Origin of the sequence: Thiohalocapsa sp., assembly GCF_022340605.1 — a bacterium.
GTDB lineage: Bacteria > Pseudomonadota > Gammaproteobacteria > Chromatiales > Chromatiaceae > Thiohalocapsa.
This window is the reverse complement of record NZ_JAJDNQ010000084.1, coordinates 1-53,162: the sequence shown is the minus strand read 5'-3', so window position 1 is coordinate 53,162 and position 53,162 is coordinate 1. Positions and strand designations below refer to the sequence as shown.

Below are 53,162 nucleotides of genomic sequence, written 5' to 3'. Positions count from 1 at the left end.
GCAGGGTCTCGGAATTTCGGTCTTGATCGTAACTCCGACCAAGCGCTCGTCCTGTGGGAGCGGCGTCCCCGCCGCGACCGGGCGCCCGTCGCGCCGAGGACGGCGCTCCCACGGCGGTGGACGGACTTATGATCAAGGCCGGAATTTCCGCAGCGAAGCGCTAGCGGCAGGGCTCCTTGCTCCAGTTCTCGTGCCCCCGCCCCGGCCAGCACTGCACTTGCTTGCCGGCCCATATGAGCTTCCAGTCGCTACCCTGGGGCTTGAATTCCAGGCGATGCCGCAGGCTGCGTACCGAGTCATCCGGCAGGTCCACCTGGGTGAACAGCACGACCTGCTGCATGGCGGTTTCGCTCAACAGCTCCGGCTCTTGGGAATAGTTGCCTTCTTTGGGGTCGCTGTCGCCATACAGGCTCTTCGCCAGCGCCATGGGGTCGGCGCCGACGATGTTGCCGCCGGGCAGCGGGACGGTCTCGAAGGGGGCGCGGCCCGGATCGGTCTCCAGGGTCTCGTCGTCGGCGTTCTCGGGCGTGGCGCCGCAGCCGGCGAGCAGCGCGGCGCTCAGGCACGATGCACACAGCAGTTGGGCGGGCAGTGGCAGGGAAGGTTTGCCATCACGCATGGCGGCGTTCTCCATTTGGGTCCTGGCCGCGGATGATACCGCAGCATCCAAAGCCGGCCGACCGATGTCCACCCTGATGTCCACTTGCCGCGCCAAGGCCAGCGCCCCGCTTGATGGCGAAGGCTCAGCAGGCCGCCGCGCTGTACTCGCTCTTGGAGCCGGTGAGGTCCCACGCGAAGGTGCAGTCCAGGTGCGAGAGCACGGAGATCAGCCCGCTCTCGCCGTCCTCCACCATCACGGCGATAGGCGCGCGCTTGCCGAACTGCCTGTTGCCACGCTTGACCCATAGGTCGCGCATTTCGGGATTGCGCGGGAAGTAGGTGTGCAGCGCGTCCTCGATGCGCAACAGGTACGCGACACGGCGGTCCACGGTGGTGTCCGCCGGGAATGCCTCCTCCTCACGGAAACGGGCGATGTTGCGCGCCTTGACGTTGGCCGGCAGTTGCAGCAGCCGGATCATGTCCTGCGCGCCGAGGTTCCAGCTTTCCAGCATGCCCATGACGCGGCGAGTCATGGCGAGGCGATCTTCTGCATTGAGCTCAGACATACGCGGTAGCACCTTGGGTTGCAAACGTTTGAGCGGCGCGGCGGATGCTGCCGGCAACGCCCGGTGATCATAGAGTGCAGGCTTAAAACCTAGTATGCAACCCGGAAATGAGGGTAGAAAGACTTTCACGGTCTCGCGGCGGCGTCCAGCGGACACGCAACCCCGGACTGGGCACGGGTGCGGGCGCATCGGCCGCCCGGATCAGCCGCTCGGGTCCAGCCGCGTCGCGTCCAGACCGATGCCGATGGGTCCGCGCGGCAGCACCAGTTCGACCCGCTCGCCGTCACGGACCACGGTTACGTTGACCAGTTCGCCGCGTTCCCCGGCGCTAGTGGCGGCACGTAGGTCCTGGAAGTCCAACACGGGCTGGTCGCCGTAACGCTCGATGACGTCGCCGGGCAGCAGACCACTCTCCTCGCCAGCGGAGCCGGGCAGCACCGACTCCACGGCCACCCGATTCGACTGGCCGGTCTGATAGAGGTACCGGTCGTAGGCGTCGACGCCGATTTCGTCCTCGATGGAGACGCGCTGCCCGTTCAGCCGCCGCAGCTCGTCGCGGTAGCGGGCGCTGCCGAGCCAGCCGTTGCGGGCGGCCTCGTCGCGCAGCTCGAGCCGGGCCAGGGAGAGCTGGGACTCGCGCCAGATGATGTCATCGGCCACCTCCGGCGCGACGCCCACGCTGACCAGCGACTCGCGCTGCTGCGCCGGCGTCGACGGCCGATTGCGCTGCGCCGCGCCATCGGCATCGTCCTCGGCTTCGGGCTTACGGCGCTCAATCGTGGCGACGCGCTGGCGCAGCGCCGCCAGCTCCGACTGCATGCGGCCCCAACCAGCCGTCAGCTCATCGACGCGTGCCTTCAGCGCGTCGGTAACCTCGGGCGACACGCTGGGAGGCGCGGCGACGGGCGGCTCGGGCTCGGCGGGCGGCGGCTCGGGCTCTACGGTGGTCACCGTGGCGACGCTGGCGGGGGCCTCCGGCGCGGGCTGTGACCCTGGCGACGGCGCCGCCTGCTCGGCGGTCACGGGCTCGGGCGGCGGGTTGTGCCGCAGCACGTCGGGGAAGACCGTCGCGCCGGTGAGCAGGCCGGCAAAGAAGGTCGCGGTGGCGGTAAGGATCAGTCGTGTGCGTTGATGCATCTCTGGGTCTGCGTCTGCTGCCGCGGAAACGTCCGGCGAGGCGTACCCCTTAGGCTGCCGCTCGACGCGCCCGTTCCGCAACCCCGGCCCTCACCGCGCCGCGCCTGAGCGCGACAGATCGTCAGCGCGCCGCGGCGCCATGGCAAAAGCAGCCGGTTCGAAACCGCCGAAGGCGCGCCGGTAGCCGTCGCGCTTGCGCAGGATAGTGAGCCAGCTCAGGCCCGCCCGGGCGCCCTCCAGGATCAGCAGCTCGAACAACCGGCGCTCGTCATACAGCGGCACGCCCCACTGGTCGTCGTGGTAGGCAACGTAGAGCGGATCCGTGCCGCACCAGGGGCAGCGAACCGGGGGAGCGCATGCGGTCATGACCCTGCCCCGTGGGTTGCTCAGGCCGGTAGCCGGTCGAGCAGCATCTCCAGCGTCCGGCCGATGCCGGCGAAGAGGTCCGGGTCGGCGGCGCGCATCTCCGCGGCGGTCTGCACGTACCGGGCCGGCACGATCTCGTCCGCGCAGTGCCGGCAAATGGCCGTAACGCTCTCCGGGGTGGACTCCAGGTGGAACTGCAGGCCCAACACGCGGCCATCGACCAGGAAGGCCTGGTTCACGCAGCCCTCGCTCTGCGCCAGGTGCACGGCACCGGCGGGCAGGTCGAACGTGTCCCCATGCCAGTGGAACACCGGCAGCGTAGGCGGCAGGCCATCGCAGAGGTCCAGGGCCCGCGCCTCATCGGTGAGCTGCACCGGAAACCAGCCGATCTCCTTGTGGGCGTTGCGATAAACCCGCGCGTTCAGGGCCGCGGCGATGAGTTGCGCGCCCAGACAAACGCCGATGACGGACTTGCCCACGGCCACCGCCTGGGCGATGAAAGCCCGCTCGTCCGCTAGCCAGGGATAGTCATCCGTATCGCCGACGCTCATCGGGCCACCCATGACGATGAGCCGGTCGAAGTCGGTCAGCCCCGGCAGCGAGTCACCGGCATAGAGATGACTGACAGCAAGCGAGTGGCCCCGCCGCCCGGCCCAATCCGCGATTGCAGCCGGGCCTTCGAAAGGAACGTGCTGTAGGACTTGGATATGCATCGGCTAACTCGCTGCCGTAATCAGCCAGCCGCCGCCAGCGCTTGCTCCAGATCCGCGATGATGTCGTCGATGTGCTCGAGGCCGATGGAAAGCCGCACCAGGTCCTCCGACACGCCGGCGCTGGCGAGCTCGTCCGGGCCGAGCTGGCGGTGGGTCGTGGTGGCCGGGTGGCAGGCGAGGGTCTTGGCGTCGCCGATGTTCACCAGCCGCACGGCGAGCTTGAGCGCATCGATGAACTTGGCACCGGCCGCGCGGCCGCCCTTGATGCCGAAGGACAGGATGGAGCTGGCCTTGGCGCCGTCCATGTACTTCTGCACCAGAGGATAATCGGGGCTGTCCGGCAGGCCGGCGTAGCGCACCCATTCCACCATGTCGTGGGCCTTGAGGTACTCGGCAACGGCGACAGCGTTCTCGCAGTGGCGATCCATGCGCACGGGCAGGGTCTCGATGCCCTGCAGGATCAGGAAGCTGTTGAAGGGCGAGATGGCGCTTCCCATGTTGCGCAGCGGCACGACGCGAGCACGCCCGATGTAAGCGGCGGGGCCGAGGGCCTCCGTGTAGACCACGCCGTGGTAGGACACGTCCGGCTCATTCAGCATCGGGAAGCGCTCCGCGTGCTCCGCCCACGGAAACTTGCCGGAGTCCACCAGCGCGCCGGCGATGGTCGTCCCATGGCCGCCCATGTACTTGGTCAGCGCATGCACGACGATGTCGCAACCGTGCTCGAAGGGACGGCACAGGTACGGGGTCGGCACCGTGTTGTCGACGATGACCGGCACGCCGTGGCTGTGCGCCATGTCGGCGATGGCAGCAAGATCCGCTACGTTCCCCGCCGGGTTGCCGATGGACTCGCAGAACACCGCCTTGGTCTTGGCGTCGATGCTGGCCTCCATGGCCGCGATGTCGTTGGGCGCGACCATGCGCACGTGGATGCCGAGCCGCGGCAGGGTGTGCGCGAACAGGTTGTAGGTACCGCCGTAGAGGGTGGTGGTGGCGACGATGTTGTCGCCGGCCTGGGCGATGGTGAAGAGGGCATAGGTGATGGCCGACATGCCCGAGGCGAGTGCCAGGGCGCCGATGCCGCCCTCGAGGGCCGCGACGCGCTGCTCCAGCACGTCGCTGGTGGGATTCATCATTCGGGTATAGATGTTGCCCGCCACCTTGAGGTCGAACAGGTCTGCGCCGTGCTGGGTATCGTCGAAGGCGTAACTGGTGGTCTGGTAGATGGGCGTGGCCACCGACTTGGTGGTGGGGTCCGGCTGAAAGCCGGCGTGGATGGCCTTGGTCTCGATCTTCATGCTCCACTCCTCGTTCTCATGTTGGTTGTTCGTGCCCGCCTGCCCGGCAGCCGCGCCGTCCACCGGCGCGCAGCGGCCGCTTAGCATAGCGCAAGGCGGCCGCCCCCTTGGCGGAACCGCGTGCACGGGGCACTGTGCTAGATTCCGACGGGGGAAGGAGCGCCAAGGAGGGGGCCAGTGGGGATGGCGTCGAAGGGCACGCCGGGAGCGCTTCGGGAAACTCGTCTGGAGTAGCGGCCATGATCGACATCAAGCACAAAGACACGGGCGAGGTACTCGCCAGCATCGACGCGAGCTCGCTCGCCGGTGCCGACCTGCGCGACATGCGCCTCAACGGTGCCGACCTTTCGGGCGCAGACCTGAGCGGCGCCAACCTGGAGTTCAGCGATCTGGTCGGCGCCGACCTGTCCCGCGCCAACCTGCGCGGGGCGACCCTGCTGAGCGCACACCTGGATGACGCCAACCTCGCCGAGGCAGACCTCTCGCGCGTGCGTGCCGGCTCCGACCGGGCCGCCCTTGCGGCGGTAATGACCGGCGCCAACCTGCGCAGCGCCAACCTGGAAGGCGCGGACCTGCGCAACGCCGAGATTCGCGGCGCCAACCTGAAGCGGGCCAACCTGAGCTCCGCGGACATGCGCGGCACGGATTTTTCGCTCAGCAATCTCTGCAACGTATCGGCCGCCAAAGCGCTGTTCATCCACGCTAACCTGCGCGAGGCGAACCTGTGCTGCGCGGACCTGCGTGACTGTCACTTGAACGACGCCAACCTGGTGCGCGCGAGCATGCACGAGGCCAACCTCGGCAGCGCGCAGCCCGGCGGCTTCACGGTGGTGAACCTGGCCAACTTCGAGGGGGCGAACCTGCGCGACGCACGCTTCAGCAACGTCTCCGCCCAGGATGCCAACTTCCGCAACGCCAACCTCACCAACGTGGACTTCACCGATGCGGTGCTCGGCGGGGCCATCCTGCGCGGCGCCAACGTGGCGGGCGCCAACTTCCATGGCGTGGAACTAGCCAGCGTCACCATGGAGTTCGCCAATTTCTCGAAGGCGCTAAATGCCGAGATTCCGAGTTACAAGAAGAACCTGCGCTAGGACAGCCAAGAACCCAGCCGGGCGATTCTCACGCAACATCGACAACGGCCGTCGCCCGGGCCAGGCACCGTCGGTCGGGCTGAGCGATAGCGAAGCCCGACGCAGCCTCGGCCGATGGCGGGCGCCGCGTCGGGCTCCCTGGCGTCAGCCCGACCTACCGATCCCCACGCTTCAACACGCGGGGCCAGCCTTTGCGCGCCGGTTCGACGCACGCTCGTCGCGGTGGGGACGCCGCTCCCACGGTACCCGCGGGGGCATCGGGCTCACGGGCGAGGTCATGCCGGGCGTGGATGCGGCTTGGCGTCAGCGGGCGAGGCGGGTGATGCGCACCACCAGCGAAATCTGCCGCAGCCGGCGGATGATGGTGGCGAGGTGGGCGCGGCTCTGGACGTTGATGGTGAAGTCCAGGGTCGAGGTCATGCCGTCCTTCTCGCGGGAGTTCACGTACTCGATGTTGGAGCCCTGCTCGGCGATGGCCGCGGCGATGGTCGCCAGCGCACCGCGGCGGTTGCCGATCTCGACGCGGATCTCGGTGGCGAACTCGGCCTTCGGGTCGTCGGCCCACTCCACCTCCAGCCACTTGTCGCGCTTGGACTGGAACTCGCCTAAGTTGCGGCACTCGCAGCGGTGCACGACGATGCCCTTGCCGGGGCTGAAGAGCCCGGTGATGGCATCCCCGGGAATGGGCCGGCAACAGCGGGCGAGATTCACCACCATACCCTCGGTGCCGCGGATGGCGAGCCGCCGCGGGCTACCGTCCTCCGGCACTTGCGTCTCGGCATCGGACTTGTCGACCCCGGCGAGGCGGCGGGCCACCAACATCGGCAGCCGGTTGCCGAGGCCGATCTCGACGAACAGCGCCGCGCTCGACTCCAACTGCACCTCGCGGGCGTACACGGCGACAATGGACTCGCCGACGCCATCGACGTCCAGCCCGAAGCGGGCAAGCTCGGCATTCAGCATGCGCCGGCCGAGGGCCTCCGCCTCCTGCGCCTGGAGGTTCTTGAGGTAGCTGCGCACGTTGGCGCGCGCCTTGCCGGTGACCACGAAGTTGAGCCAGGCGGCGTTGGGCTTGGCGCCGGGGGCGTTGATGATCTCCACCGTCTGACCACTGTGCAGCACCGTGCGCAAGGGCGCGAGGCGCCGGTCGATACGCGCGGCGACGCAGGTGTTGCCGACGTCGGAGTGGATAGCGTAAGCGAAGTCCACGACGGTAGCGCCCTTCGGCAGCACCAGGATGCGTCCCTTGGGCGTGAACACGTAGACCTCGTCCGGAAAGAGGTCGATCTTGACGTGCTCCAGAAACTCCTGCGAGTCACCGGAGTCGCGCTGCATCTCCAGCAGGTTCTGCAGCCAGTCGTCGGCCAGCGCCTTGGCGCCCTCGCCCTCGGCGGCGTTCTTGTACAGCCAGTGGGCGGCGATGCCGGCGTCGGCAATGCGGTGCATGTCGCGGGTGCGGATTTGCACCTCGATGGGGGTGCCCTGCGGCCCCACCAGCACCGTGTGCAGTGACTGGTAGCCGTTGGACTTGGGAATGGCGATGTAGTCCTTGAACTTGCCCGGCACGGGCTTGTACATGCTGTGCACCTGCCCCAGCACCCGGTAGCAGTCGTCCACGCGCTCCACCACGACCCGGAACGCGAACACATCCACCATCTCTTTGAAGGAGCGCGATTTCTCGCGCATCTTGCGGTAGATGCTGAAGAGGTGCTTCTCGCGACCAGACACCTCGCCGTGGACGTCCTCCTGTTGCAGCCGGCGGCGCATCGCGGTCTCGACATTGGCCACCAGCTCGCGCTGATTCTGCCGGGCGCGGCACACGGCCACCTCCAGCACGTGGTGGCGCCAGGGCCAGAGGTGGCGAAAGCCCAGGTCCTCCAGCTGCAGCCGCAGGCTGTTGATGCCGAGCCGATTGGCGATGGGCGCGTAGATCTCCAGCGTCTCGCGGGAGATGCGCCGGCGCTTCTCCGGCGCCATCACACCGAGGGTGCGCATGTTGTGCAGCCGGTCGGCGAGCTTGATGAGGATGACCCGGATATCGCGGGTCATGGCCAGCATCATCTTGCGGAAGTTGGCCGCCTGGGCCTCGGCGCGGGACGGGAAGTCGATCTGGGTCAGCTTGCTGACGCCGTCCACCAGCTCGGCCACCTCGTCGTCGAACAGCGCCGCCAGCTCGGACTTGGGCTTGGCCGTGTCCTCCAGCACGTCGTGCAGCAGGGCCGCCACCAGGCACTTGTGATCCATTCGCAGCTCGGCGAGGATCCGCGCCACTGCAATGGGGTGGTAGATGTAGGGCTCGCCGGACTGGCGCTGCTGGCCGGCATGCGCCTCGGCACCGTAGAGGTAGGCGCGGTAGACCTCGGAGACCTGGTCCGGCGGCAGGTAGGCGTCGAGATCCGCGCACAGATCGCTGATCAGGTAGCGGGGCTTGCCGGCGGGCTGCTGTCCGACGCCCTGGACGGCGCGGCCACCGCCCTTGGCGGTGGACTTGCCTGCCCGCTTCTCGGGACCTTTTTCCAGCTCGTTGTCCGGCGCCCGGTCCGGCGCCCGGTCCGGCTCCTTGTCCGGCCTCATGGCCTGCGCCTCCTGCGCGCCGACCGGTGCATTGCCGGCACCGGCCGCCGCCGCGCGCTCCTTCGCTTCGACCGCCCGTGCGGCGTCCTGCAGGTGCGCGGCGGGCGTGTTCATGGCGCGCCCCCCAACCACGCGATGCGCTGCGCCAGGGCGTTGGGCCGGGCCCATGGCACTGCTGCGTTTGCGCGTGTCGCTTGCATGGGGGCGATCACCCGGACGGATGTCCGTCAGGCGGACTCGTCCTCGTCACCGTCGCGCATGCCGAGCTCCTCGGCCAGCGCCTTCTCCAGCGCCTCGGCGGCGTCTGCAGCGGCGCGGTCGGCCTCGGCCAGGGTCTCGGGCTTCACCACGCCGTCGGCGATCTCGCGCAGCGCCATGACCGTGGGCTTGTCGTTCTGCCACGGCAGCATGGGCTCCACGCCGTTGGCGAGCTGGCGGGCGCGCTTCGAGGCGATGAGGACGAGATCGAAGCGGTTGTCGATGTGTTCGAGGCAGTCCTCGACGGTGATGCGGGCCATGCGGGCTCTCCTGGGGGAACGGGGCGCGGCGATGGTGAGGCCAACGCCGTGGCTGTATTCACGTGGCTGACGATCGTCGTGCTCATGCCCCGGCACGTGCCGGAGCGAATGGCGCGCGCATGGGCTCAAGCGGATGCGAGCCGAGGCGGCCATGCAGACGGATGTGCGGAACGACCCTTCACGATACCAGAAATGCGCACGCGTAGCCGCGCGCACAAGTGGTCGGGGCCGCTGCCCCAGGGGCGACCTGGGGCCAATCCGGGATCACGAGGGAGCCACGCTGGGGCCAACCGGGGCTGACAGTCACGGAGCCGGACGCTTGCCGGCACATGCGGCTGGCGGCAGCGGACTCTGCGCCGCAGCGTGCCGCGAAACGGGTGTGTCAGTCCGCGGCCAGCATTGCGTCCAGCACCGCGGCGTGGCGCCGCGCCTGGCGCGACTCGCGCAGGCGCTCGGCGGCGACGATGGCGCGCAGCTCGTCGAGGGCGACGCCGAAGTCGTCATTCACCACCAGGTAGTCGTACTCGCCGTGGTGGCTCAGCTCGTCGCGGGCCTGGGCCATGCGCGCGGCTATGATGTCATCGCTGTCCTTGCCGCGGCCGCGCAGCCGCTCCTCCAGCGCCTGCAGGGACGGCGGGGCGATGAAGACGCTGATGGCCTCCGAAAAGCGCCCGCGCACCTGCCGCGCGCCCTGCCAGTCGATCTCCAGCAGGAGGTCGGCACCGGCATCGAGACCCGCGCGCAGCGTCTTCGCCGCGGTGCCGTAGGCATTGCCGAAGACACGCGCGTATTCGACGAACTCGCCGGCCTGCACCATGCGCTCGAACGTGGCGGCATCGACGAAGTGGTAATGCACCCCGTCCTGCTCGCCCTCCCGCGGCGGGCGGGTGGTGTAGGACACGGAAAGATGCAGCGACGGCTCCACCTCCAGCAGGGCCTTCACCAGGCTGGTCTTGCCGGCGCCGGACGGGGCGGAGACGACGAACAGCAGTCCCTGATCCGCGGGCGCATGGTCCGCGGCTGCGGTGCGTGCTTCGGTTTGCGGCATTCCCATCACTCCAGGTTCTGCACCTGCTCGCGCATCTGCTCCACGAGCACCTTCATGTCCACCGCGGCATGGGTGGTCTCGGCATCGGCGGACTTCGAGCTCAGCGTGTTGGCCTCGCGGTTGAGCTCCTGCATCAGGAAGTCCAGGCGGCGGCCGACGGGCGCGTCGTCGTCCAGCGCCTTGCGCACCTCGTCCAGATGCACGGCGAGCCGGTCCATCTCTTCGTCCACGTCGAGGCGCTGCGCCAGGAGCGCCATCTCCTGCTCCAGGCGGTTCGGGTCCAGCTCGCCCTGCACCTCCGACAGCCGCTCGCGAATGCGTGTGCGCACCGCCGCCAAGACCTGCGGCATGCGTGCGCGAACGGCATCCACCTGCAAGGCGAGCTTGTCGCAGCGCTCCAGGATCAACTCGCGCAGGCGTGCCCCCTCACGCTCGCGCGCCGCCACCAGCGCGTCCAGAGTCCGCTCCAGCAGCGCGAGCGCGGCGGCACCGATGGCGTCCACGTCCTGCCCGGGCTCCTCCAGCAGGCCGGGCCAGCGCATCAGGTCGAACACGTGCGGCGTCGCGGGCTCACCGATGCGCGTCGCGACCTCGTCGGCGGCGGCGAGCAACTGTTCCAGCAGCCGCCGGTTGACCTTGAGCGAGCCCGTGCTGTCCTGCCCGGGCACGAAGCGCAGCGTACAGTCCACCTTGCCGCGCCCGAGCCTTGCCGCCAGGCGCTCGCGCACCGGTGTCTCCAGCCCGCGCAGATCGTCCGGCAGGCGCAGGTGCGGATCGAGAAAGCGGTGATTCACCGAGCGCACCTCCCACGTGAGCTGTCCCACGTCGGCGTGCTCGGTCTCGCGGGCAAAGGCTGTCATGCTGCGGGTCATGGGCGCATCTCCATGGTTGGCTGGCCGGCACGATGCCACGGGGGCGCGGCGCCGACCGCGACTCGCTATCATACCGGGCCGAGGCCCCGGCTTGCCGGCCCGGCTTGCCGTCTCCCGCGCCGTCGACCCAGTCGAAACCACAAGTCCAACACACGAGTCACATGGCACGCGCCCGCGACAGTCTCGAACCCGGCACCATGCTGGACTGCTACCGCATCGTCGACACCATCGGCAAGGGCGGCTTCAGCCTGATCTACCTGGCCGAGGACGAGGAGACGGGCGATGAGGTGGTCATCAAGGAGTTCATGCCCAAGCGCCTTGCCCGCCGCCACGACGACGGGCGCCTGGTGCCGGTGGACAGCAAGCAGCGCGAGTCGCTCTACCGCAGCCGGCGACTGTTCTTCCAGGAGGCCAAGGTGATGGCCTCGCTGCAGCATCCGCACATCGTCGCGGTGCTGAACATGTTCATGCGCAACGACACCGGCTACATCGTCATGCAGCACGAGCGCGGCCGGAACCTGGGGCAGTTCGTGCACGACCGCGGCGGCGAGCTCAGCACCACGCTGCTGATGCGCATTTTCATCCCGCTGCTGGACGCGCTGAACACCATGCACGCCCGCGCGATGCTGCATCTGGACGTGAAACCGGGCAACATTCACCTCCGCAACGGCCACGACCCGCTGTTGCTGGACCTGGGCGCGGCCCAGGTGCTGACCGTGGGCGGCAGCACCGCGAGCCACGTCATCACCGCGGGCTACTCGCCGCCGGAGCAATATCGGCACGGCGGCAAGATCGGCCCATGGACGGATGTCTACGCCGTGGGCGCCTCGCTGCGCTGCTGCATGGAGGGCAGGACACCGCAGCCGGCCCCCGACCGCCTCACCGAAGACAAGGTGGTGCCGGCGGCCGAGCAGTTCGCCGACCTTTATCCGCACTGGCTGTTGGAGATCACCGACCGATCCATGTTGCTGAACCCCAATCAGCGCCCCCGCGACGCGGGCGAGATGCTCGAGATCATGCAGCGCAACGCACACCCGGGCATGCGCGTCGCCTGACGACGCTGCCGACCGATGCCGATGCCCGCGAGAGGCGCTGGCGCACACCGCGCGCCGGCCCGCACCCAACGCACAATCCAGCGATCACCCGAGACCAGAGGAACCAGCCATGCGCCCTTCCCTGCGTGCGCCCGACGAGCTCCGCCCGGTGCGCCTGACCCGCGGCTTCACCCGGCACGCGGCGGGCTCCGTGCTGGCGGAATTCGGCGACACCCGCGTGCTGTGCACCGCAAGCATCGATGAGCGCGTGCCACCCTTCCTGCGCGGCATGGGGCAAGGCTGGGTGACCGCGGAATACGGCATGCTGCCGGGCGCCACGCACGAGCGCACCTCGCGCGAGGCGGCGCGCGGCAAGCAGAGCGGCCGCACGCTGGAGATCCAGCGCCTGGTGGGCCGCTCGCTGCGCGCCGCGATGGATCTGCCGGCCCTCGGCGAGCGCACCGTCACGCTGGACTGCGACGTGCTCCAGGCCGACGGCGGCACGCGCACCGCCGCCATCACCGGCGCCTGGGTCGCCCTGCACGATGCCCTGGTGCACCTGCGCGACGACGGCCGCCTCGAAGGCTGGCCGCTGCAGACCCAGGTGGCCGCCGTGTCCGTCGGCGTCTACCAGGGCACCCCGGTGCTGGACCTGGACTACGCGGAGGACAGCGCCGCCGAGACCGATATGAACGTGGTGATGAACGCCGCCGGCGGCCTCATCGAGGTGCAGGGCACCGCCGAGGGCGCCGCCTTCTCGCGCGCGGAGCTCGACGCCATGCTGGACCTCGCCGCCGCCGGCATCGAGCAGCTCGTGGCCGCGCAGACCCGAGCCCTCAACCCCTGACCACGTCGTTTCACCACCTCGCCGCAGCGGCCCAGCAACGGAATCGCCCCATGACTCACGCCAAGCCCACCCGCATCGTGCTCGCCAGCAACAACCCCGGCAAGCTGCGGGAGATCGACCAGCTCCTCGCCGGCGCCGGCATGCACGTGGAGCCGCAGCGCAGCTTCGACATCGGCGAGGCCGAGGAGACGGGCCTGAGCTTCGTCGAGAATGCCATCCTGAAGGCACGCCACGCCGCCGCCGGCAGCGGGCTTCCGGCCATCGCCGACGATTCCGGCATCGAGGTGGACGCCCTCGACGGCGCCCCCGGCATCTACTCCGCCCGCTACGCCGGCCCGGGCGCCGACGACGCCGCCAACATCGACAGGCTGCTCATGGACCTCCGGGACGTGCCGGAGGCCGAGCGCACGGCGCGCTACCAGTGCGTCATGGTCTATCTGCGCCACCCGGTAGATCCGACCCCGTTGGTCTGCGTCGGCACCTGGGAAGGCCGCATCCTGCGCGAGCCCCGCGGCAGCAACGGCTTCGGCTACGACCCCTTGTTCTACGTGCCCACCCACGGTTGCAGCGCCGCGGAGCTCGACCCGGACACCAAGAACGCCCTGAGCCACCGCGGCCAGGCGCTGCGCGAGCTGGTGGCCCGGCTGACGGCCCCGCGCGCCTGAGGCGGGCACGCGCACATGAGCACCGACCTCGAGCAAGCCATCGCCGACAACCTCGCCCGGGTGCGCGAGCGCATCGCCGCCGCCGAGGCCCGCTATGGCCGCCCGCCCGGCAGCGTCGCGCTCCTTGCGGTGAGCAAGGTGCAGGGCGCCGAGCGCGTCGCCGCGGCCTATGCCGCGGGTCAGACCGCCTTCGGCGAGAGCTACGTGCAAGAAGCCCTCGACAAGCAGGCCGCGCTGGCGGCGCTGCCGCTCGAATGGCACTTCGTCGGCCGAATTCAAACCAACAAGACCCGCGACATCGCCGCCCACTTCGACTGGGTGCACGGGCTCTGCGAGCTCAAGCACGCCCGCCGGCTCGGCGCCCAGCGCCCGGCCACGGCCGTCCCCTTGCCCGTCTGCATCCAGGTCAACTTGAGCGGCGAGGCGAGCAAGGCCGGCGTCGAGCCCGCCGCCCTCGGCGAGCTCATCGACGCCTGCCGCGCTGTCGCCGGCATCACCGTGCAGGGCCTGATGACCCTGCCGGCACCGGCCGACGACCTTGCGGAACAGCGCCGTCCGTTCGCGGACCTGCGGGCGCTGCGCGACCGGCTCGCGACGCCCGTGCAGCCGCTGGCGACGCTGTCCATGGGGATGACCGCGGATCTGGAAGCGGCGGTGGCCGAGGGCGCTACAATGGTGCGGATCGGCACCGCCGTCTTCGGCCCGCGTCCAAACATGCAGCGGCGCTGACGGCGAACAACAGGCAAGATCGCCGGCCTCGGGATCATTGCCCCGCAACAGCCACTGGAGCCACGCACACCATGCCTTTGAGTCAGACCCGCATCGCCTTCATCGGTGGCGGCAACATGGCCCGCAGCCTCATCGCCGGACTCGTCGCCGACGGCCATGCACCGGCGGCGCTGACGGTCAGCGACCCGGTCGCCGAGGTGCGCGCCCGCCTCGCCAAGACCTACGACGTGCACACCACGGACAGCAATGCCGAGGCGGTCGCCGCCGCCGAGGTCTTGGTCCTCGCAGTCAAGCCGCAGGTGGCGCCGGCCGTCTGCCGGTCACTGGCCGCGCACCTGCCGCGGCCGGCACCGCTCATCGTCTCGGTCATGGCCGGCGTGACCGAGGCGTCCATCTGCGCCTGGCTCGGCGCCGAGACGCCGCTCGTGCGCACCATGCCGAACACGCCGATGCTGGTGCAGTCCGGTGCCATCGGCCTGCACGCCAATGCCGCCACGACGCCTGAGCAGCGCAACCTGGCGGAGGAAATCCTCCGCGCCGGCGGCCTCACGCGCTGGGTGAGCACGGAGCCACAGCTGGATGCGGTCACGGCCGTCTCCGGCAGCGGCCCCGCCTATTTCTTCCTGCTGATGGAAGCGCTGGAGGATGCCGCCGTCGCCGAAGGGCTCGATGCCGAGGCGGCGCGCCTGCTGAGTATCCAGACCGCCCTCGGCGCCGCCCGCATGGCCATGGAGAGCGACGAGTCGCCACAGCAGCTGCGCGAGCGCGTCACCTCCCCCGGCGGCACCACCGAGCGCGCGCTGGCCGTGCTCACCGAGGGCGGGGTCGAGAACCTCGTCGCGCGCGCCGTGGCCGCAGCCCGTGCCCGCGCCGAGGAGCTGTCGCAACTGCTTGGAGCCGATGCATGACCGAGGCCTACTTCACCAACCCACTCATCTTCCTGATCAAGACCCTGTTCGGGCTGTACATCACCCTGGTCGTGATCCGCTTCCTGCTGCAATGGGCGCGGGCGGACTTCTACAACCCCATCTCGCAGTTCGTTGTGAAGCTCACTTCCCCGGTGCTGCGCCCGCTGCGCAAGGTGATCCCGGGCTTCCGCGGGCTGGACATCGCCTCGCTGGTGCTCGCCTGGCTGCTCCAGGCGCTGGAGCTGATGCTGCTGGCCATGCTGTTCGGGCTCGGCCTCAGACCCCTGGCGGCCCTGGCCTGGGCAATTCCGGCCCTGTTCGGACTGGTCATCAGCATCTTCCTGTTCGCCATCCTGATCCGCGTGATCCTGAGCTGGGTGAGCCCCGATCCCTACAACCCCGCCATCGACCTGCTGAACCGCCTCACCGATCCCATCCTGGTCCCGGCGCAGCGGCTGCTGCCCCCCATCAGCGGCATCGACCTGTCGCCGATGGTGGCCATGGTCGGCCTGGTGCTGCTGCAGATGCTGCTGCTGCCGCCGCTGCGGGCGCTCACCGGCAGCCCGTTCTGACGGCCGGGCGCCCGGACCGCGTCGCGATCATGACCGCGTCGCGATCATGAGCTGGTACACCTGGCAGGGAGAGACACTTCGGCTCGCGCTGCGCGTACAGCCGCGCGCGCGCGAGGACGCCTTCGGGGAGCCGCTCGGCGACGAGCTGCGGGTGCGGATCAAGGCACCGCCCGTGGACGGCAAGGCCAACGCGCGCCTCATCCAATTCCTCGCCCGTGCCTTCGCGGTGCCGAAACAGCGCGTGCGGCTGGAGCGCGGCACCCAGGGCCGCTCCAAGGTGATCCTGATCGATGCGCCCGTCGTGTTGCCGGCCCCTTTGGCCGAATCCAGCAACCGCTCACGGGACAGCGTCTAGACGCCCGTTACAATGTACTTGGTGGAGTGTCCGCGGGACGCCCCGTAATGCCACCCGAGAATGCCACCTCGGCGGCAGCACCGGTGCATGCGCCTCGCGCGCCCCCCGCCAGCAACACGCGGCGTCGACGGAGACCGGCCCGATGCACTCGGGACCCTACAGCACAGAACATGCCACGCTCAAAGAGCACTTGGCCGTGCATGGCAAGTGGCGCTCGCGGGCCGTGCGCGCCGTGCACGACCTGCGCGGCTGGCTGCGTGGCGCGGGTGCCGGCACCGCGGAGACGGATGCGCGGCTGGCCCGCGCGCTGGCCGCCATCGAGACCGACCAGCTCACCGTCGTGGTGGCGGGCGCCGCGCAGCGCGGCAAGACCGAGCTCATCAACGCCCTGTTCTTCGCCGAGTTCGGCCGGCGGCTGCTGCCCGTCAAGGCCGCGGCCGACGGTTGCCCGCTGGAGATTCAGTGGCAGCCGGGCGACGGCGACGCCTGTCTGCGACTGTTGCCCATCGAGTACCTGGCCAGTGCAGAGCCGCTGGAGGCGCTGAAGGCCACGCCGGCGCGCTGGGTGCGGCTGCCGCTGCACCCGCAGGAACCGGAGCAGATCAATGCCACCCTCGCCGAAATGTACCGCACCAAGCGGATCTCTCTCGCACGCGCCCGGCGCCTCGGGCTGCGCGTCGACGCGGCGACAGTGCAGGCCGGCACCTGCGAGGTGCCCTGCTGGCGCCACGCCCTGCTCAGCTTCCCGCACCCGCTGCTGAAGAAGGGGCTCGTGCTGCTGGACCTGCCCGGACTCACCGCCACCGAGCGTGATGGTGCCCTGCATCGCGAGTTACTGAGGCGCGCCGACGCGCTGCTCGTGACCATCGCGGCGGACCGCGGGGCCGAAGCGGCCGATCTGACCCTATGGCGCGAGCACCTGCGGCCCGCGGCCCAACCTCAGGCGGTGATCCTGGTGGCCCTGACCCGCGCAGACCTGCTCGGCGCCGACGACAACCTGCGCGGGGCCAAACTCGAGCGTCTGGCCCAGCGCACCGCCACCGCCCTGGCGGTGGATCGCGGCCAGGTGCACGCGGTCTCCGCACACGATGGGCTCGCTGCCAAGATCGCCGACAAGCCCGCGCGCCTGCGTGCCAGCGGCATCGACGCGCTGGAAGCCACGCTCGCCGAGGGGCTCATCACCGCGCGCCGCCGCGCCTGCCGCGCCGTGGTGGACGAGCGCATCGGCGGGCTTCTCGAGAACGCGGTGGAGAGCCTTGCCGCACGCTCGCGCGATACCGAGGTGCGCATTCACGAGTTGCTGACGCTGGATGTGCGCAGCGCGGAATTGGTGGCGCGCACGCTGGAGCGCACGCGCGACGACGAGCAGGCGTACCTGCACGGCGTGCAGATGGTGCAACGCGCCCAGCGGGCGCTGCACGCCCGCGTCGAGCACTGCTGCCGACTGCTCGAAGCCGACGCTTTCGAGCACCTGGCCAGACGAGGCCGGGCGCGGCTGCGCGCGAGTTGGAGCACCGGCGGCTTGCGCCGGACCATGCGCGCTATGTTCGACGAGCTGCGCTGCATCGTGGCGCGCGCCGGCACCGACGCCGCCGCCATCGCCAGCCAGACAGACGCCACCTATGCGCACCTCGGGCGCGAGCTGGGATTGACCCTGAACCCGCCGCCGCCTCTCTCACTCGCCAAGTACCGGCTCGAAATGGACCTGCTGCACGCCGAGGCGGTGCGTTTCGCCCAAGGCGGCGAGCTGCTGTTGACCCTGCAGACCGTCGCCATCCGCCGCTTCGAGCGCCGCCTGGTGCAGCGCGCGCGGGTCTTGTTCGAGCACCTGCGGGAAGACATTGACCGCTGGCTGGATGGCGCGCTCGCTCCGCTCGTCGCTGAGGTGGAGCACCGCAAGGCCAACGCCGAGCGGCGGCTGGCACGCTTTCAGCTCGTCAAGGCCACACGCGAGGAGGCCAGGGCGGAGCGTGCGGTCCTGCTGCGCGAGCGCGTCCACCTCGCCAAGCAGCTCACCCTGCTGCGCAACATCCGCAACGCGCTGGACTACGAGCCGAGCGTCCAGTCCGTGCGCGAGCGCACCCCCTATCTGGTCACCAGCGATGGAGAGCCGGTGCGCCGCTCCGGTTGATGCGCGTCCTCAGCCGGCAGCGAACAGCTGCCACAGCGCAAACCCGCCGAAGCCCATCACCAACATCCCAGCGCCACGGCGCAGCCATACCGCTTCCGTGTAACGGGCAGCAGCGCCGGCCAGTAGGGCGATGCCGAGCAGGTTCGGCAAGGTGCCGAGACCAAAGGCCAGCATCACCAGCGCCCCTTGCAGCGGGGAGCCCGTGCCCAGCGCGAGAATGAGGGCGCTGTACACCAGCCCGCAGGGCAACCACGCCCAGACCAGCCCGACGGCGACGGCCTGGACCCAGTTGCGGATGGGCAGCAGACGCCGGCCAACCGGCTCCAACCGGTGCCACAGGAGCCCACCCGCCCGCTCCACGAGGACGAGACCGCGCCACCAGCCACCGAGGTACAGGCCGAGCGCCACCATCACGACCGCGGCGACGGCGTAAAGCACCCGTTGCACCCAGTGCAGGGCCGGCGCCTGCACCAGCGCGGCCCCGAGGCCCCCGAACAGCGCACCGGCCAGGGTGTAGCCGGCCACCCGGCCCAGGTTGTAGCCGAGCTGAAGCGGCAGTAGTTCGACCATGTGGCGGCGACGCTCCGGCGCGATGCCCATGGTCAGCATGGAGACGATGCCGCCGCACATACCCACGCAGTGGACGCCGCCCAGCAGCCCGACGACAAAGGCGGTCAATAATGATGTGAGCATATCCGAGCAGCCTGCACGGGGTTAGCATAGGGTCGGCCGGGGTGGAAGCGGCACGCTCGGTGCCGCGACGGCGATAGTCGCCGGCCCGTCGTTCACGAAACGTGCATTTCGTGACAACATCGGTCAACCAGCGCGAGAGAGGCGTGCATGCAAGACTATCAGCGGGACTTCCTGCGCTTCGCCGTGGACACCGGGGTGCTGCGCTTTGGGCAGTTCACCCTCAAATCCGGCCGCCAGAGCCCCTATTTCTTCAATGCCGGGGCCTTCAGCACCGGACTCGGGCTGGCCCGGCTAGGACGCTTCTACGCCGCGGCGCTGATGCGCTCGGGGCTCGACGTGGACATGCTATTCGGGCCGGCCTACAAGGGTATACCCTTGGCCGCGTGCACCGCCATTGCGCTCGCGGAGCACCACGACCGTGACATGCCCTTTGCATTCAACCGCAAAGAGTCGAAAGACCATGGCGAGGGCGGCAGCCTGGTGGGCAGTGAGCTAAAAGGGCGGGTCCTGATCGTAGACGATGTCATCACCGCCGGCACCTCGGTGCGGGAGTCCGTCACGCTGATCCGCGGTGCCGGCGCCACCCCCGTGGGGGTGCTCATCGCTCTCGATCGCTGCGAGCGCGGCAGCGGCGCCGGGTCGGCCACGGCGGAAATCGCGGCGGAGCATGGCCTCGCCACCATCAGCATCGCCACCCTGCACGACCTCGTGGACTTCCTCAAAGGCCATGGCGTGTACGCGGACTTTCACCCTGCCCTTGCCGACTACCGCAGTCGCTATGGCGCCACGTGAGCCGCCAGCCCCGTGCGCGTGCCGCCCTGCGCTGCCGCCGGCAGGCACCGCGGCAGCACGAGCGTGAGCCCGGCGCAGCGACCCGACAGGGCGGAATGATGGCTCCAGCACCGGCACCGACACCGACACCGGCACGCTCACCGCCGAGCGCACGCGCGACATCGACCGAAACATGCGCCATATCGCAGCGGACGACCGCCCCTTCGCCTACATTTCTTTACAGTCGTCGCAACGGCCAAGCAGGCTGCCCCCCACGCATCGAAACGCCCAATGCACAAGATTCAGGTCTGCAAATATCCGCTCCGGCCCAGGGTCGCTTCCGGCAATTTCCCGCCGCGTATGCCGGCGCTCGTGTCGGCAGTGGCGTTACTGCTCGTGGCGGAGCTGCCGGCGCAAGCGGAGCAGTTCTACCGCTGGGTGGATGACCAGGGCAACATTCACTACTCCGATGTCATTCCGCCCACCGAGGTGGAAAAGGGCCACACCGAGCTCTCATCACAGGGGTTGCGGGTGCGCACCATACCGCCCGCGAAGACCCCGGAGCAGATCCAGCGCGAGCGCGAGCTCGAGCGCCTGCGCGCCCAGCAACAACGGATGCTCGAACAGCAGCGCGCCGACGACCGCGTGCTGCTCAACACCTTCCAGAGTGTCGATGACCTGATCATGACTCGCGACGGCAACCTGTCCGACATCGACACCATGATCAACTTCAAGAAGGGCAACATCCGCCGCCAGCAGGACTGGCTCACGAAGCTGCGCGCGGAGGCCGCAGACCTGGAGCGCAAGGGCAAGTTGGTCCCGGACCAGCTCAAGGCGCGCATCGCCAGCACGGAGCGCGCGATCGAGGAGGCGCTCGCGTCTATCGTGGAGCGCGAGCAGCAGAAGCAGGAGATCCGCAGAAAGTTCGATCGGGACCTCAGGCGCCTGCGCCAACTCAAGAACCTGCCCGCGACGGCGGTGCCCGCGGAGGCCGTTGCGGCGCGCACGCCGACGCTGGAAAACCTCGTGGAGTGTGTCGGACGCGCCGAGTGCGACCGACTCTGGCAACGCGCCCTCTCCTACGTGAAGCGCTCCGCCACGATGCCGATCGAATCCCTCGGCACGGACGTCGCCATGACAGAGCCGCCGAAGGGGCGGGAGGACATCTCGCTCACGGTCTCGCGCATCTGGCACAAGAACGGCGAGGCGGCCTCGATCTTTCTCGACGTGCAATGCCGCAGCTATGCGCCCGGACAGGAGGACACCTGCCGCACCGACGCCAGGTCGCAGGTGCTGCGGGGCTTCCGCAGTGCGCTGGAGCAGGACGACATGAGCACCGAGGGCACCGCATCCATGGGCATGCGCACCGCCGCCGATCGTCCTCCCGTCAACGGCGGCTGATCTTGGTGCCGACGCCCTCGTCGGTGAACAGATCCAGCAGAACGGCGTGCTCGACGCGCCCGTCCAGGATGTGCGCGGCACGCACGCCGGCCTTGACCGCATCGACGGCGCAACGCACCTTGGGCAACATGCCACCGCGGATGACACCGTCGCGAACCATGGTATCCACGCGCGCCAGGTCCAGCTCGCGCACCAGGCCGCCGTCGGCGTCGAGCAGGCCCGCAGTATTGGTGAGCAGGATCAGCTTTTCCGCGTGCAGCACCTCCGCCACCTTGCCCGCCACCAGGTCGGCATTGATGTTGTAGGAGAAGCCATCGGCACCGACGCCGATGGGGGCGATGACCGGAATGAAGTTGCCTCGCACGAGCATGTTGACGACGCCGACGTCGATGCTCTCCACCTCCCCCACGTGACCGAGATCGATGATCTCGGATGCAGACAGCTCGGGCGCGTCCCGCCGCAACACAAGCTTGCGCGCCCGAATGAGGTCCCCGTCCTTGCCGGTGAGCCCGACGGCCGAGCCGCCGTGGCGATTGATCAGGTTCACGATCTCCTTGTTGACCAGACCGCCGAGTACCATCTCCACCACGTCCATGGTCTCGCTGTCGGTGACGCGCATACCGTCGACGAACTCGCTCGCCTTGCCCAGACGCTCCAGCAGCGCACCGATCTGCGGCCCTCCGCCGTGCACCAGTACCGGGTTCAGCCCCACCAGTTTCATGAGGACGATGTCGCGAGCGAAGCCATCCTTCAGCCGCTGCTCCACCATGGCGTTACCACCGTACTTGATGACCATCGTCTTGCCGGCGAAGCGCCGGATATAGGGCAGGGCCTCGGTCAGGACACGGGCGATGTTGCGGGCACGATCGTCGTGCAGGGACATGCGTCGATCTCCGGTGGGGCTGCCAGGGCAGCCGGGACGGGGCTGATTAGAAGGGCAGGTTCAGGTTCGGCGCCACCAGGTCCATCATGCGCCGGTACAAGTCCTGGATCTTGTCCAGCGCCGTCTGGTCATCCGCCTCGAAGCGGAACACCAGGCCCGGGCGGGTGTTGGAGGAGCGGATCAAGCCCCACCCCTGGTCGAACTCGGCGCGCAGGCCGTCGATGGTATTGACCTCGACGCCGTCGAGTCGATCCGCCATCGCCAGCACGGACTGCATGATGCCCGCGTCTTCACCGGGCGCCAGCGGCACGAACAGCTCGGGCGTGCAGATGCCGACGGGGAAATCGTCGAACACTTCCGTGGTCGAGCGTGGGTCCAGTGCCAGAACCTCCAGCAGCCGGGCGCCGGCGTAGAAGGCGTCGTCGAATCCATTCCAGCGCTCGCCAAAGACGATGTGGCCGGTCAGCTCGCCGCCGAGCGGCGCCCCCAGCTCGCGTACCTTCTGTTTCAGGAAGCTGTGTCCGGACTTCCACATCACCGGACGGCCACCGCTTTGCAGCACCGAGGCGCCGACGCGGTGGCTGGACTTGACGTCATAGACGATGTCGCTGCCGGGGGCACGTGCCAGGACATCCGCAGCCAGCAGCATCAGCACCCGATCGGCGGCGATGAACTTGCCGGCGGAGTCGACGACCCCGAGGCGGTCGCCGTCCGCATCGAAGGCGAGCCCGAGATCGGCGCCGGCGCCGATCACGGCATCGCCTAGGGCATAGAGGTTCTTCGGCTGCGACGGATCCAACGTGCGTTGATCGGCCTGGTCCGGGTCGAGGTCGCAGTCGAGCTCGGTGATCTCGCAATCGAGCGCCCGGTAGAGCATCGGCGCGAGCTTGCACGCCGTCGCAAAGCCGCAGTCCAGTACTAGCTTCATAGGCCGGGCAAGGGTGATATCGTCGCGGATCGCGGCCACGTAGTCGTCGGTGTAATCGAGCGCGGTGCACCGCCCCTCACCGCGCTCGAAGTCGCCGCGCAGGATACGTTCACGCAGCCCTTGGATCTGCTCTTCGTTGGCCGCGCGACCGCCGAGGACCACCTTGAGGCCGTTGTACTCGGGCGGATTGTGGCTCGCGGTCACAATGGCCGCGCTGGCCGCCCCACGGACACAGGCCGCGTGGTAGGCAAGCGGCGTCGGCGCAATGCCGAGGTCCAGGACATCGCAACCGCTCTCGCATAGCCCGGCCACCAGGGCCGCGGCGAAACCACCACCCGAGGGGCGCTGATCCCGGGCAACGACGCAGGTGCGCTGGCCCTGCGCGGCCGCCTCGCTGCCCACGGCCCGACCGAGCAGGCGCATTACCTCGTCGGTCAGTTGCGAGCCCAATAGGCCGCGGATGTCGTAGGCGCGGAAGATGTCGGCGGGGACCTTTGCCTGCCGCTCCTGGCTCGTCGCCAGGCCTGCCGAAGTCGCTGCCGCCGCGCGATCGCCACTGGCTGTCCCTCCATCGGGCTGCGAGGACGCCGGCAGCTCCAGATCGAGCCCGACGTCGAGGTCCGGCTCGGCCTCGTCGTCCTGCGCATCACCCGCGAGTGCGGCGAGCTCCGCGGCGGACTTCGGCGTCACCGACCGCACCGGGCTCAGCTCCCGCAAGCGCCGGCGCAGCGCGTCGGTCGCCACGACCAGCTCCCGCACCCGGCCGCGCGTGCTGCGCAGCGCGCGCTGCGCAACCGCGTCCTCGGCCAAGGCGACCATGCTCGCCAAGTCTGCCCGCACACCGCGGCGCAGCTGGCGATACGGCATGCCGAGCGCGACGCCGAGCAGTGCCAGTGTCAGTACATACAACCCTGCCAGCAACGGCAGCAGACCACCCGAGAAGAGTCCGGGCGGACTTGCCCAGGCCAACAGATCCAGCCGCGTGTCGGCAATGGGCAGGCGCACCGACGGTGCGCCAACCGGGACGGGCTTGGCATCGGCCGGCTGCACCGGGACGATGTCGTCGCCGACCCGCTGACGGAACACGAAGTTGCTTTGCGTACCGGCGCCCGACCTGGTGCCGGGCAGCAGGCTCAGCGGCAGCTCGATGTGGACGACGCCGAGCACCTCACCGTCCTTGCCGTCGGTGATGGGGCCGGCGATGGCCAGGTGCTCGTCCGGCTGGCGCACACGATGGGCCTCCATCGGCGCGATCCGATCGCCATCCCTGACCCGCTGCACCATGTCGAGCCCGGCAAAGCTCAGCCGCTGCGACGCGCTGCCACCAGCCGCGATCTCCTCGTTGGTGAAGACCATCACGGCGAGTGCGCCCGGCACCAGCAGTTCGAGCTCCGCCTCCTTGTCGCGCAGGACGTCGGCACGCCCGTTCAGCAAGGCCGCGCGTAGTCCAGGGTCATTGCGCCAACGCTGCAGTTGACCGCGTACCGCGGCGACGCGATTGCTCGTCTCCTGCACGAGCGTGCCGGAGTACCCGCGCAGGTAGTGCTCGATCATGCGCGAATCGTTGGCACCGAAAATGACGGCAGCACCGATCAGCGCCAGCAGCAGCACCAGGGCGGCGGCCAGGTAGGCAATCCACCAATAGGTGCCGACACCGAAGCCGTCGACGCTGTCGGGGACGGCGAGCCCCTCCTCCGCGTAGGCACCCTTGGACCCATTCCAAAGCATGTCAGCCGCGCCCTCCATGCGAAGACAGCGCCACCGGGGACGCCGTGCGGCGGCGGCTGCCGAAGGCTCGCGATCCGGGCACGCCAGGCATGGCTCAGAGCCGCCCGCTGTGACCGAAGCCGCGGCTGCCGCGGGTGGTGGCGGCAAACGCGTCCACGAGCTCCAGCTCAGCGCGTACCACGGGCACCAGCACCAACTGCGCGATGCGCTCGCCCACCTCGATGCGGAAGGGCTCGCGCCCGCGGTTCCAGCAGGAGACCAGGAGCTCGCCCTGGTAGTCCGCGTCGATGAGCCCCACCAGGTTACCCAGCACAATGCCGTGACGATGCCCGAGGCCCGACCGCGGCAGGATCATCGCCGCCAGTCCGGGCTCGGCGATGTGCACCGCCATGCCGGTGGGCAGCAGCTCGGCCGCACCGGGCGCAAGCTCCAGCGGCGCCGGCGGCAGCGCCCGCAGGTCCATGCCGGCGGCGCCGTCGGTGGCGTAGGTCGGGAGCGGGAAGTCCCGTCCAAGGCGGGGATCGAGTACCTTAACCTGAAGTCGATGCCGCATAGCGATCTGCGATCAGTGCTGTCAGCGCCTCGGCCAGGGCCGGCTTCGGCATCATGGGAAGGGCATGCCGCCCACCGTGCCAGAACACCAGCAGGGCGTTGTCATCGGCCTCGAAGCCGACGCCGCTGCCGACGCGGTTGGCGGCGATCATATCGAGCCCCTTGTTGTGCAGCTTGGCCAGCGCATGCGCCTCTACGTCGTCGGTCTCGGCCGCGAAGCCGACGGTGAAGGGCCGGTCCGCGGTCAGCGCGGCGACGTCGGCAAGAATATCGGGATTGCGCACGAGCTCGAGTGTCAGGGTGTCGGCGTGTTTCTTGAGCTTGCCGGGGTGCGGTGCGGCCGGGCGGTAGTCGGCGACGGCTGCGGCAGCGACGAAGATTGCCGCATCCCGGGCGCGGGCCATCACCGCCGCGTGCATCTCGGCTGCGGTCTCCACGTCGATGCGGGTGACGCCCGCCGGCGCCGGCAGTGCCGTCGGTCCCGAGACCAGCGTGACCTCGGCACCCGCCCGGCGCAGCGCTGCGGCCAACGCATACCCCATTTTGCCTGAACTGCGGTTGCCGACATAGCGCACCGGGTCGATGGCCTCCCGCGTCGGCCCCGCGGTCAGCAGCACGTGCCGGCCGGCGAGCGCCGCCGACGTGCCGGCCGCGGCGTCGGCGAGCAGCGCGTCGGCGATGTCCGCGGGCTCCAACATGCGCCCGGGGCCGGTCTCGCCGCACGCCTGCGCGCCGGCGGCCGGCCCCAGCAATCGGTAGCCGCGCCGGCGCAGGGTCTCCACGTTGGCCACCGTCGCCGGATGCTGCCACATCTGTTGGTTCATGGCGGGCGCGACCGTCACCGGCGCGGTGCTGGCGAGCACCAGGGTCGTCAGCAGGTCGTCGGCCAGGCCGCACGCGAGGCGCGCGATCAGGTGTGCGGTAGCCGGGGCGATCAGGATCTGGTCCGCCCATCGGGCCAGCGCAATGTGGTCCATGCCGGCTTCCGCCCGTGGGTCCAGCAGCGCGCTGCGCACCGGCCGCCCGGAGACCGCCTGCAGCGACAAGGGCGTCACGAAAGACGCCGCCGCCTCGGTCATGACCACCTGCACCGTGGCACCACGCTCCACCAACCGCCGCACCAATTCCGGGCACTTGTACGCGGCGATGCCCCCGCTCACCCCCAACAAGATCTTTTGCGACTTCTCGACGGACACTGTACTCGCGACGTTCACCCTAGGGCACTCCATTGATACGCCGAAGATTGTAGCGCACTCCACGGCGGCCCCTCCGTGCGCCGGTCGCAGCCCGTGCGGGCGACACCACGCGGCCAGTGGCGGGTGGGCACTTGGTATGCCGTGTACGCTCGCGTAAGCTCAGGATCGACAGCACAACACCCGGGGACAGAGACGATGCCCATCACCGATTGGCCGGAGGACGACCGCCCGCGCGAGCGCCTGCTGCTGCGCGGCCCCGACGCGCTGAGCGACGCGGAGTTGCTGGCGATCTTCCTGCGCACGGGCGTCAGGGGCCGCAGTGCCGTCGATCTCGCCCGCGATCTCCTGGCCGACTTCGGCAGCCTGGTGGGGCTGTTGTCGGCCAGCCAGGCGGAATTCTGCCGCGCCAAGGGGCTCGGCACCGCGAAGTACGTCCAGCTCCAGGCGGTGCTGGAGCTGAGCCAGCGCTACCTGCACGCCGAAATCGCCGGACGCGACGTGCTCACCAGCCCCGAGGCGACGCGCAACTATCTCAAGAACCGGCTGCGCAGATACCCGCACGAGGTCTTCGCCTGCCTGTTCCTGGACAACCGTCACCGGGTCATCAAGTACAAGGAGCTGTTCCGCGGCACCATCGACGGCGCCAGCGTCCATCCGCGCGAGGTGGTGCGCGAGGCGATGCACTGGAACGCCGCCGCCGTGATATTCGCCCACAATCACCCGTCCGGTGTCGCCGAGCCGAGTCAGGCGGACCTGAACATCACCGAGCGCCTGCGCGACGCGCTCGCGCTGGTGGACGTGCGTGTGCTCGACCACATCGTCATCGGCGAGGGCGGCGGGACCTCGTTCGCCGAGCGCGGGCTGCTCTGAGAGCAAGCGGCGGCCCGCTTGCGCCCAATGCCTGCCGCGGGAGTCGCGTGCGAGGCATGCAAACCCTTGACCGCACGACGCGATGCGGCTATTCTGGCGTGCTTTATTTTGCACCGCTCAGGTCGGAAGACCGTCGCGCGCGCCCACGAGCTCAAACGACTGTCGCACGAGCTTCGAACAGGCGCGAAGACAGCGCTCCGACGCGGGCCAGACACAGGAGCCTCGGGCCATGTCCAAAGTCTGCCAGGTGACCGGCAAGCGCCCGGTGACCGGAAACAACGTCTCCCACGCACACAACAAGACGCGTCGGCGCTTTCTGCCGAACCTGCACTATCATCGGTTTTGGGTGGAGAGCGAGCAGCGCTGGGTGCGCCTGCGCCTGTCCACCAAGGGCCTGCGCATCATCGACAAGCTGGGCATCGATGCAGTGCTCGGCGATCTGCGCGCCCGCGGCGAGAAGGTCTGAGCCGCCGCGCTTCGCCAGCAACCACGTCCCTTAACCAGTCAGCGCTCAAGAGGTTGAAGCCACATGGCAAAGGCAGCACGCGAGAAGATCCGCCTCAACTCGAGCGCGGGTACCGGCCACTTCTACACCACCACCAAGAACAAGCGTAACCAGCCGGGCAAGATGGAAATCAAGAAGTTCGACCCGGTGGCCCGCAAGCACGTGATGTACAAGGAGGGCAAGATCAAGTAACCGATCGCGCCCGCCGCGACCGCGCCCCAAAAAAGCCCGCTTTCGCGGGCTTTTTGCTGTGCGGACCTTCGCTGCCTAACCCGGCAGAGCCGGAACCGGGCGCGCCATGATCGCAGAATCGGCCTGGATCACAATTCGGCCCCGAGCCCTCCTTTGGTGGGAGCGGCGTCTTCGCCGCGATCGGGCGTCCCTCGCGCCGACGACGGCGCTCCCACGTGGGCGAGACCGTGAAAGTATTTGATGTAGGTTGGGTTAGCGCAGCTTAACCCAACGATGGGAGTCAGTAAGGGCGCGGTTAAGTCGTTGATTGTCCGGTTACGCTATCGCTAACCCGATCTACCACGCGCTCGATTTCGGCGTTGCAAGCAGTATTTTCACGGCCTCGGGCGAGCGGGATTACGATCGACGCCGAAGAATCCGTTCGTTGTCGTTGTCGCGCCGATATTCGATCACGATAACGAGACTACCTCGGCACGTTGTTGAAGACTTGCGCAGTGAGGGACCAGCCCGCCGGCCGCGGGTGCAGCCGGCGCGGAACAGGACGTGGCGCTCAGCGCGCGACCGCCGGCGAACCCGTCAGCGCCATGCCTCGCAGTTGTCGCGAGAAGCCCTCCAGCGCCTGGATGCCGGTGGCCTCGGCCTGGCGACACCAGTCCTGAAGCTGCCGCAGCAGGACCTCCTGCGACGGCGCATTGCGCTCCCAGATCTGGCGCAGCTGCTCGCGGAACTGATAGACCACTTGCAGCTCGCGGCTCTGCGCCAGCAGGTTCTCCAGGTTGCGACGCCCCGTCTCGTCGAGCTGATTCCAGGTGCGCGCCAGCATCCGCGCCGCGCGCCGTGCCGACATGCGGCAGCGGTGCCCGTTGGTGCACAGCGCCTCGCGAGTCACCGGCTTCAGCACGTCCAGGCTGAAGCGCCGGATCACGTGCATGCGGCCCACCAGCAGCGCGGTTAGGGTGTCGATGTCCACGGTGCGCTTGCCCTCGATGAACCGCGGTGCCGGCGCGATGCGCTTGACCTTGGCAAGACCCAGCCAGCCCAAGAGCCGGATGTAGGCCCAGCCGAGATCGAATTCCCAGCGCCGCATGGACAGCCTGGCCGACGACGGGAAGGCGTGGTGGTTGTTATGCAGCTCTTCGCCGCCGATCAGGACGCCCCAGGGCACGATGTTGGTGGAGGCGTCCGGCGTCTCGAAGTTCCGATACCCCCAGTAGTGGCCAATGCCATTGATGACGCCCGCGGCCCAAAGCGGAATCCACAACATCTGCACCGCCCACACCGTGAGCCCGTAGACGCCAAACAGCAGCAGATCCAGCACCAGCATCACGCCGAGGCCGTGCCAGCTGAAGCGGCTGTAGAGGTTGCGCTCCAGCCAGTCGTCGGGCGCGCCATGACCATAACGGTACACATCGTCGGCGTTCTTGGCCGCGGCCGCGTACAGCTCGGCACCGCGCCAGAGCACCGCACCGATGCCGAGCACCTGGGGGCTGTGCGGATCGCGCGCGGTCTCGCAGTGGGCATGATGCTTGCGGTGCACGGCAACCCACTGGCGCGTGACCATGCCGGTCGTGAGCCACAGCCAGAGCCGAAACAGGTGCGCCACGGCCGGATGCAGGCGCAGCGCCCGATGCGCCTGCGCGCGATGGAGATAAAGGGTGACGGAAACGATGGTCAGGTGCGTCATCGCCAGTGTGGCCAAGACGACCTGCCACGGTCCCAGGCCCAGCAAGCCCTGGTAAGTCATTGAGCAAAACCTCGGAGGCGGTGGTTGGGGATTCCGCTTCTGGTTGTTATGGGAGGTGCGGAACGAGCGAGCACTATAGCCAAGCACCGCTGGCGGCACCAGCGCCGCCCCGCCGCGCGCATCAGCCGCCGGCTACAGCCCGGCGCAGCAACAGGTTGCCCCAGCGCTCCCGCCGCGCCCGCCAACCGGGCGCGAGCCAGGTGGTCGACACGTCGTCGAGAATCACCGCGGGCCCCGCCAGCTCCGCGCCCACCGAAAGGGCCCCGCGCCGGAGCACCGGCACCCGCTCGGCACAACCGGGGATGTGCACCCGTTCCGGCGCGGACACGGTGGCGGCGTCCGCGGCAGCATCCTCCAGGACCGGCAGCACCGGCGCCCGTGCCGGCAGCGTCAGCCGCACCCGCAGGTTCACCAGTTCCACCGGCAGGTCCAGCCCGTGCCCGTAGCGGGCGATGTGCAGGGCGCGGAAGGCGTCGGCCGTGGCGGCAGCGCCGTTCCAGGGCACGTTGAGCGTGTAGCTCTGGCCACGGTAGCGCAGATCCAGGCTATCGGCGCGGGCCAGGTCCGCAACGTCGATGCCCTCCGCCGCCAACGCGGTGCCACCTTCCGCCGCCAGCGCGGTCAGCGCCGCGTCCACCTCGGCATCGCCGCGCGCGGCGAGCGGGCCGAGCCAGGCGCGGGTCAGGAGCCGCCCCGGCGCCGCCACCAGCATCCCGAGCGCGGAGAGCACGCCGGCCCGCTCCGGCACCAAGGCCCGGGACATGCCCAGCGCCTCCGCGAGCGCACAGACGTGCAGGCCACCGGCACCGCCGAAGCAACACAGCCAGGCGCCGGTTGGATCGATGCCGCGCTGCACCGAGATCACCCGCAGCGCCTGCGCCATATGCTCGTTGACGATGTCGATGACGCCGCGGGCGGCCCGCTCGGCCAGGTCCGTGTCCGACTCGCCGGCGGCATCGCCGGCCGCTAGCCCCAGCCTACTCCCCAGCCGTGCCAGCGCGGCGCTTGCCGCGGGCAGGTCCAGCCGCATCCGCCCGCCGAGGAAAGCGTGCGCCCGCAGCCGCCCGAGCACCAGGTTCGCGTCCGTCACCGTGGGCTCGTGCCCGCCGCGGCCGTAGCAGACCGGCCCCGGCGCCGCGCCGGCCGACTCGGGCCCCACCTGCAGCACGCCGCCGGCGTCCACCCGGGCGATGGAGCCACCGCCGGCGCCGATGGTGTGCATGTCCACCATGGGCACGGCCACTGGCAGGCCGGCGATGCGCCCTTCCAGGGTCAGCCGCGGCGCGCCCTCCACCAGCGCCACGTCGGTGGACGTGCCACCCATGTCGAAGGTGAGCAGCCGCTCGATGCCGGCCGCCCGCGCCACATACCCGGCACCGGCGAGGCCGCCGGCCGGGCCGGACAGCAGCAGCCGCACCGCGGCGTCGCCGGCCAGCTCGGCCGCCACCGTCTCGCCGCTGGACTGCATCACCGCCACCCGCGCACCCGGCAGCCCGGCACGGAGCCGGCCCAGGTAGCCGCCCACCACCGGCCCGACACGGGCGTTGAGCCAGGTGGCGATGCCGCGCTCGTACTCGCCCATCAACGGCAGCACGGCCGAGGACAGGGAGACGAAGACGCCGGGCGGCAGCGCCCGGGCAACGGCGCGCTCGGCGGCGTCGTCGAGGTAGGAGAACAGCAGGCTGACTGCCGCTGCCTCGGCGCCGAGTCGCTCGACGTCGGCACGGAGCTGCGCCAGGTCGGCGTCCGTCAGGGGCTCCAGCAGGCTCCCCTCCGCGCCGAGCCGGCCGCCCGTCTCCAGGCAAAGCTCGGGCGGTATTGGCAACGTTGCCGGCAGCGGCTGCAGGTCGTACAGGGCACGCCGCGCCTGCCGGCCGATGCTGAGCAGATCCCCGAAGCCGCGGTTGGTGACGAAGGCGGTGCGCGCCCCCTTGCCCTCCAGCACCGCGTTGGTAGCCACCGTCGAGCCGTGCACGATGCGTAGCCCAACCGGCTCCAGCCCCAGCTCGCGCACGCCTTGCAGGATCGCCTGCTCCGGCGCCGCAGGCGTGGACGGCACCTTGTGCACACGGATCACGCCATCCTGCCAGAGCACAAAGTCCGTGAACGTACCGCCGGTGTCGATGCCGAGGAATGCCATGACGAGATGCCGAGCTTTGCCGTGAGCTGCCGGAGAGACCTGGTTATACCGCACGCGCGGCGTCCCGCCACGCGCCTTGACGGGTATCCTGGCGGCATCTAGTCTCCGGCCGGAGGGCAGCCGCGGGCGGCAACCCTCGGGCTTGAAATCGGGAGGCGAGCACTATGGGTCAACCCGCTGCCAGAATCGGGGATATGGTCCTTCAGACCGCACCGCATTGCCACGCCCCGATCCATCCGCCGGCACCGTCACCAACGCCCGTGCCCCACCCCGCGATGCCGCTCGCCATCATCACCGGCCAGCCGACGGTGTTGATCGGCTCCATGCCGGCCGCACGGGTGACGGATACGACCGTGCCCTGCGTGCTGGCGTCCTGCGTGCCCGCGGGGCCTGGCATCATCGCCAAAGGTTCCGCAACCGTGCTGGTTGGCAGCCTCCCCGCTGCCCGGCTCGGCGACATGACCTCCCACCCCAGTTGCGTCGCACCGATTCCCAGTCCCACGGGCAACATCCTTCCTCCCTGCTGCCCGACGGTGCTGATTGGCGGGTAAGACTTGAAGCTGGCCCATTTTGAATCGATCGAGCCCGTTTGCCCGAGCTGCCGGCTCCACGCGGCCGGGGAACACCCGCTGACGCTCGCGACGATTGCCGTGCGCTCGCACGACAGCGTGATCGAGGGCACCCTGCACTGCTCCAATGCAGCGTGCCAGCTCGAATACCCCATCATCGACGGGATTCCACTACTGTTTCCGGATCCCCGCGGCTACATCGCGGACAACATCGTGCACCTCACGGCGCGCTCGGATCTGTCCGCCGAGACGGAATCCATCCTCGGCGATTGCCTCGGACCCAACAGCGCCTTCGACATCACCCGCCAGCATCTGAGCGCCTATGCCTGGGACAACTACGGCGACCTCGATCCGGCTGAAGCCACCGACGCGCGAGCCCGGCCCAATGGTGTCGGCCGCTGTCTGCACGCGGGCCTGGCACGGGTGGAACGGCGCATCGATCGGCCCATCCTGGATATAGGCTGCGCCGTCGGCCGAAGCACCTTCGAACTGGCGCAAGCCTCGTCGCAACTGGTGCTCGGGGTCGACACCAACTTCGCCATGCTGCGGTTGGCGCAACGGGTTCTGAGCGAGCGGAAGCTGCGCTATCCGCGCCGCAGAATCGGCATCGTCCATGACCGCAGAGAATTCCAGGTGGACTTCCCCGCCATGGAACAGGTGGATTTCTGGGCTTGCAGCGGCATGTCGCCGCCCTTTCGGTCCGACACCTTTGGACTGAGCGTCGGGCTGCAGTTGCTCGACTCGGTGAGCTCGCCGCACGGACTCCTGAGCGCGATCGCCGACGTGCTGCACCCGGGCGGCAGCGCCGTGCTGGCCACGCCTTACGATTGGTCCCCCGCCGCAACCCCCATCGAGGGCTGGATCGGCGGTCACTCGCAACGGAGTATCTACCAGGGAGCGGCGGAACCGCTGTTGAGAGCCCTGCTGACACCCGGCGCACATCCGCACTCGGTTGCCGGATTGATCCTGCGCCACGAGATTCCGCACTTCCCATGGCATACGCGTATCCATGATCGCAGCATCACGGTCTACGACACGCATATCGTTGTGGCCGAAGCAGTGGAGACCGGCGAGTCAAGATAAGGGCACCTCGAATAATTCGAGGTGCCCGCGCGGGGCAGGATGCCCTGCCATTTCTCAAGCGCTTAAGCGCTTGAGAAATGAAGCGAAGCGGGAACCGCGTTTTCGCTTCGCGTCTCGAAAAATGCCATGGAAGGCATTTTTCGAGGTCCCCATGAGTCGGTCGCGAATGCGCCGACCTCAGATGAACTGGATCTGGTTGGGCGCAAAACTGCGCAGCACCTGATCGAAGACCGGGTCGGACAGCTTGGCGTTCGCCAGCAGGTCCGTCGTGGTGAGCACATAGACCCTGGTCTTTCTGCCGCCCGCCAGGATATAGAATTGCTTCTGCGCCATGCGGGCGGCGCCGCTGCCCCACTCCATTGTGGCGATCACGCCTTCCCATTCGCCTCGCTTGCCCGCCAGCTTATTGACCAGCTCGAATGCTTCGAACTGCCCGCTCAAAGACGCCAGTGCCTTGTCCGCGTACTGCGTGATGTCCGTGCCCGCCGTGACGTCCTCGAATCGGATCACCAGATTGGGCGCGAAGCCGTTGCATTCAGGCAAGACAAAGGCATATGCCGAGGCATCGTAGCATTGCTCGGGGAGCGTCAGGATGAAGCCCGAACCTTGGAATTGTGGCATCGATCGCAAGCCTCTTGCCGCCGCACCGGCAAACCTATCAGCCAAAATGGCGGATGCGCTTCGAGACCGTGAACGTATTGCTCGCAAATCCAAAAACGAGGAGAGCGTAGGTCGGGTTACGCTATCGCTAACCCGACCTACACCGAATACGTTCACAGTCTCTTCGCTTATCCGCCCTACCGTGCTCACGCTGTTTCAGCGCCAGTACTTAGTACCAACTGAACTCTGGCAGGTCAAGGCGATCGCTACAGGCGCACAGACCGCCGCCCGATGGACATCAGGCGTCGATCACGAGCTCGCCTACCACCGTGGGAGCGCCGTCCTCGGCGCGACGGGCGTCCAATCGCGGCGGGGACGCCGCTCCCACGGCACCATGGCTCTGGACGGAGTCGTGAAAACGGCCGGAAATCACGGCGATGCCCAAGCTCACGCACGGCAGTTGGCAGCGGTGCGAGCCCGCGCTATCGTCGTGCCCCATGGAAGCATTGCTCGAGGTTCGCGGCCTGACGCGGCACTACGGCCGCCAGCAGGCACTGTGTGGGCTCGACTTCACACTGTCCGCCGGCGAGGTGCTGGGGCTGCTCGGCCCGAACGGCGCCGGCAAGAGCACGTGTCTGCGCATCCTGGCGGGCCTGCTGGCGCCGAGCGCGGGCCGCGTCGTCATCGGCGGTGCGGACATGGCGCTGGCGCCGCTCCGCGCCAAGCGCCGCTTGGGCTACCTGCCCGAGCAACCGCCGCTGTATCCCGAGATGCGTGTCGAGGAGTTCCTGCGACACTGCGCGCGGCTGCGCCGCATCCCGCCCGGCGCCATCTCGCGCGCGGTGGCGCGCAGCATGCGGCTCTGCGACCTCACCGCGGTGCGCCAGCGCCTGCTCGGCAAGCTGTCCAAGGGTTACCGGCAGCGCGCCGGTATCGCGGCGGCGCTGATCCACGAGCCGGAGCTGGTGATCCTGGACGAGCCCACCGACGGCCTGGACCCCGTGCAGATCCGCGAGATGCGCGCCCTGATCGCCGAGCTCGGCGAGCGCTGCACCGTCATCGTCTCCAGCCACGCCCTGGCGGAGGTGCAGGCGAGCTGCCGGCGCGTCATCGTGCTGCACGAGGGCCGCATGCTGCACGACGGGCCACTGGACGCGGCGCGTGCGCTGCGGCTGCGCCTGGCCCGACCACCTCAGCCGGCGGCGTTGCGCCGGCTCGCACTGGTGGCGGCGATCACGCCGGCAACCGATGCCGCCGAGGCCGGACTCTACAGCGTCAGACTCAACGACGGCGCGGGCGCCGAGCAGTTGGCGGCGGCCGTCGTCGCCGCCGGCTGGGGGCTCCTGGAGCTGGCACCAGAGCAAACCGATGTCGAGCGGCTCTTCTTCCGCGCAATCGGCACCCAGGCGGCGGCATGATCGGCACCATCGCCCTGCGCGACTGGCTGGGCGCCTTCCGCACGCCGGTGGGCTGGGTGCTGCTGGCCGCGACTCAGGGCATCCTCGGCTATGTGCTGCTCAAGGTGCTGGATGAATTCACCGGCCCGGAGCCCGCGCTGCGCACTGCCGGGCTCAATCTGGAACTGTCCCACAACCTGTTCGGCGCCGCGGCGGTGCTGCTGCTGCTGACCGTGCCGCTGCTGGCCGCCCGCGCCCTGGGTGGGGAGCTCCGCGATGGAACCTGGGCGCTCCTGGCGAGCGCGCCGGTGTCACCGGCGGAGATCCTGCTGGGCAAGTTCCTGGGGCTGGCGCTGCTGCTGCTGCCGGTATGCCTGCTGCCGGCGGGGCTCGGGCTCATGCTGCTGGGGGCGGCACCGGTAGACCCGGGGCTGCTCGCGGCCGCCACCCTGGGGCTCTGGCTCACCGGGCTGCTCTTCGCCGCCGTCGGCCTGTTCGCCGCGAGCCTCGTCAGCCAGCCCATCGCCGCCGCGGTGGCAGGCTACGGGCTGCTGGTGCTGCTGTCGGTGGTGAACCGCACCGAGTTGCTCGGCGCACCGCAGCTCGGCGTGCTCGACTGGCTCGCATGGAACCAGCACCTGTTCTGGTTCCTGACCGGCGTCGTGCGCATCAGCGACCTCGCCTATTTCGGGTTGATGACTGCGGCATTTCTGGCGCTGGCCCTGCGCCGGCTCGACAACCTGCGGCTCGGATGAGCACGCCCCACCTCACGGCGGAGGGGCTGGACTCGATCGCCACGGGCGAGCCGGCGGATACGCCGGACCCGGCGCCCACGGCGCAAGCGCCGACGCCCGAGCCACCCCCGGGCTCCGGGTCAGGCGCGCGCCCACATCCCCGCGCCCTGCCCTGGCGGCGCCTGCACCGCACCGCCGCTGACGGCGTGTTCGCGCTGCTGCTGTTGGCCATCGTGCTGACGGCCGGCTGGCTCGCGGCGCGGCACGACGACTACTTCGACTGGACCAGTACCGCCCGCAACAGCCTGACGCCCGAAAGCATCGCCGTGCTGGAGCGCCTGCCCGCCGATGGCCCGCCGCTATCCATCACCGTCTTCGCGCCGCGCGAGCACCCCGTCGGGCGCGCCGTCGAGCAGTTGCTCGCCCGATACCACAGACAGCGTCCGGACCTGGAGATCCACTGGGTGGACCCGCAGCGCGCGCCGGAGCGCGCCCGGGATGCGGACGTGCACCTGCTCGGGCAGGTGCTCTTGGAATTCCACGGCCGCCGCGAGAGCCTGACGGCGCTGAGCGAGGGCACCCTCTCCAGCGCCATCGCCCGCCTCGCCCTGCCCCGGGCGCCCTGGGTCGCGGTGCTGGAGGGCCATGGCGAGCGCGCGAGCGCCGGCGCCGCGGCGCCGGACATCGGCCGCTTCGCCCAGCTGCTGCGCCAGCGCGGCTTCCGGCTGCAGCCGCTGGACCTAGCCAGCGCCGGCAGCGTGCCGGCCAATACCGACCTGCTGGTGATCTCGACGCCATCCATCGCCCTGTTCCCCGGCGAGGCGGAGGCGCTGGTGCACTACCTGGAGGCCGGCGGCAACCTGCTTTGGCTGATGGACCCGGGCTCTGGCTCCGCTGCCGAGCGCAGCGACGCCACGGGCGACCTGATGGGCCTGAAACCGCTGGCCACCTACCTCGGCGTCCGCCCGCTGCCGGGCGTGGTGGTGGATGCGAAGGCGGCCGAGCTCGGCTTCGACGACCCTACCTTCGCCGTCATCGACGACTGGCCCGCGCACGCCCTCGGCCGCGACCTGAAGCGACCGGCGGTGCTGCCCGGCAGCCTCGCCTTCCAGGTCACCGCCGCCCCCGGCTGGCTGCTGGACACGACCCTCACCAGCGGCCCGCAGAGCTGGAACGAGACCGGCCCCATCCGCGGCGAGATCACGCGCAACCCGCCCGCGGGCGAGGAGTCCGGTCCGCTACCGCTGGCCATGGTCCTGACCCGGCCGCAGCCACGGGCAGGCGCCGACGCGCCCGCCGCGGCCAGCACATCCGATGATGATGATGAGCCCGACAACGCCGCCCCGCGGCCGGCACCCGAGCAGCGCGTCATCGTGGTGGGCGACGGCGACTTCGCCAGCAACGCCTATCTCGCCACCGCCGCGAACCGCAGCCTGGCGCTGCGCATGGCGCGCTGGCTCACCGGACTGGAGGACCTGATCACGCCGCCGCCCGCGGCCGACGACCGGGACAACTTCACCCTGTCCACCGCCCGTACCTGGGCCATCTCCGCGGGCGCCGTGGTGGCGCTGCCGCTGCTGTTGCTTGGCGCAGGGCTGCTCGTGCGCTGGCGGCGGGGGCTTGCCTGATGCTCGCGCACCGCTGGCTCGTCAATCTGGCGCTGCTCGCCGTACTGGCCCTGCTGATCCTCGCCGCACAGCTCGACAAGCGCGAAGAGCTGCGCCGGACCCGGCTCACGGCGCTGGCGCCGGACGAGGTCATGGACATCGAGCTATACCGCGCCGGCGAGCCCGCGGTGCGACTGCGGCGCGAGGACGACCGCTGGCAGATGCTCGCGCCCTTCGCGGTGGCGGCCAGCGACGACGCGGTCGCGAAGCTGCTGCCGGTGGCGCAGGCGCAGGTCTGGCGCACCCTGCCGGCGGCGGGGCTCGACCTCGCCGAGCTGGGCCTGGAGCCGGCCCCGGTACGCATCCTGCTGAACGGGCTGGAGCTGCGCTTCGGCGGCACCGAGCCGGTGGCCGCCCAGCGCTACGTGCAGGTGGGCGACATGGTGCACCTGATCGACGACCGCTTCCTGCCGCGACTCATGACGCCCACCATCGAGCTGGTGAGCCGCCGCCTGCTGCCGGCGGGCTTCAGCCCCGGGCTCGGTGACCTGGACGGCACGCCGCTGACGGCCGGCGCGCTGGCGCCGCTGGCCGATGTCGAGGCAGTTCGGGTGGAGACACCCAAGACGGCGCTCGATGACGCCCTCGCCGGGCGGCTGCTGCACGTCGGCTCCGAGGACGGCGGCGACGGCCTCGACTTTCTGGTCAGCGACGGCGGCACCCGCTGGACCCGGCTCGACGCGGAGCTGAGCTGGCTGTTCGCCGCACCGCCGCTGGATGCCGTGCGAGACTGGCCAGCGCCGGGCAGGCGCGGAACCACAAAGCCCGCGCAGACCCCGCCCGATCAGCGCGTGGGAACGGCGTCCCCGCCGCGGCAGATCAGCATACCCGCACGGAACACGCCTGCTCAGCGCCCGGCACCCGCGCCGGCCGTGGATGCAGTCCGCGCCATGCCGAGCCCGCCCGGGTCACCGAGCGCGCCGCCGAATCCGGCAACTCACCCGCTCCCAATTGAGCGCGTCGCCCCACCCGCGCCCGGCACCGAGCCCGTCGAGCAACGCCCCACGGCCGCAATCCCCAACCTCCGCGACCTCGCCCCGGCACGGCCACCGGATCGGTCCGCGCTGCCACGGGACGGTAGCGACCCCTTCGCACCGGCACAGGACATGCCGCCGACGCTGCCCGCCAACGGCGAGCCGGAAATCCCACTGCGCACCGAGAAGCTCCACCCGTGAGCCCGCGCCAACCACACGCCGCGCCTCGCCGCCGGGTGGCACGCTGACATGCCCGAGCTGCCCGAGGTCGAGACCGCCCTGCGCGGCATCGCGCCGCACCTCGCCAACAGGCGCATCCTGCGGCTCGTCGCCCGCGAGCGGCGGCTGCGCTGGCCGGTACCGGAGAGCGTCGACGCCGTGGTGGCGGGCCAGCGCATCACGGCACTCGCCCGGCGCGCCAAGTACCTGCTCCTGGAACTGGAGCACGGCTCGCTGATCCTGCACCTCGGCATGTCCGGCAGCCTGCGGGTGCTGCCCGCGGACACGCCGCCGGGACCGCACGACCACATCGACCTCGTGCTGGACAACGGCCGCTGCCTCCGGCTCCGGGACCCGCGGCGCTTCGGCAGCCTGCACTGGGCCGAGCCGCCGGTCGAGGCCCATCCACTGCTCGCCTCCCTCGGACCCGAGCCCCTGTCACCAGCCTTCGACGGCGCCTACCTGCACCGCCTGAGCCGCGGCCGTCGCGCCCCGGTGAAGACCTTCATCATGGACAGCCACGTCGTCGTCGGCGTCGGCAACATCTACGCCAGCGAGGCCCTGCACCGCGCCGGCATACACCCGCACCGCCCCGCCGGGCGCATCGCACTGCCGCGCTACCAGCGCCTCGCCGCCGCCATCAAGACCGTCCTCACCGCCGCCATCGCCGAGGGCGGCACCAGCCTGCGGGACTTCGTGCAGGAAGACGGCAACCCCGGCTACTTCGCCCGCGCGCTCCGGGTCTACGGCCGCACCGGCCTACCCTGCCCCACCTGCGGCACGCCAATCCGCCAGCAGCGCATCGGCCAGCGCTCCAGCTTCTATTGCCCGCGGTGTCAGCGCTAATGCCAATCGGTGCTCGCGGAACACCGAAGACAGCACGTCACTTGTCCGCCACAGGCGCCAGTGTGGCTCATTTCCGGATGCTTGAGCGCAAGAGCCGACCCCATGTACCCAGCCTCGGGCGCGGTGCTTCCCCTTCGGACGCGGCGAGCGTCCCCCCTGTTCCCGAGCCAATACCTTGCGGACCTTGCGCGTACGGCGACGCCTACCGCGCGAAATACACCCTGAGCTTCGAGCAGGGCCGCGCGCCGCACGCCATTGAGACCTGCCGCACGACCGCCCTCGGCGGGCATGTCGGGTCGATCGAGCGCGAGCCACGCCCGCATCGAAACCAAGCGAGCAGCCGGCCAGCGACAAGTCACAGCCTGGGGCGGTCGGCCGGCGCAAGGCCGAAGAGATCCGGGTGCCACCGCGTGGTATCCGCATTTTCGTCGGCGACCAAGGGCGGCGGCGTCAACGTCCGCGACCAGGCGCTCTCCAGGCAAACCGCGGCGCTGTTTTCGCACCGCGGTGCCGAGATGAACCTGTACAACCGCTCGCGCATGCCGTCGCCCGCCAGCGCGCCTGGCCCGTCTCTTGCTTACTCTCAAGCACAAGCACAAGCCGGGTCCTGCCGACAGCAACCGCCCAACGGCGCCGCGCCATGCACATCGCCGACGACGGTGAGCAATCGTCTTCGAGCCCCAGTCCGAGCAGCGCGCCGCGCTGGTGCTGCCCGGGGCCGAGGCCGCGGCGAGGAGCGGCGCGCCGGCGCGCGCAGGCCGGCCCCGGAGGTACGGCGCCTGACCGTGTGAAAGGGAGAAGCGCCCAACCGAGCCCCGGGCGCAGCACCTGGGCAGGGTCGGTGTCGGCACGGGTGAATTTCCACAGCTACCCGCAGCAAATGCACCGGTGAGCGGGTGCTATGCGCCGGTCTCCCCGTGCGTAACGACCGCACGTCAGCAACCGCGCACGGTTACGCACTTGGGCAGGGCTGGTACGGCCTTTGCCTTACAAGGGTAGCGGAAGTACCGGTCCAATCAGTCACAAGTGCCCGAACGACAGACAATATGACCTACCACCAAGCGCTGCGCCAATTCACCGACGACGACCTCATCGAGGATGACGAGGCCTGCGCCGATGCGGCAGGCCAAGCAGACATCGCGAGTATCGCGCTCGCCGCCTTCTACGCTGACGCCGACGCCGCCCACCGGCATCTGATTGTGCTCATGCGCGGCGACGTTCCCATGCACCGCGTGTCCGTGCTCGGCCGCGCGGACGCCGGTGGCAACCGCCCGCTCGGTGTCTACTATTCCGGCGTTGGCGAGCGCATGCGCGGCTGGGGCGGATCTGGCGCTTTCTGGGGTGGGATCTTCGGCCTCCTGGGTGGCGCCGCCGGCCTGTTCGTACTGCCCGGCATCGGCCCTGTGATGGCGGCCGGGCCACTGGTGGCGACGCTGACCAACGCCGCCGTGGGCACCGAAGCAGGCACCGGCGCGGGCGGCGCGCTAACGGCCGGCGCCGCACAATGGTTGGCAGCGGCTATCCATCGGCTGGGCATTCCCGCGTTCTGGGTCGACGGCATGCGCCGGCGTCTGGCCGACGGCGAGACCGTAGTGCTGCTGCTGATGGCGCCGCAGGAGGCGGCACGCTGGCGCCCACTGCTCTGGTGCCCGCTGCTGAATCGCGCGCCAGCCGGTGGCACCGAGAGCCACGTCCAGCCCACGGCCGTGTGGGAACTGCCCTTCACCGGCGTCGCGGATGTAGTCCGCGGGCGGCCATGAACATGAACATGAGCGGGAACATGAACGAGAACGGGCGCCAGACCAGACCGCCCCGGCTCACCGCCGGGACACTCGGCGGAGCGGCTGCCGGCGCCAAGACCAGGCTCGGCGACGGCCATCAGCCGCCGCCACAGCAGCCACACTGCGCGATCGCCATCCCTGTGGGCCTCCATTTTCCCGACGGTGCCTGCGCCTGCGGCACGGCCACGAGCATCGGCCCCCACGGCATGTTCGTCGAGACCCACCAGCGGCCAAAACGCGAGGGCTGCGTGGACGTGCGGCTCATGGCCCGTTGCACCGAGGGCGAGCGCGGCATCCGGCTACCATCGCTGATCCTGTACCGCACGGCCGAGGGTGTCGGACTGCTGTTCCGCCGGCTCGACGCCCAGGCGCAGGACGCGCTGCGGCGCCTGCTGCGTGCGAGCTCGCCGATCCGCCCGCCGATCCGCCCGAATGCCGTCGCCGATGCCACGCTCAGACAGGTGTCCAGATCGCACCACAGCGCGGACCATGTCCCGAACCCAGCGCAGACCGAGGCCGATGCCGTGCAGCCGCGCCACTACTGACGCCGTCCGGCGATGAGGCGAAGCGGCGGCATGGCCGTGCATATTCCTCAGTCGCCGGCAACACATCCGAGTTGCCTGCCATCGGGGCCGCTATCGATTTCGGGAGCGAATTCGTTAGTGGCCCCGATCCTGTTTTCGACGCCGAGGTTTGGAAACTGGGCAAGTATTCGGTGTAGCTGGGCGCTGAGGAACGAAGCCCGACACAGCGCGTGCCCCACCGCCTGCTCGTCGGGCCTCCTGCGTCGGCCCGACGGTCCGCTCGATTTCGACGTTGCGACCCATACTTGCCCAATCTCCTTGGCGTGGTGCGCGTGCGCCCGCGGGAAACAAGCGCGTCAGGACGATGGCCGCCACACGCCGCCGGCGCGCTGGTGCTCCTCGATGCGAACATCGGCCTCGCGCGCCAGCGCCCGGACGCGGTCCGAGATTTCCACCGGGTAGCTCGGCGCCGCATCCAGCGCGCGCAGCGCAGGCGGCAGGCGGTCGAGCTGAGCCGCGCAGTGCGCGCGCGACTCCGCCAGGGTCGGCAGCGGCGCGACGATCTCGCCGTGGTCCATGACGCGCCGCAGCAGCAGCTCGCCGTCGCCCGCCGGCTCATCCTCCCGCTGCACGCGGTCGCCGGTCATGCGGCCGCGCGCGTCGTAGTGGCGCAGCACCTGTTTGCGGCCTGGCCAGGTGGCCTTGTGCTCGGAGTGCTTGCGGCGCGGTGTGCCGGCGTACTCACAGAGCTTGTAGGCGCAGTCGAGGTACGGACTGTCGGCGGCGGTGTCGAGCTTGCTGCCAATGCCGAAGCCGTCGATGGGCGCACCGTCCGCCAGCAGCGCCACCACGCCGTGCTCGTCGAGGCCGCCGCTGGCAAAAATCTGCACCGAGGACAGCCCGCCGTCGTCCAGGATGCGCCGCACGCGCCGCGCGTGCTCGGCGAGGTCGCCGCTGTCCAGCCGCACGGAATGAATGCTAATGCCGTCGCGGGCGAGCCGCCCGGCGAGCTCCGGCAGCCGGCGCGCGGCGCCCTCGGTGTCGTAGGTGTCGATGAGCAGCACCAGGCCGTCCGGACGCGCCCGGGCGAAGCGCTCGAAGGCCGCCATCTCGTCGTCGTGGGCCTCGATGAACGAGTGCGCCATGGTGCCGTAGAGCGGCACGCCGAAGCGCGGCCCGGCCAGCACCGCGGAGGTGCCGGCGAAGCCGCCGAGCCAGCTCGCCCGCGCCGCCAGCAGCCCCGCCTCCGCGCCGTGCGCCCGCCGCAGGCCGAAGTCGACCAAGAGCTTGTCCGGCGCGGCGCTGACGCAGCGGCTGGCCTTGGTGGCCACCAGCGTCTGGTACTGGAGCAGGTTGATGATGCGGGTCTCGACCAGTTGCGCCTGGGGCATGGGCGCCGTGACCCTGAGTACCGGCTCGTCCGGGAAGAACACCGTGCCCTCCGCCATGGCGTCGACGCTGCCGGCAAAGCGGAAGCCGCTGAGATAGTCCACGAAGTCGTCGCCGAAGCGGCCGCTGTCACGGAGCCACGCCAATTCCTCGTCGCTGAAGCGGGCGTCGCGCAGCATCTCCAGCACCTGCGCCAGACCCGCGGCCACCAGATAGCCATAGCCCGGCGGCAGCGCGCGGACGTGGAAGTCGAACACGGCCTCCTCCTCCATGCCTTGGGCGTAGTACGCCTCCAGCATGGCCAACTCGTAGAAGTCCGTCAGCAGCAGGGCGTTGGCGGGGATCATCTGGGCTCCGGGTCGTGTGGTTCTTTGGCGAGACGCGACGATAAGGCAACGGCTGGGGCCGAGCGGACGGGCGCCCCCGGGCGCTCCTCCGACCTCTCCAGCGCGCTGCAAAGCGGATGCCGGCGCCGGGACGTCCGCCACGGCGGACCAATCCAACAACCACGGGCATTTCGATGCGCTTTGGAAGCGGTCAGTCGCTCTTTCTAGGTTTATAGCCACCGGCAGCCGGCGCAAAAACACCGCGGCGCACGCCCGGCCGCAAGCCTCGCACGACCGCTGCGCGCCTGAACCGACCGCCGGTCCCGGACGCAATACCTTGGCGCTCGGTTTGCAGCGCATCGGGTATCAGCGCCAGTCCACGCCCGGAAACCCGAACGCCGACGCCGCCATGTCCGCCATCGACCCCGCCCGCACCGCTCTCATCGTCGTCGACATGCAGCCGGACTTCATGCCCGGCGGGCCGCTGCCCGTGGCGGGTGCCGAGGACCACGGCGAGCGCCTGGTGGCCCCCGTGCGCGGGCTGATGGAGTCCGACCTGCTGCCGTTGCAGGTGGCCACGCAGGATTGGCACCCGCCGGGCCATGTCTCCTTCGCGAGCAGCCACCCCGGCCGGGCCCCCTTCGACGGCATCGAGGTACACGGCTACCCGCAGACCCTGTGGCCGGATCACTGCGTGCAGGGGAGTCCGGGGGCCGAGCTGCATCCGCGGCTGCCGCTTGCACGGCTCGCGGCCATCCTGCGCAAGGGCATGGACGCGCAGGCGGACTCCTACAGCGGCTTTCACAACAACCATGGTCCGAACGGCGCGCGGGCGCCCACGGGGCTCGCCGGCTACCTGCGTGAGCGCGGCGTGGTGGCGGTCGTCTGCTGCGGCCTGGCGCGGGACTTCTGCGTCAAGTGGACCGCCGAGGACGCGGCGGCGGCCGGCTTCACCAGCTATGTCCTCTGGGACCTGTGCTGGCCGGTGCACCCGCACAGCGACGCGCGGGTCCGCGACGAGATCCAGGCGCGTGGCGTACACCTGCTGGACCGCGCCGCGCTCGCCGATGCCGTCGCCATGAGCGGCGGCGCCTGATGCAACGCCTGATGCCGCGCCAGGTATGGGGTCTTGCGCCGATCCGGCGCAGCTCTCGCCGAGCGCCGTCGCGCCCATTGGCAGGGCTGTGCAGAGGCATTGAAGCTGCATTTCCATCGGCGGCCGCGTGCGCCTAATGCCGCGCCGCGTCGGCTCCACGGCGCGGCATCGGGTCGGCTCGCCCGGCTCGCCCCCCCGCAGCCCAAACCGTAGCGACACCTGACCAGGAGACTGCCATGCACACGACACAGCCCATCGTCACACCGCGTATCCCCCAACTGTGCAGCGCCGCGGCCATCGCACTCGCCGCCGTCCTCGTTGCACCAACCGCCGGCGCGGACACCGACAAGGCGACGGCCGACATCAAGGACCTGAAAGGCGAGGTCGTCGGCACCGCGGAGCTGCAACAGACGCCGGCGGGCGTGCTACTGGACGTGAAGCTGAACGACCTGCCGGCCGGAGTCCATGCCCTGCACATCCACGAAACCGGCAAGTGCGAGCCGCCCTTCAAGTCCGCGGGCGGTCACTACCACCGGCCGGGGGAGACACACGGGTACCTGACCGAGTCAGGCCCCCATGCCGGCGACATGCCGAACATCCACGTGCCGGAGTCGGGGCAGCTGGAGCTGGAAGTGCTGACGGGCGTCCATCAGTTGGGCGAGGAGGTGCTGGACGTCGACGGTTCCTCCCTCGTGATTCACGAGGGCGCCGATGACTATAAGAGCCAGCCGGCCGGCGCTGCCGGCGAGCGCATCGCCTGTGGGGTCATCACGGCGCAATGATGCTGCCGATGGCTCTGGGTCAATGGCTCTGGGGCGTCGCCAATGCCGGCGGGGCCTTGATCATCGTTTCGGCCAGAACACGGGACGCAGAGCGTCTACCCCTGCTCCCACGCTGGAACGTGGGAGCCAGAACCGCACGCTTGGCCGGGATGATGATCAACGCCGCCGGCGGCACGCCGCCGGCACTGCCGATACCACGTCAGCGTTCCGCTCAGCTGGTGGTCGTGCCACCGTGCGGAGGGGCATCGGCACCCCGCTCCGACTTGGCGGCGCTGGCAGGGCGCTCCCGCAGGAACGGCACCATGTGCCGCAGCGTGTTGTCCCGCAGCACCCATTCGTGGCGCAGCGCCGCGCCGGCGTGCAGCACGATGAGGACCGCCACCACCCATGCGCCGGTGGCGTGGAGAATGAAGATGGGGCTATTCAGCGACGGCGTCTTCGGGATCACCGGCGGCAGTTCCCACCCGAAGAACGGGATCGGCTTGCCACCGGCGCTCACCAGCACATAGCCGCCGATGGGCACCAGGATGAGCAGGAGGTAGAAGAGCCAGTGGGTGGCCCGGGCAGCAACCTGCTGCCAGCGTGGCAGGGTGTCCGGCAGTGACGGCACCGGATTGGCGCCACGCCAGCCGAGCCGCAGGAGCATCAGGATCAGGATGCTGAGTCCGAGCGTGGTGTGGACCGGGAAGAGCTCGATCCAGGTGGGGGAGGTCGACGGATAGTCGGCGAAGATGAAGCCGACCACGAGCTGGGCAATGACCAGAATGACCACCAGCCAGTGCGCGGTCTGCTGAACGGCGCCCCAGCGCTCACGGGTGTTACGGATTTGCATGGTTACCTCGGTTGAGACTCACGCGCTCCGGACGGAGCGGGTACGCAACCGAAGTCACGAAACATGCCAAGGCCAACGCCAGGGCAAATGCAGCGGCGCCGGCATCGGCGCCGCCCAGTGGCGCGGCCGCTGGCCCTTATGCACCACGCGCGGTTGCAATTCACCGCCAGGAGGCCCCGCCGCGGGGCGCCCTGGTTGCTAGGTTTTCGTCAGAGGCGCCCACCACCGTGGCGCCCGCGAGGTTGCCATGCCAGACCAGCCGACCGTCACCCTGGACCGCGCAAACCTTGACGCGGTGCTGTTCGACCTCGACGGCGTCGTCACCCGCACCGCCCGCGTCCACGCCGCCGCCTGGAAGCGGCTATTCGATGCCTACCTGCACGAGCGGCCCGCGGCGCCCGGCGAGGACCACGCCCCATTCGACATCGAACGCGACTACCGGCGCCTCGTGGACGGCAAGCCGCGCATCGATGGCGTGCGCGACTTCCTCGCCGCCCGCGGCATCGAACTGCCGGCGGGCGCGCCGGACGACCCGCCCGGGCGCGAGACCCTGCACGGACTCGGCAACCGCAAGAACCGCCTGTTCCGCGACGCCCTGCGCGAGGGCGGACTCACCGTCTACGACTGCGCGGTGGCGCTGCTGCGGCGGCTGCGCGAGGCCGACTTCCGCACCGCCGTGGTCACCGCCAGCAAGAATTGCGGGATGATCCTGGACACCGCCGGCATCGCCGACCTGTTCGACGCCCGCGTTGACGGCAACGACGCCGAGCGCCTGGGCCTGGCGGGCAAGCCGGCGCCGGACACCTTTCTCGCCGCCGCCGCGCGGCTCGCTTGCGAGCCCGGACGCGCCGCTGTGCTGGAGGATGCCGTTGCGGGGGTCCGCGCGGGCCACGCGGGCGGCTTCGGCCTGGTCATCGGCGTGGACCGCGGCGGCGAGCGCGCCGCGCTCAGCGCGGCCGGCGCCAACGTGGTACTGGCGGATCTGTGCGACCTTACCGTCACCGCCGACACCGACGCCGACACCGACGCCGACACCGACACTGGCCCGCCACTGCTCGAGGACCCCGCGGCCATCGCGGAGCGGCTGGCAAACCGACTCGCCGACAGGTGTCCCGCCCTGTTCCTGGACTACGACGGCACCCTGACCCCCATCGTCGCCCGCCCCGAGGACGCCAGGCTGGATGCGTCCATGCGCGCGGCCCTGCGCGCGGCGGCGGCGGTGATGCCGGTGGCCATCATCAGCGGCCGCGACCTCGACGACGTGCGCGCGCTGGTGGGACTGGACAACCTCGTCTACGCCGGCAGCCACGGCTTCGACATCCGCGGCCCCGAGCTGCGCCTGGAACTGCCCGAGGGCGTCGACGCGCTGGAAGACCTGGACCGCGCCGCGGACCTGCTGGAGCAGCGGCTCGACGCGATCCCGGGCAGCCAGGTGGAGCGCAAGCGCTTCGCCGTTGCCGTGCACTACCGGCGCCTGGCGGTTGCCGACCTGCCGCGTGTGGAACAGGCCGTCGCCGAGGTCGCCCGCCGGCTGCCGGCGCTGCGCCGCACCGGCGGCAAAAAGGTCTTCGAGCTGCGCCCGGACATCGACTGGGACAAGGGCCGCGCCCTGCACTGGCTGCTGGAGCGCCTCGAACTGGACGGCCCGGACGTGCTGCCGCTCTACATCGGCGACGACGAGACCGACGAGGACGCCTTCCGCGCGCTCGCCGACGGCGGCGGGGTCGGCATCCTGGTGGCCGCGGAGCCACGGCCGAGCAGCGCGGCGTTCCGCATCCCGAACACCGACGCGGTGCGGGCAGTGCTGGAAGATCTTGCCCGGCGCGAGGGGACCGACGACGAGCGGGGTCGGAGCTAGCAAGGCGCCGATGATTCAGGTTACAGCTCCCCGAGGACAGGCCGATGAGCGAATGGCACTGGCACTACGACCACTATGACCCGGCACAGGAGCGCCTGCGCGAGGCCCTGTGCACCCTGGGCAACGGCTACTTCGCCACCCGCGGCGCGGCGCCCGAGGCCGCTGCCAATACGCACCACTACCCGGGCACCTACCTCGCCGGCGGCTACGACCGGCTGGAGAGCCAGGTGCAGGGCCGCGTGGTGGAGAGCGAGGACCTGGTCAATCTGCCCAACTGGCTGCCGCTGCGGATCGGCCTCGATCATGACCACTGGCTCACCCTGGACGCCGTGGAGATCCTCGATTACCACCAGCACCTGGACATGCGCGACGGCGTGCTGCATCGAGATGTGAGCTTCCGCGACGCCGAGGGCCGCACCACGAGGCTGTGTCAGCGCCGGCTCGTGCACATGGCCCAACGCCACCTGGCGGCGCTGGAAACCGAGCTGACGGCGCTGGACTGGTCCGGCGCCGTCACGGTGGAGAGCGCGCTCGACGGCGGCGTCAGCAATGCCGGCGTCGAGCGCTATCAGGGTCTCGACGGCCACCACCTGGAGCCGCTCGGCAACGCCGCGGTGGGCGAGGACGGCATGTGGCTTCGCACCCGCACCCGCCAGTCTCGGCTGGAGATCGCGCTGGCTGCTCGCACACGCATCTACCGCGACGGCCGCCGGCTGGACGCGGAGCCGACCTTGACGCAAACCGACGACAGCATCGCCCAGCGCTTTTGCCTGCACCTGGAGCCGGACCGGCCCGTGCTGGTGGAGAAGATCGCGGCGCTCTACACGTCCCGCGACCGGGCCATCAGCGAGTGCGGAATGGCCGCGCGCGCGGCCATCGGCACCGCGCCGCGCTTCGACGACCTGCTCGCGGGCCATGCCCGCCTCTGGCACCACCTGTGGGAGCGCTTCGACCTGGAGCTGACCCTCGCCGAGGACGACGGCGCGCGCACCGCCGCCATCCTGCACCTGCACCTGTTCCATCTGCTTGCGACCGCCTCGCCGCAGGTGATGGACCTGGACGTGGGCGTGCCAGCCCGCGGCCTGCACGGCGAGGCCTACCGGGGCCACATCTTCTGGGACGAGCTGTTCATCTTCCCGACGCTGAACCTGCGCCTGCCGGAGATCACCCGCTCGCTGCTGCGCTACCGCTACCGGCGCCTTCCCGCGGCCCGGGCGGCGGCGCGCGCGGCGGGCCTGCGCGGGGCCATGTATCCCTGGCAGAGCGGCAGCGACGGCCGCGAGGAGAGCCAGCAACTGCACCTGAACCCGCGCTCGGGGCACTGGACGCCGGACGAGACGCACTTGCAGCGCCACGTCAACTCGGCCATCGCCTACAACGTCTGGCACTACTTTCAGGCCACCGGCGACACCGAGTTTCTGTCCTTCTACGGCGCCGAGATGCTGCTGGAGATCGCCCGCTTCTGGGCCAGCAAGGCGACGCACAGCCAGACGCTGGAGCGCTACGAGATCAAGGGCGTGGTCGGCCCCGACGAGTTCCACACCCGCTACCCGGACCGCGGCGAGCCGGGTCTCGACAACCACGCCTACACCACGCTGCTGGCCGCCTGGGTGCTGCGCCGGGCACTGGACCTGCGCCATCACCTGCCGCGGGAGCGCTGGGACGAGCTGGTGGAGCAGCTCGGCATCAGCGACGACGAGCTGGCGCACTGGGACACCGTGAGCCGCAGGCTGCGGGTGTGCTTCCACGGCGACGGGATCATCAGCCAGTTCGAGGGCTTCGAGCGGCTCGAGGAGCTCGACTGGCAGGCGTACCGGGACAAGTACGGCGACATCCAGCGCCTGGACCGCATCCTGGAGGCCGAGGGCGAGTCGGTGAACCGCTACCAGGTCACCAAGCAGGCGGACGTGCTGATGCTCTTCTACCTGTTCTCCGCCGAGGAGCTGGCCGAGCTGTTCGAGCACTTAGGCTACGACTTCGAGCCGGACCTGATCCCGCGCAACGTCGCCCACTACGGGGCGCGCACCAGTCATGGCTCGACGCTGAGCCGCGTCGTCGACGCCTGGGTGCTGGCGCGCTCAGACCGGCGGGGCTCCTGGTCGCTGTTCACCGAGGCCATCGAGAGCGACGTGGCGGACATCCAGGGCGGCACTACGTCCGAAGGCATTCACTTGGGCGCCATGGCCGGCACCGTGGACCTGATCCAGCGCTGCTACACCGGCATCGAGGTGCGCGGCGGGCGCCTGTGGCTGAACCCCTGCCTGCCGGACGAGCTCACCGGGCTGCGCATCCGGCTGCGCTTCCGCGGCCGCAGCCTGGCGCTCTCCGTCGACCAGCGGCGGATCGAGCTGCACGTCATCTCCGCGCCGGCCGACGGGATTCGGCTCAAGGTCGCCGGCGAGCCGGTGCGGCTCGGTGCCGGCGAGCGCTACGACCTGCCGCTGGAGCATACGCCCTGCTGCATCGATGCAGGCTGAGTGGATGTAACTGGGTCCATGTGACTGGCTCGACGGGAGCAGACGAACCGGCCGGACATCCCGCTCGGGGCCGAGCCCGCCGCGCAAAGCCGAAACAGGCGCAGCGGAAACCGAGCGGATTGGCTCGGGAAAAATCTTAAACCGACCGAGCGGCAGCACCCAGCCGGCGACCGTACAACATGCCACCAGCCCCGTCGCCACACTTGAAGGATCAGGTCCGCAAGGTATCCGACCATGGAGACCACATCTCTGCATCGCGCCGAGGAGGTCCACATCCCCACCGAGGCCGGCGACCTGCCCGGCTTCCTGGATCTGCCGCACCAGCCTCGTGGACTGGTGCTCTTCGCCCACGGCAGCGGCAGCAGCCGCTTCAGCCGCCGCAACCGCGAGGTGGCGCAAACGCTGAACCACGGCGGCATCGCCACGCTGCTGTTCGACCTGCTCACCGCACCGGAGCACGACCTCGACCAGCGCACCGCGGAGCTGCGCTTCAACATCCCGCTGCTCACCCGCCGACTCATCCAGGCGGTGGACTGGGCCCAAGGCGACCCGCGCACCGCCGCGCTCAGCATCGGCCTGTTCGGCGCGAGTACCGGCGCCGCCGCCGCCCTGGGTGCAGCAGCAGCGCGGCCGGAGGCGGTACGTGCCGTGGTCTCGCGCGGTGGCAGGCCCGACCTGGCCGCCGACGCCCTGGGCGACGTGCACCAACCGACGCTCTTCATCGTCGGCGGCCTGGATGGCACGGTGCAAGCGCTGAACCGGGAGGCCGCAGCGCGCATGCCGGTCCCACCCGAGATCCGGATCATCGGCGGCGCCAGCCACCTGTTCGAGGAGCCCGGCAAGCTCGAACGGGTGGCGGCAATGGCGCGCGACTGGTTCATCGAGCACCTGTAATTACCAGCACCTCCACGCGGAGATTCAGCCCGTGACCGCCATGCAACTCCCCTTCGCCGACCGCACCAGCGCCGGCCGCCAATTGGCCGACGCCATGCGCGGCTACCGCGGCCGCCAGAACCTGCTGGTGCTGGCCCTGCCCCGGGGCGGCGTGCCGGTGGCCGCCGAGGTGGCGCGCGCACTGGATGCACCGCTGGACCTGATGCTGGTGCGCAAGCTGGGCGTACCGGGGCAACCGGAGCTGGCCATGGGCGCCATTGCCACCGGCGGGGTGCAGGTGCTGAATCCGGACATCGTGCGCGCGCTCGGCATCAGCGAGGGCACCATCGACCGCGTCGCCGCGCAGGAGGGCCGCGAGCTCGACCGCCGCGCCCACGCCTACCGCGGCGACCGGCCGCCGCCGGCACTGCGCGACGCCTGCGTGATCCTCATCGACGACGGCTTGGCCACGGGTGCCACCATGCGTGCCGCGGTGGCCGCGGCACGTGCGCATCACCCGGCGACCCTGGTGGTGGCGGTGCCGGTGGCGAGCGCGGACGCACTCGACCTCATTGAGCCCACCGTGGACGACCTCGTTTGCCTCGCGGCACCCGAGCCCTTTCTCGGCGTCGGCCGCTGGTACGCCGCGTTCCCGCAGACCAGCGACGCCGAGGTGCGCGCGCTGCTCGCGGAGGCTATCGGGCGCGGCAACGGAGATCTCCCATGATGCCGGCCGCCGAGCATGTGCCGCGGGCGCGATGGGCCGAGACGCTCGCGGACTTCTCCCACCGCCACCGCGGCTGGCTGCTACAGGCCTGGGCGCTGCCGACGGCCTTGGCCGATGCAAGCCTCAACGCAAGCGCCGGGGAAGCGGCCGGCAACGCCCGCGAGTTGGCCGTCGGCGTGCCGCTGCACGGCGTCGAGCTGGTTACCGCCGATGCGGTGCCCGCCATTGCGGTCCACGTCAGCGACGAGCGCGGCGACGAGCGCGGCCAACCGCTGCTGCGCATCGAGTATCCCCACGCGCTGGCTCTGGAGCACACTGCCAGCGGCGACGTGGCGGGGCTGCGCATCGACGATGCTTACGGGCACACCACCCGCTTGCACTTCCGCATCACCGCGCCGCCGGAGGAGCTCGACGGGCTGGCGGACACGGAGCGCTGAGGCAGCCCGATGGCGGCCCCCTTGACCATCGCGGTCTTCGCGCCGGCGGCCTTCGCGGCCGGCGCCGCACTTGGCTGGTTCTTCTACGCGGGGCTCTACCGCACCGTTCGGGAGCTGACCCGCAGCCGCCGCCCGGCACTGCTCCTGAGCGGCAGCCTGCTCACGCGCATCGCGGTTCTGCTCGCGGGCCTATGGCTGGTGATGGCGGCGGGCGAAGCCTGGCTCGGCGACAGCTGGCACGGGCTCATACCGGCACTGCTCGGGCTACTCGCTGTCCGTGCGCTGCTGCTGCGCCTGTACGGACGGCCGGGCACAGGCACCAGACCCAACGCCTCTTCGCT

51 protein-coding genes are annotated in these 53,162 nt (G+C 69.9%); 31 read left to right on the top strand and 20 right to left on the bottom strand.

The features are described from left to right. Nucleotides 1-160 precede the first annotated feature (160 nt). The 6 genes from LJE69_RS11715 to LJE69_RS11690 all read right to left on the bottom strand — a co-directional run bounded on the left by LJE69_RS11715 (nt 161) and on the right by LJE69_RS11690 (nt 4,680). A complete protein-coding gene (locus LJE69_RS11715; RefSeq protein ID WP_296925159.1) occupies nt 161-619 on the bottom strand; it encodes a hypothetical protein in 459 nt (152 codons plus the stop codon). A 124-nt stretch (nt 620-743) separates the two neighbouring features. After that, nucleotides 744-1,166 (bottom strand): DUF2384 domain-containing protein, encoded by a 423-nt coding sequence (locus LJE69_RS11710; RefSeq protein ID WP_296925157.1) that lies wholly within the window; start codon nt 1,164-1,166, stop codon nt 744-746. Nucleotides 1,167-1,367: 201 nt separating this feature from the next. Next, nucleotides 1,368-2,303 carry a PDZ domain-containing protein gene (locus LJE69_RS11705; RefSeq protein ID WP_296925155.1) on the bottom strand — a complete coding sequence of 312 codons (936 nt, stop codon included), beginning with the start codon at nt 2,301-2,303 and terminating at the stop codon, nt 1,368-1,370. A 90-nt stretch (nt 2,304-2,393) separates the two neighbouring features. Beyond that, the gene (locus LJE69_RS11700; protein WP_367114669.1) at nt 2,394-2,669 is read right to left on the bottom strand and encodes a DNA-3-methyladenine glycosylase I; all 276 of its coding nucleotides are present in this window, start codon (nt 2,667-2,669) and stop codon (nt 2,394-2,396) included. 20 nt (nt 2,670-2,689) lie between these two features. After that, nucleotides 2,690-3,382: a type 1 glutamine amidotransferase gene (locus LJE69_RS11695; protein WP_296925153.1), complete on the bottom strand. Its 693-nt coding sequence runs from the start codon at nt 3,380-3,382 to the stop codon at nt 2,690-2,692. Between the two features lie 20 nt (nt 3,383-3,402). Beyond that, nucleotides 3,403-4,680, bottom strand: coding sequence for an aminotransferase class I/II-fold pyridoxal phosphate-dependent enzyme (locus LJE69_RS11690; RefSeq protein WP_296925152.1), 1,278 nt, complete (start codon nt 4,678-4,680; stop codon nt 3,403-3,405). Between the two features lie 239 nt (nt 4,681-4,919). On the opposite strand from LJE69_RS11690, the gene LJE69_RS11685 reads away from it, so the two are divergent. Continuing rightward, nucleotides 4,920-5,774 carry a pentapeptide repeat-containing protein gene (locus LJE69_RS11685; protein WP_296925150.1) on the top strand — a complete coding sequence of 285 codons (855 nt, stop codon included), beginning with the start codon at nt 4,920-4,922 and terminating at the stop codon, nt 5,772-5,774. Nucleotides 5,775-6,077: 303 nt separating this feature from the next. Here the strand turns inward: LJE69_RS11685 and LJE69_RS11680 are convergent, their stop codons facing one another. The 4 genes from LJE69_RS11680 to LJE69_RS11665 all read right to left on the bottom strand — a co-directional run bounded on the left by LJE69_RS11680 (nt 6,078) and on the right by LJE69_RS11665 (nt 10,786). Beyond that, the gene (locus LJE69_RS11680; RefSeq protein ID WP_296925148.1) at nt 6,078-8,462 is read right to left on the bottom strand and encodes a bifunctional (p)ppGpp synthetase/guanosine-3',5'-bis(diphosphate) 3'-pyrophosphohydrolase; all 2,385 of its coding nucleotides are present in this window, start codon (nt 8,460-8,462) and stop codon (nt 6,078-6,080) included. Nucleotides 8,463-8,575: 113 nt separating this feature from the next. Then, nucleotides 8,576-8,866, bottom strand: coding sequence for a DNA-directed RNA polymerase subunit omega (rpoZ, locus tag LJE69_RS11675; RefSeq protein WP_296925146.1), 291 nt, complete (start codon nt 8,864-8,866; stop codon nt 8,576-8,578). A gap of 382 nt (nt 8,867-9,248) precedes the next feature. Further along, nucleotides 9,249-9,914, bottom strand: a complete 666-nt coding sequence (gene gmk, locus LJE69_RS11670; RefSeq protein ID WP_296925144.1) for a guanylate kinase — start codon at nt 9,912-9,914, stop codon at nt 9,249-9,251. A gap of 5 nt (nt 9,915-9,919) precedes the next feature. After that, the gene (locus LJE69_RS11665; RefSeq protein WP_296925143.1) at nt 9,920-10,786 is read right to left on the bottom strand and encodes a YicC/YloC family endoribonuclease; all 867 of its coding nucleotides are present in this window, start codon (nt 10,784-10,786) and stop codon (nt 9,920-9,922) included. 161 nt (nt 10,787-10,947) lie between these two features. On the opposite strand from LJE69_RS11665, the gene LJE69_RS11660 reads away from it, so the two are divergent. The 8 genes from LJE69_RS11660 (at nt 10,948) to LJE69_RS11625 (ending at nt 18,027) form a co-directional block, all read left to right on the top strand. Further along, nucleotides 10,948-11,841, top strand: a complete 894-nt coding sequence (locus tag LJE69_RS11660; protein ID WP_296925140.1) for a serine/threonine-protein kinase — start codon at nt 10,948-10,950, stop codon at nt 11,839-11,841. A gap of 109 nt (nt 11,842-11,950) precedes the next feature. Then, entirely contained in the window at nt 11,951-12,667 is a 717-nt protein-coding gene (rph, locus tag LJE69_RS11655) for a ribonuclease PH (RefSeq protein ID WP_296925139.1), read from the top strand. 50 nt (nt 12,668-12,717) lie between these two features. After that, a complete protein-coding gene (rdgB, locus tag LJE69_RS11650; RefSeq protein WP_296925137.1) occupies nt 12,718-13,332 on the top strand; it encodes an RdgB/HAM1 family non-canonical purine NTP pyrophosphatase in 615 nt (204 codons plus the stop codon). Nucleotides 13,333-13,347: 15 nt separating this feature from the next. Continuing rightward, nucleotides 13,348-14,061 carry a YggS family pyridoxal phosphate-dependent enzyme gene (locus LJE69_RS11645; RefSeq protein WP_296925136.1) on the top strand — a complete coding sequence of 238 codons (714 nt, stop codon included), beginning with the start codon at nt 13,348-13,350 and terminating at the stop codon, nt 14,059-14,061. 77 nt (nt 14,062-14,138) lie between these two features. Continuing rightward, nucleotides 14,139-14,969, top strand: coding sequence for a pyrroline-5-carboxylate reductase (proC, locus tag LJE69_RS11640; RefSeq protein ID WP_296925166.1), 831 nt, complete (start codon nt 14,139-14,141; stop codon nt 14,967-14,969). Then, the gene (locus LJE69_RS11635) at nt 14,966-15,541 is read left to right on the top strand and encodes a YggT family protein (protein ID WP_296925134.1); all 576 of its coding nucleotides are present in this window, start codon (nt 14,966-14,968) and stop codon (nt 15,539-15,541) included. The genes proC and LJE69_RS11635 overlap by 4 nt, the downstream gene beginning before the upstream one ends. Nucleotides 15,542-15,587: 46 nt before the next feature. Further along, nucleotides 15,588-15,896, top strand: a complete 309-nt coding sequence (locus LJE69_RS11630) for a DUF167 family protein (RefSeq protein ID WP_296925132.1) — start codon at nt 15,588-15,590, stop codon at nt 15,894-15,896. 142 nt (nt 15,897-16,038) lie between these two features. Further along, nucleotides 16,039-18,027, top strand: coding sequence for a dynamin family protein (locus LJE69_RS11625; RefSeq protein WP_296925130.1), 1,989 nt, complete (start codon nt 16,039-16,041; stop codon nt 18,025-18,027). 9 nt (nt 18,028-18,036) lie between these two features. Here the strand turns inward: LJE69_RS11625 and LJE69_RS11620 are convergent, their stop codons facing one another. Then, nucleotides 18,037-18,720: a sulfite exporter TauE/SafE family protein gene (locus LJE69_RS11620; protein ID WP_296925128.1), complete on the bottom strand. Its 684-nt coding sequence runs from the start codon at nt 18,718-18,720 to the stop codon at nt 18,037-18,039. Nucleotides 18,721-18,867: 147 nt separating this feature from the next. On the opposite strand from LJE69_RS11620, the gene pyrE reads away from it, so the two are divergent. Next, nucleotides 18,868-19,512 carry an orotate phosphoribosyltransferase gene (gene pyrE, locus LJE69_RS11615; protein WP_296925126.1) on the top strand — a complete coding sequence of 215 codons (645 nt, stop codon included), beginning with the start codon at nt 18,868-18,870 and terminating at the stop codon, nt 19,510-19,512. 270 nt (nt 19,513-19,782) lie between these two features. After that, on the top strand, nt 19,783-20,892 hold the full coding sequence (locus tag LJE69_RS11610; protein ID WP_296925124.1) for a DUF4124 domain-containing protein: 1,110 nt from the start codon (nt 19,783-19,785) through the stop codon (nt 20,890-20,892). On the opposite strand, the gene argB is transcribed toward LJE69_RS11610, so the two are convergent. The 4 genes from argB to coaBC form a co-directional block, all read right to left on the bottom strand. Further along, nucleotides 20,879-21,775 (bottom strand): acetylglutamate kinase, encoded by an 897-nt coding sequence (gene argB, locus LJE69_RS11605; protein WP_296925122.1) that lies wholly within the window; start codon nt 21,773-21,775, stop codon nt 20,879-20,881. The two genes, LJE69_RS11610 and argB, sit on opposite strands and share 14 nt — an antisense overlap. Before the next feature lie 46 nt (nt 21,776-21,821). Beyond that, complete coding sequence (locus tag LJE69_RS11600) at nt 21,822-24,431, bottom strand: phosphomannomutase/phosphoglucomutase (RefSeq protein WP_296925119.1); 2,610 nt, start codon at nt 24,429-24,431, stop codon at nt 21,822-21,824. Nucleotides 24,432-24,525: 94 nt separating this feature from the next. Next, the gene (dut, locus tag LJE69_RS11595) at nt 24,526-24,984 is read right to left on the bottom strand and encodes a dUTP diphosphatase (protein ID WP_296925117.1); all 459 of its coding nucleotides are present in this window, start codon (nt 24,982-24,984) and stop codon (nt 24,526-24,528) included. Next, nucleotides 24,962-26,197: a bifunctional phosphopantothenoylcysteine decarboxylase/phosphopantothenate--cysteine ligase CoaBC gene (coaBC, locus tag LJE69_RS11590; protein WP_296925114.1), complete on the bottom strand. Its 1,236-nt coding sequence runs from the start codon at nt 26,195-26,197 to the stop codon at nt 24,962-24,964. Before coaBC ends, dut begins: the two co-directional genes overlap by 23 nt. Nucleotides 26,198-26,374: 177 nt before the next feature. On the opposite strand from coaBC, the gene radC reads away from it, so the two are divergent. The 3 genes from radC (at nt 26,375) to rpmG (ending at nt 27,746) form a co-directional block, all read left to right on the top strand. Then, nucleotides 26,375-27,049, top strand: coding sequence for a DNA repair protein RadC (gene radC / locus LJE69_RS11585; RefSeq protein WP_296925111.1), 675 nt, complete (start codon nt 26,375-26,377; stop codon nt 27,047-27,049). A 229-nt stretch (nt 27,050-27,278) separates the two neighbouring features. Further along, entirely contained in the window at nt 27,279-27,515 is a 237-nt protein-coding gene (gene rpmB, locus LJE69_RS11580; RefSeq protein WP_296925109.1) for a 50S ribosomal protein L28, read from the top strand. 63 nt (nt 27,516-27,578) lie between these two features. Then, nucleotides 27,579-27,746, top strand: a complete 168-nt coding sequence (gene rpmG / locus LJE69_RS11575; RefSeq protein ID WP_058555420.1) for a 50S ribosomal protein L33 — start codon at nt 27,579-27,581, stop codon at nt 27,744-27,746. Nucleotides 27,747-28,296: 550 nt separating this feature from the next. Here rpmG and LJE69_RS11570 read toward each other — a convergent pair. After that, nucleotides 28,297-29,490, bottom strand: coding sequence for a fatty acid desaturase (locus tag LJE69_RS11570; RefSeq protein ID WP_296925106.1), 1,194 nt, complete (start codon nt 29,488-29,490; stop codon nt 28,297-28,299). 121 nt (nt 29,491-29,611) lie between these two features. Next, the gene (locus LJE69_RS11565) at nt 29,612-31,630 is read right to left on the bottom strand and encodes a hydantoinase/oxoprolinase family protein (RefSeq protein ID WP_296925103.1); all 2,019 of its coding nucleotides are present in this window, start codon (nt 31,628-31,630) and stop codon (nt 29,612-29,614) included. Between the two features lie 260 nt (nt 31,631-31,890). On the opposite strand from LJE69_RS11565, the gene LJE69_RS11560 reads away from it, so the two are divergent. Together LJE69_RS11560 and LJE69_RS11555 are read left to right on the top strand one after the other, a co-directional pair. Then, nucleotides 31,891-32,181, top strand: coding sequence for a PAAR domain-containing protein (locus LJE69_RS11560; RefSeq protein WP_367114666.1), 291 nt, complete (start codon nt 31,891-31,893; stop codon nt 32,179-32,181). A 99-nt stretch (nt 32,182-32,280) separates the two neighbouring features. Continuing rightward, nucleotides 32,281-33,282: a methyltransferase domain-containing protein gene (locus LJE69_RS11555; RefSeq protein ID WP_296925098.1), complete on the top strand. Its 1,002-nt coding sequence runs from the start codon at nt 32,281-32,283 to the stop codon at nt 33,280-33,282. Nucleotides 33,283-33,459: 177 nt separating this feature from the next. Here the strand turns inward: LJE69_RS11555 and LJE69_RS11550 are convergent, their stop codons facing one another. Then, complete coding sequence (locus tag LJE69_RS11550) at nt 33,460-33,903, bottom strand: DcrB-related protein (protein ID WP_296925095.1); 444 nt, start codon at nt 33,901-33,903, stop codon at nt 33,460-33,462. 416 nt (nt 33,904-34,319) lie between these two features. On the opposite strand from LJE69_RS11550, the gene LJE69_RS11545 reads away from it, so the two are divergent. The 7 genes from LJE69_RS11545 to LJE69_RS11515 all read left to right on the top strand — a co-directional run bounded on the left by LJE69_RS11545 (nt 34,320) and on the right by LJE69_RS11515 (nt 42,045). Continuing rightward, nucleotides 34,320-35,300, top strand: a complete 981-nt coding sequence (locus LJE69_RS11545) for an ABC transporter ATP-binding protein (RefSeq protein WP_296925092.1) — start codon at nt 34,320-34,322, stop codon at nt 35,298-35,300. Then, nucleotides 35,297-36,034 carry an ABC transporter permease subunit gene (locus LJE69_RS11540; RefSeq protein WP_296925089.1) on the top strand — a complete coding sequence of 246 codons (738 nt, stop codon included), beginning with the start codon at nt 35,297-35,299 and terminating at the stop codon, nt 36,032-36,034. Before LJE69_RS11545 ends, LJE69_RS11540 begins: the two co-directional genes overlap by 4 nt. Next, nucleotides 36,031-37,641: a GldG family protein gene (locus LJE69_RS11535; RefSeq protein WP_296925088.1), complete on the top strand. Its 1,611-nt coding sequence runs from the start codon at nt 36,031-36,033 to the stop codon at nt 37,639-37,641. The genes LJE69_RS11540 and LJE69_RS11535 overlap by 4 nt, the downstream gene beginning before the upstream one ends. Continuing rightward, on the top strand, nt 37,641-38,855 hold the full coding sequence (locus LJE69_RS11530) for a hypothetical protein (RefSeq protein WP_296925086.1): 1,215 nt from the start codon (nt 37,641-37,643) through the stop codon (nt 38,853-38,855). The genes LJE69_RS11535 and LJE69_RS11530 overlap by 1 nt, the downstream gene beginning before the upstream one ends. 48 nt (nt 38,856-38,903) lie before the next feature. After that, nucleotides 38,904-39,719 carry a bifunctional DNA-formamidopyrimidine glycosylase/DNA-(apurinic or apyrimidinic site) lyase gene (mutM, locus tag LJE69_RS11525; protein ID WP_296925083.1) on the top strand — a complete coding sequence of 272 codons (816 nt, stop codon included), beginning with the start codon at nt 38,904-38,906 and terminating at the stop codon, nt 39,717-39,719. Between the two features lie 1,046 nt (nt 39,720-40,765). Continuing rightward, nucleotides 40,766-41,479 carry a hypothetical protein gene (locus tag LJE69_RS11520; RefSeq protein ID WP_296925081.1) on the top strand — a complete coding sequence of 238 codons (714 nt, stop codon included), beginning with the start codon at nt 40,766-40,768 and terminating at the stop codon, nt 41,477-41,479. Between the two features lie 20 nt (nt 41,480-41,499). Beyond that, the gene (locus tag LJE69_RS11515) at nt 41,500-42,045 is read left to right on the top strand and encodes a hypothetical protein (protein WP_296925079.1); all 546 of its coding nucleotides are present in this window, start codon (nt 41,500-41,502) and stop codon (nt 42,043-42,045) included. Nucleotides 42,046-42,380: 335 nt separating this feature from the next. Here LJE69_RS11515 and LJE69_RS11510 read toward each other — a convergent pair whose 3' ends face one another. Beyond that, nucleotides 42,381-43,760: a nicotinate phosphoribosyltransferase gene (locus LJE69_RS11510; protein ID WP_296925077.1), complete on the bottom strand. Its 1,380-nt coding sequence runs from the start codon at nt 43,758-43,760 to the stop codon at nt 42,381-42,383. A 316-nt stretch (nt 43,761-44,076) separates the two neighbouring features. Here LJE69_RS11510 and LJE69_RS11505 point away from each other — a divergent pair, with 316 nt between their 5' ends. Together LJE69_RS11505 and LJE69_RS11500 are read left to right on the top strand one after the other, a co-directional pair. Beyond that, entirely contained in the window at nt 44,077-44,835 is a 759-nt protein-coding gene (locus LJE69_RS11505; RefSeq protein ID WP_367114665.1) for a nicotinamidase, read from the top strand. 236 nt (nt 44,836-45,071) lie between these two features. Continuing rightward, entirely contained in the window at nt 45,072-45,617 is a 546-nt protein-coding gene (locus LJE69_RS11500) for a superoxide dismutase family protein (protein WP_296925075.1), read from the top strand. Nucleotides 45,618-45,828: 211 nt separating this feature from the next. On the opposite strand, the gene LJE69_RS11495 is transcribed toward LJE69_RS11500, so the two are convergent. Next, a complete protein-coding gene (locus LJE69_RS11495) occupies nt 45,829-46,449 on the bottom strand; it encodes a cytochrome b (RefSeq protein WP_296925074.1) in 621 nt (206 codons plus the stop codon). Between the two features lie 247 nt (nt 46,450-46,696). Between LJE69_RS11495 and otsB the strand changes: the two genes are divergently transcribed. The 6 genes from otsB to LJE69_RS11465 form a co-directional block, all read left to right on the top strand. Next, on the top strand, nt 46,697-48,307 hold the full coding sequence (gene otsB / locus LJE69_RS11490) for a trehalose-phosphatase (RefSeq protein WP_296925073.1): 1,611 nt from the start codon (nt 46,697-46,699) through the stop codon (nt 48,305-48,307). Between the two features lie 44 nt (nt 48,308-48,351). Next, entirely contained in the window at nt 48,352-50,784 is a 2,433-nt protein-coding gene (locus tag LJE69_RS11485) for a glycosyl hydrolase family 65 protein (protein ID WP_296925071.1), read from the top strand. 234 nt (nt 50,785-51,018) lie between these two features. Next, nucleotides 51,019-51,678 (top strand): dienelactone hydrolase family protein, encoded by a 660-nt coding sequence (locus tag LJE69_RS11480; RefSeq protein WP_296925069.1) that lies wholly within the window; start codon nt 51,019-51,021, stop codon nt 51,676-51,678. 40 nt (nt 51,679-51,718) lie between these two features. Next, nucleotides 51,719-52,384 carry a phosphoribosyltransferase gene (locus LJE69_RS11475; protein ID WP_296925162.1) on the top strand — a complete coding sequence of 222 codons (666 nt, stop codon included), beginning with the start codon at nt 51,719-51,721 and terminating at the stop codon, nt 52,382-52,384. Continuing rightward, nucleotides 52,381-52,821 carry a hypothetical protein gene (locus LJE69_RS11470; RefSeq protein WP_296925067.1) on the top strand — a complete coding sequence of 147 codons (441 nt, stop codon included), beginning with the start codon at nt 52,381-52,383 and terminating at the stop codon, nt 52,819-52,821. The genes LJE69_RS11475 and LJE69_RS11470 overlap by 4 nt, the downstream gene beginning before the upstream one ends. Nucleotides 52,822-52,830: 9 nt before the next feature. Continuing rightward, nucleotides 52,831-53,162 (top strand): ATP synthase subunit I (locus LJE69_RS11465; RefSeq protein ID WP_296925065.1); only part of this gene is annotated, 332 nt, incomplete at its 3' end.

Excerpts from the sequence above, each read along its gene's own strand:
- LJE69_RS11635 (WP_296925134.1), top strand. The coding sequence starts at position 14,966 with ATGACCGAGGCCTACTTCACCAACCCACTCATCTTCCTGATCAAGACC.
- LJE69_RS11705 (WP_296925155.1), bottom strand. The coding sequence starts at position 2,303 with ATGCATCAACGCACACGACTGATCCTTACCGCCACCGCGACCTTCTTT.
- LJE69_RS11485 (WP_296925071.1), top strand. The coding sequence starts at position 48,352 with ATGAGCGAATGGCACTGGCACTACGACCACTATGACCCGGCACAGGAG.
- radC (WP_296925111.1), top strand. The coding sequence starts at position 26,375 with ATGCCCATCACCGATTGGCCGGAGGACGACCGCCCGCGCGAGCGCCTG.
- LJE69_RS11625 (WP_296925130.1), top strand. The coding sequence starts at position 16,039 with ATGCACTCGGGACCCTACAGCACAGAACATGCCACGCTCAAAGAGCAC.
- argB (WP_296925122.1), bottom strand. The coding sequence starts at position 21,775 with ATGTCCCTGCACGACGATCGTGCCCGCAACATCGCCCGTGTCCTGACC.
- rpmG (WP_058555420.1), top strand. The coding sequence starts at position 27,579 with ATGGCAAAGGCAGCACGCGAGAAGATCCGCCTCAACTCGAGCGCGGGT.
- LJE69_RS11565 (WP_296925103.1), bottom strand. The coding sequence starts at position 31,630 with ATGGCATTCCTCGGCATCGACACCGGCGGTACGTTCACGGACTTTGTG.
- LJE69_RS11700 (WP_367114669.1), bottom strand. The coding sequence starts at position 2,669 with ATGACCGCATGCGCTCCCCCGGTTCGCTGCCCCTGGTGCGGCACGGAT.
- LJE69_RS11680 (WP_296925148.1), bottom strand. The coding sequence starts at position 8,462 with ATGAACACGCCCGCCGCGCACCTGCAGGACGCCGCACGGGCGGTCGAA.
- rph (WP_296925139.1), top strand. The coding sequence starts at position 11,951 with ATGCGCCCTTCCCTGCGTGCGCCCGACGAGCTCCGCCCGGTGCGCCTG.
- LJE69_RS11645 (WP_296925136.1), top strand. The coding sequence starts at position 13,348 with ATGAGCACCGACCTCGAGCAAGCCATCGCCGACAACCTCGCCCGGGTG.
- LJE69_RS11695 (WP_296925153.1), bottom strand. The coding sequence starts at position 3,382 with ATGCATATCCAAGTCCTACAGCACGTTCCTTTCGAAGGCCCGGCTGCA.
- LJE69_RS11540 (WP_296925089.1), top strand. The coding sequence starts at position 35,297 with ATGATCGGCACCATCGCCCTGCGCGACTGGCTGGGCGCCTTCCGCACG.
- LJE69_RS11690 (WP_296925152.1), bottom strand. The coding sequence starts at position 4,680 with ATGAAGATCGAGACCAAGGCCATCCACGCCGGCTTTCAGCCGGACCCC.
- rpoZ (WP_296925146.1), bottom strand. The coding sequence starts at position 8,866 with ATGGCCCGCATCACCGTCGAGGACTGCCTCGAACACATCGACAACCGC.
- LJE69_RS11535 (WP_296925088.1), top strand. The coding sequence starts at position 36,031 with ATGAGCACGCCCCACCTCACGGCGGAGGGGCTGGACTCGATCGCCACG.
- mutM (WP_296925083.1), top strand. The coding sequence starts at position 38,904 with ATGCCCGAGCTGCCCGAGGTCGAGACCGCCCTGCGCGGCATCGCGCCG.
- otsB (WP_296925073.1), top strand. The coding sequence starts at position 46,697 with ATGCCAGACCAGCCGACCGTCACCCTGGACCGCGCAAACCTTGACGCG.
- LJE69_RS11600 (WP_296925119.1), bottom strand. The coding sequence starts at position 24,431 with ATGCTTTGGAATGGGTCCAAGGGTGCCTACGCGGAGGAGGGGCTCGCC.
- LJE69_RS11710 (WP_296925157.1), bottom strand. The coding sequence starts at position 1,166 with ATGTCTGAGCTCAATGCAGAAGATCGCCTCGCCATGACTCGCCGCGTC.
- rpmB (WP_296925109.1), top strand. The coding sequence starts at position 27,279 with ATGTCCAAAGTCTGCCAGGTGACCGGCAAGCGCCCGGTGACCGGAAAC.
- LJE69_RS11520 (WP_296925081.1), top strand. The coding sequence starts at position 40,766 with ATGACCTACCACCAAGCGCTGCGCCAATTCACCGACGACGACCTCATC.
- LJE69_RS11495 (WP_296925074.1), bottom strand. The coding sequence starts at position 46,449 with ATGCAAATCCGTAACACCCGTGAGCGCTGGGGCGCCGTTCAGCAGACC.
- rdgB (WP_296925137.1), top strand. The coding sequence starts at position 12,718 with ATGACTCACGCCAAGCCCACCCGCATCGTGCTCGCCAGCAACAACCCC.
- LJE69_RS11715 (WP_296925159.1), bottom strand. The coding sequence starts at position 619 with ATGCGTGATGGCAAACCTTCCCTGCCACTGCCCGCCCAACTGCTGTGT.
- LJE69_RS11475 (WP_296925162.1), top strand. The coding sequence starts at position 51,719 with ATGCAACTCCCCTTCGCCGACCGCACCAGCGCCGGCCGCCAATTGGCC.
- LJE69_RS11570 (WP_296925106.1), bottom strand. The coding sequence starts at position 29,490 with ATGACTTACCAGGGCTTGCTGGGCCTGGGACCGTGGCAGGTCGTCTTG.
- pyrE (WP_296925126.1), top strand. The coding sequence starts at position 18,868 with ATGCAAGACTATCAGCGGGACTTCCTGCGCTTCGCCGTGGACACCGGG.
- LJE69_RS11480 (WP_296925069.1), top strand. The coding sequence starts at position 51,019 with ATGGAGACCACATCTCTGCATCGCGCCGAGGAGGTCCACATCCCCACC.
- LJE69_RS11685 (WP_296925150.1), top strand. The coding sequence starts at position 4,920 with ATGATCGACATCAAGCACAAAGACACGGGCGAGGTACTCGCCAGCATC.
- LJE69_RS11660 (WP_296925140.1), top strand. The coding sequence starts at position 10,948 with ATGGCACGCGCCCGCGACAGTCTCGAACCCGGCACCATGCTGGACTGC.
- LJE69_RS11665 (WP_296925143.1), bottom strand. The coding sequence starts at position 10,786 with ATGACCCGCAGCATGACAGCCTTTGCCCGCGAGACCGAGCACGCCGAC.
- LJE69_RS11550 (WP_296925095.1), bottom strand. The coding sequence starts at position 33,903 with ATGCCACAATTCCAAGGTTCGGGCTTCATCCTGACGCTCCCCGAGCAA.
- LJE69_RS11470 (WP_296925067.1), top strand. The coding sequence starts at position 52,381 with ATGATGCCGGCCGCCGAGCATGTGCCGCGGGCGCGATGGGCCGAGACG.
- LJE69_RS11610 (WP_296925124.1), top strand. The coding sequence starts at position 19,783 with ATGCACAAGATTCAGGTCTGCAAATATCCGCTCCGGCCCAGGGTCGCT.
- LJE69_RS11500 (WP_296925075.1), top strand. The coding sequence starts at position 45,072 with ATGCACACGACACAGCCCATCGTCACACCGCGTATCCCCCAACTGTGC.
- gmk (WP_296925144.1), bottom strand. The coding sequence starts at position 9,914 with ATGCCGCAAACCGAAGCACGCACCGCAGCCGCGGACCATGCGCCCGCG.
- LJE69_RS11630 (WP_296925132.1), top strand. The coding sequence starts at position 15,588 with ATGAGCTGGTACACCTGGCAGGGAGAGACACTTCGGCTCGCGCTGCGC.
- LJE69_RS11510 (WP_296925077.1), bottom strand. The coding sequence starts at position 43,760 with ATGATCCCCGCCAACGCCCTGCTGCTGACGGACTTCTACGAGTTGGCC.
- dut (WP_296925117.1), bottom strand. The coding sequence starts at position 24,984 with ATGCGGCATCGACTTCAGGTTAAGGTACTCGATCCCCGCCTTGGACGG.
- LJE69_RS11545 (WP_296925092.1), top strand. The coding sequence starts at position 34,320 with ATGCCCAAGCTCACGCACGGCAGTTGGCAGCGGTGCGAGCCCGCGCTA.
- LJE69_RS11530 (WP_296925086.1), top strand. The coding sequence starts at position 37,641 with ATGCTCGCGCACCGCTGGCTCGTCAATCTGGCGCTGCTCGCCGTACTG.
- LJE69_RS11620 (WP_296925128.1), bottom strand. The coding sequence starts at position 18,720 with ATGCTCACATCATTATTGACCGCCTTTGTCGTCGGGCTGCTGGGCGGC.
- LJE69_RS11515 (WP_296925079.1), top strand. The coding sequence starts at position 41,500 with ATGAACGAGAACGGGCGCCAGACCAGACCGCCCCGGCTCACCGCCGGG.